Here is a 57671-nt window from a genome sequence, read left to right on the forward strand (position 1 = left end):
CCCGCGACGTATCTGATACCCGACAACCACAGCATTGCCGATACCCCAACCACCGCAACGGCAGGTGGAACGTATCCAGATCGCAAATGAATACCCCATCGCGGACACAACGACATCGCACGGCAGGCATAGCCTGCCCTACGGTGCAACGTATCCAGATCGCAAATGAATACCCCATCGCGGGCGCAACGACATCGCACGGCAGGCCGAGCCTGCCCTACGGTGCAACGTATCCAGACCGCAAATGAATACCCCATCGCGGGCGCAACGACATCGCCACGGCAGGCCGAGCCTGCCCTACGGGTGTAACTCTGCTTCTGTAAATACATCTGCGAATAAAGCTGAACTTAAGTAACGTTCTGCAGAGCTTGCCAGCATTACGACTATGTTCTTGCCTTTATGCTCTTCTTTCTCAGCTAATCGTTTAGCCGCTACTACCGTAGCTCCAGAGGAAATGCCGGCCAGTATGCCTTCTTCATGCATCAGGCGGTGCGCCATGTCTATCGCTTCCTGACTACTGACGCGCTCGACTGCGTTGACTAAAGACAGATCCAGGTTGTCGGGTATAAAACCTGCACCTATGCCTTGTATTTTATGAGGAGAATGAGTCAGTTCCTGGTTTTCCAGCGTCTGCCCGATAATAGGGGATTCGGCGGGTTCGACTGCTACGCAACGAACCTTTTTGCCTTGTTCTTTAAAGTAGCGGCCCACTCCGCTGATAGTACCGCCAGTACCTACACCTGTGACAAAAATATCTATTTTACCATCCAGTGCCTGATCAATTTCGGGCCCGGTGGTGGTGAGATGAATCGCCGGGTTCGCAGGATTAGAGAACTGACGCAGATATAAATAGCCCTCAGGATCGCTATCTGCAAGTTCTTCCGCTTTCTGCACCGCGCCCTTCATGCCTTTATCTGCGGGGGTAAGGATCAGCGTGGCGCCTAAGGCTTTTAACAGTTTGCGGCGCTCGAGACTCATAGACTGAGGCATGGTAAGAGTCAGGGGAATGCCTCTTGCTGCAGCAACGAAAGCTAATGCAATTCCGGTATTGCCAGAAGTAGCCTCGAGCAAGGTTCTACCAGGTGTGATAGCGCCTTGCTTTTCAGCTTCCCATACCATATTGGCGCCCAGCCGGCATTTCACGCTATTGGAAGGGTTACGGCTTTCTATTTTGGCAAAGACGTTACCACTGACTACACGATTAAGTTTTACTAAAGGGGTTCCACCAATGCTGGTGGAGTTGTCATTGAACACTTTGGACATAAAAAGATCCTCACAATAAAGAATAGTATGGCATTATGATCTTTGGCCATCTAGATGGCTAATTCTATTTAGAGATATATAAGACCTAACTGTTATTTCACTTATGGACGTTTAGACGTCTAAATATGCATAGTTATAATCAATCTTAATGACGCTATGCAAATTTCAGACTTAATTAAGCAATCAAACCCATTGAACCAGACTCAGCAGCAGCAAATGAACGCACTGCTTGGTTCTCTTGATACTGTGCAACGTGCATGGGTTCATGGATATATCGCGGCCACGCTCAGCGTGACGTCGGAGTTAAATGCGGTTCCAGCCGCAGCTTCTGAGGAACCTCAGGTGACTGTACTCTATGGTTCACAAACCGGGAACTCGCGTCATCTGGCTGAGCAACTAGCTGAACGCTGTAATAGCCTGGCAGTGCAGACTCGTGTGCTGGATATGGCGGATTATAAAAATCGTGACTTGAAAAAAGAAAGTCATTTGATCCTGGTTACATCAACCTATGGAGAAGGTGAGCCTCCTGAGAATGCGATTTCACTTTACAATTTTCTGTATAGCAAGAAAGCGCCGTCATTGAAGTCTCTCAATTTTGCCGTATTGGGCCTGGGGGATAGCAGCTATGAATTCTTTTGTAAGACAGCCTTAGATTTTCATGCGCAGTTAGAGCAGCTTGGTGCACAGTCCCTTTTGCCCTGCGTTGAGCTTGATGTTGATTATGAGACCGCTGCAGAGGAGTGGGAGGAGCGTGTCAGTCAATTACTGCAAGAGCGTTGTGTAGACGTGGTAAAGGGCAATCATCCCCCTGCAGTTGTAACACCGACACCTCTCACAACATATAACAAAAAGAATCCATATAGTGCCGAGCTGTATACGCACCAACGCATAACAGGTCGGCGATCCTCGAAAGATATCCGCCATGTTGAATTGGCCTTAGGTGATTCCGGTTTAACTTATCAACCTGGAGATTCTCTCGGGGTGTACTTCAAAAATGATCAGGAGCTGGTTGAAGAACTGCTCGAACTGACGGCTGTGAAGCCTGATGCTGAAGTAACCCTGGATGGCAAGACGCTTAGTATTGTCGACGCTATTAAGGAACATAAAGAAATCACTCAGGCCTACCCTGGTTTTGTAGAGTTCTATGCCAGGCAGGGCGGCATTGAGCAACTGAATTCGCTGCTGGAGGATAAGAAGCAACTACACAGCTATCTTCAAAGTCGTCAAATTATTGACATAGTGCGAGAGCATCCCTTTCCTTTACCCGCCCAGGCTTTAGTTGATGGGCTACGCAAACTGCAGCCACGTCTTTATTCAATAGCCTCCTCACAAAAAGAAGTTGAAGACGAAGTGCATCTTACGGTTGCTGTTGTGCGTTATGAGGCCTTTGGTGTCAGTCATACCGGCGGAGCCTCAGGTTTTCTTGCCGACAGAATAACCGCGGGTGATCAGGTTCGCATTTATGTTGAAGAGAATAAGAACTTCCGTTTGCCAGAAGAAGATGACAGCGACGTCATTATGATAGGACCAGGTACTGGCATTGCACCTTTTCGTGCGTTTTTGCAGGAGCGGGAACAACGCAAAGCGAAGGGGAAGAACTGGCTGTTCTTTGGCAATCCTCATTTTACCGAAGATTTTCTGTATCAGGTTGAATGGCAGGGATATCTGAAAAACGGTTTATTGACCCGTATTGATCTGGCTTTTAGTCGTGACCAGGAAGATAAGTTATACGTGCAGCACCGTTTGCGTGAACAGGGGAAAGAGGTTTATGCATGGCTGCAGCGCGGAGCTTATCTCTATATCTGTGGTGACGGACAGCGTATGGCTAAAGATGTGGAAGCTGAGTTAATCAGCATTGTGCAGCAGTATGGCAATAAAACTGATACTGAGGCGAGTGACTACCTGCAACAACTTAAACAGCAAAAACGTTATCAGAAGGATGTGTATTAATGAGCAAATTTCCAGTCAAATCTGAACTTGTGGTGCCCGGTTCGCTTTCTGATAACGAACGCTTAAAGGCAGAAAGCAAATTATTGCGTGGGACCATCACCACTGACTTGTCGAATCCTGTTACGGGCGGTTTTAATACCGACAATTTCACCTTGATTCGTTTTCATGGCATGTACCAGCAGGACGATCGGGATATCCGCTCGGAGCGTCAGGAGCAAAAACTTGAGCCACTGCACAATGTCATGCTTCGTGCACGTATGCCTGGGGGCATTATCACCCCTCAGCAGTGGCTTGCCATAGATGACTTTGCTGCCCGCAGCACTTTGTATGGCAGCATTCGGTTAACCACCCGGCAGACTTTCCAGTTTCATGGTGTCTTAAAACCTCATATTAAACCTATGCATCAGTTATTAAACAGCGTGGGCATTGATTCCATTGCGACAGCGGGAGACGTAAATAGAAACGTGCTGTGTACGTCCAATCCTGTGGAGTCTGAGTTGCATGCAGAAGCTTACGGCTGGGCGGCAAAAATAAGCGAACATTTATTGCCCCGCACTAAAGCCTACGCGGAGATCTGGCTGAACAAAGAAAAAGTAGAATCGACAGAAAGTGAACCTGTATTAGGGGAAAATTATTTGCCCCGTAAATTTAAAACCACAGTGGTGATACCGCCACACAATGATGTGGATGTGCATGCTAATGACCTGAATTTTGTAGCCATTGCTGAGAAAGGCCGCTTGATTGGTTTTAATGTGCTAGTCGGTGGTGGGTTAGCAATGACATTCGGTGACAACGCCACTTACCCCAGAAGAGCTGATGAGCTTGGTTTCATTCCGTTGGAGCAGACGCTTACTGTTGCCGAACATGTTGTATCTGTGCAGCGTGACTACGGTAATCGGGTGAACCGCAAAAACGCTAAGACTAAATATACTATCGACCGTCTGGGCCTGGACACTTTCCGTTCTCTGGTAGAAGAAAGAACCGGGTTTTCATTTGAACCCGTGCACCCTTATCAGTTTACCTCACGAGGGGACCGTTTTGGCTGGGTCAAAGGCATTGATAATAAACAGCACCTGACCTTATTTATTGAAAGCGGACGCATTCTGGATAAACCCGGAAGACCGATAAAAACAGGTCTGGCCAAGATCGCTCACATACATAAGGGCGATTTTCGAATGACGGCAAATCAGAACCTGATTATAGCTGGCGTCGAGCCCACCGAGGTTGAGCTCATTGAACAGCTTGCGCGGGAATATGGCTTGCTGGATAAAAAAATTAGTCCCCAGCGTTTGAATTCCATGGCCTGCGTATCCTTTCCTACCTGTCCTCTTGCGATGGCCGAAGCTGAGCGTTATTTGCCTGAGTTGGTAGGTAAAGTAGAAGCGCTACTGGTGAAACATGGCGTGGATGAAGAGCATATTGTGCTGCGTGTCACTGGCTGCCCTAATGGTTGCGGCCGGGCGATGCTGGCTGAGGTGGGCCTTATCGGCAAAGCACCTGGCAAATACAATCTGTATTTGGGGGGTAACCGGGTAGGCACCCGGATCCCGAAACTCTTTAGTGAAAATATTCCTGAACAAAAAATCCTGCAGATCCTGGATCAGTTAATAGCCAGCTGGGCGCAGGATCGAGTCGGGCCGGAGTGTTTTGGTGACTTTGTTATTCGCACCGGTGTGGTCAAAGAAGTGAAGGTCTCGCACCTTGATTTTCATAGCTAAGGAGTTGTTATGCGGACGATGAAACGGATTCTGCAACAGGACGAAAGTACCCAGCAAGCCTGGTTAACGGAAGCCAATCAGGCGATGCAGGAAGTCACGGCTGAAGAGCGTGTCCAACAGGCGCTTAGCCACTTTCCGGTCAATGCAGTGGTCAGTTCCAGTTTTGGGGCTCAGGCGGCCGTTATGTTGCACTTGCTGAGCCGACAGCGGGAAGATATTCCGGTTATTTTGCTGGATACCGGTTATCTATTTGCCGAAACCTATCGTTTTGCTGATGAGCTGCAACAACGGTTGCAGCTAAACCTTAAAGTTTATCGTGCCCCGCTTTCTGCCGCCTGGCAGGAAGCCCGCTGGGGGCAGCTGTGGACTGAAAAAGAAGGTTTACAGCGCTATAACCAGCTTAATAAGGTTGAACCTATGCAACGGGCTTTAAAAGAACTCAATGCAGGAACCTGGTTCAGCGGTCTGCGCCGGCAGCAAAGCAGGACCCGCCAGCAAATCCCGTTTGCAGAGCGACATACGAATGTTATCAAAGTACATCCGATCGCGGATTGGTCCGATCGGGATATCTATAACTACTTAGAACGTCACCAGCTGCCTTATCACCCGCTATGGCATAAGGGTTATGTCTCTATTGGCGATACTCATTCAACCCAGCGCCTGGATCCTGGCATGAACCCTGAGGACACCCGCTTTAATGGCATGGGCCGTGAGTGCGGTCTGCATACATAAGCATAGCGATCTCATTGCTCATGCATTTTGGTTATATCTAAGTGTATAAGAGTATTTATGTTTAGACGTCTAGATGGCTATATTAAGGGGGTGATTTTACAATGAGATTGCCTGATGGATTACTTACCAATATTTGCACAGCTGCATGATAAACCCGTTTTAGTTGTCGGTGGTGGCGATGTGGCACTGCGAAAGATAAAGCTATTGCTAGCCGCCGGGGCGCGCGTCACTGTGCTGGCCAGAACTATCATTCCTTCTATTCGAGCGCTGCCCGACGATCAGGTTATTTGCCTGCAAGCTGAATTTGGTGAACACCCAGTGGCTGGCTACAAGCTCATTGTCGCGGCTACAGATATCCCTGCAGTTAATCGACGGGTGCATGCTGAGGGCCAGCTCCACAATATCTGGGTAAATGCGGTAGATGACCCTGACAACGGTGATTTTATTATGCCAGCCATTGTGGATCGCAGCCCTCTGGTGATGGCCATTTCTTCCGGAGGCAAGGCTCCGGTGCTGGCTCGCATGTGGCGTGAAAAGCTGGAACAGCTGGCTTCTCAGTCAACTCAGGATATGGCCAAGCTTGCAGCCCATAACCGCAGTCTGGTGAAAAGTTCGTTATCTAATCTGCAACAGCGACGTGACTTCTGGGAGCGTTTTTTTGCAGGGCCGGCGCTGTCGTTACTGCAATCAGGCAAGCATGAGCAGGCGCAACAATTACTGAGCCATGAGCTAGCGGGTTTTTCGGTTAATCAGGGAGAGGTCTATTTAGTGGGAGCGGGACCGGGAGACCCTGAACTGCTAACCATAAAAGCCATGCAATATATGCAAAAAGCAGACGTCATTGTGCATGACGGTCTGGTTTCTGAAGCCGTGCTGGAGCTTTCCCGCCGTGATGCTGAGCGCATCAGCGTGGCCAAAAAAGCAGGGCTACACAGCATGCAGCAAAACGATATTAATCAGTTGTTGGTGCAACTTGCGAATGAAGGTAAGCGTGTGTGCCGGCTGAAGGGCGGCGACCCTTTCATATATGGGCGTGGGGGTGAAGAGTGTCAGGCGCTTAAAAAGGCCGGTGTGCGTTATTTTGTAGTGCCGGGAATTACCGCCGCGGCGGGTTGCGCGGCTTATGCCGGCATTCCTCTGACGCATCGCGATTATGCACAGACGCTGCATCTGGTGACAGGGCACTGTCAGCCCAACGGCGAACGTCCGGACTGGCTAGCGCTCGCCCGTTCCAGGCAAACCCTGGTGGTTTACATGGGGTTGATCACTAGCGAACAACTCAGCCAGCAATTAATCAGGCACGGGCGCAGTGAGACAACGCCTGTAGCTGTAATTGAAAATGGCACTTTAGCTACACAGCGCTGCATCACGGGCAACTTACAGCATTTACCTGACTTGATTCGAAGTCATGACATAAAAAGCCCGGCTTTAATTGTCATTGGCGAAGTTGTAGCCCTGGCATCTGAATTGAGCTGGTTTCAGCAGCATGAGCAGCATGACACACCGCAAACAACAAGCCATGTGGCTTAGGAGGAAATGTATGGCGTTATCACATTTACAACAACTGGAAGCAGAAAGCATTCATATCTTCCGGGAAGTCGCTGCTGAATTTAAGAAGCCTGTCATGCTGTATTCGATCGGCAAAGATTCATCGGTGCTTTTGCACCTTGCCTTAAAAGCCTTTGCTCCTGGCCGTTTGCCTTTCCCGTTGCTGCACGTAGACACCGGCTGGAAGTTTCGTGAAATGATTCATTTTCGGGATCAGGTCAGCGAGCGTTATGGTCTGGATTTGCTTGTGCACCAGAACCAGAAAGGCATTGATGCGGGCATTAATCCTTTTATTCATGGTAGTGAAAAACATACCACCATTATGAAAACCGAAGGCCTTAAACAGGCACTGGACCAGTACGGTTTTGACGCTGCTTTTGGAGGCGCACGTCGTGATGAAGAAAAGTCACGTGCGAAAGAGCGGGTTTTTTCTTTTCGGAATCGTCATCACCACTGGGATCCTAAGCAGCAGCGCCCGGAATTGTGGAATCTGTACAACAGCGAGATTAATGACGGCGAAAGCATTCGGGTTTTCCCCCTGTCGAACTGGACCGAGCTGGATATCTGGCAATACATTCAGCAGGAGCAGATAGATATAGTGCCGCTTTATTTTGCTCAACCCCGCCCCGTAGTCAGACAAGGCAACAGCTTGTTGATGGTAGACGATGAGCGTTTTCCGCTGACAGACGATGACAAGGTTGAACATCTGTCTGTTCGTTTTCGCACTTTGGGTTGTTACCCATTAACAGGGGCTGTGCTGTCGCAGGCAACCACCCTGGATGAAATTATCGAAGAAATGTTAAGGGCGAGAACCTCAGAGCGACAGGGTCGGGCAATCGATCAGGATCAGTCAGGTATGGAATTGAAAAAACGGGAGGGTTATTTCTGATGGCAGTCACAACAACGTCTTTAAATAAACAACTGGATAACCTGGGCATTCAGGATTATCTGAAAGCGCATCAACAACGATCCTTATTAAGAGTACTGACCTGTGGCAGCGTAGATGATGGCAAAAGCACGCTCATTGGGCGCCTTTTGCATGACAGTCAGCAACTCTATGATGATCAACTGGATGCTTTAAATCAGGATACTAAAGGGCGCACCAGTGACGGCGACCTTGAACTTGCCATGCTGGTGGATGGCCTGCTGGCAGAGCGTGAGCAGGGTATAACTATTGATGTTGCGTATCGCTACTTTTCTACGCAACAACGCAAGTTCATTCTGGCTGACACCCCAGGCCATGAGCAGTATACCCGCAATATGGTCACCGGTGCTTCGAACTCTGAAGTGGCTATTGTTCTGGTTGATGGCCGTCACGGTGTCATGGCACAAACTCGCCGGCATAGTTTTATTTGTGCGTTGCTGGGCATTAAAAGCTTTATTTTTGCCGTCAATAAAATGGATTTAGTGGCTTATGATGAGCAGAGATTCGAGCAGATAAATCATGATATTCATGAACTGGCCCGGACTTTAGAGTTATCCGATATTAATGTGGTACCGCTGAGTGCTTTGAAAGGTGAAAATATTCTGCATAACTCAGAGCAGATGCCCTGGTACAGCCGGGAAGCCTTGCTGCCCTTATTGGAAAACATAGAGGTCGCCGCTAAAGAAGACTGCAATACCCGTTTTGTAGTGCAGTATGTTAACCGCCCCCATCAGGATTTTCGGGGCTATGCCGGGACTTTAAGTAGTGGGCAACTGAGCCGCGGCCAATCCGTGACTCTCTATCCGTCCCTTCAACAAAGCCGGATTCAGGATTTATACAATGCTCAGGGGCATTGTCAGCAGGTCTTTGCCAGAGAAGCCATCACTCTGACTCTGGAGGACAATATTGACGTCAGTCGGGGTGATTGGATAGTGCCTGGCGGTGATGAAGTAACGGTCAGCAATCAACTGCACGCCACTGTGGTCTGGTTTGATGAAAACCCACTGATAACAGAACACTGGTATAAGTTAAAACTCGGCAGCCAGAAAGTATCCGCGCGCATCAGCCGTATTGTGCATACCCTGGACATTAATGACTTCTCCAGACACCCCAGTGATCAGGTTAGCATTAACGATGTGGCCCAACTTCATATCGAGCTCAGTCAGCCGGTGCCTGTTGATCTGGCCTCTGAGTCGGCGGCGACCGGTAGCTTTATTCTGATTGACCCTATAACCAACGCGACTGTCGCGGCCGGATTAGTGAATCAGATAAGCAGGGAACGGGCGGAACAGCCTTCAACTGAGCTGTCTTTTGTTATCGAACTGCAGCAATTAATACGCAAGCATTTTCCGCAATGGAAACTGGAAGATGTTGCCGATGTTATCCGGAAAACCTGATGCAACTTGCCGGTGTGTTGTTGCTGTTAGCCGGGTTGGTCGCTGGGCTTATTTTCAGCCAGCGGTCGCCTGCTATCTTTTTTGCAGGCGCATTGTTAACCGGTTATGTACTGGGCTGGATACCGCTCGATAAAGCCTTGCACAATTTCACCAATAGTTCGCTGGTTACCCTGGTGCTGTTAATTCTGTGCGCGATTGCGATTGAAAAATCGCGCCTGACCTCGTGGTTGAGCCGGCAGTTTTCCAGTGCTTCGTTAACAGTAGTGATTACGCGGCTGACACTTACCAGTGCTGTACTGTCTGCGTTCATTAATAATACTGCGGTAGTGTCTACTTTAATGAGCTCACTGCGTCAGCACCCTCATTTTGCGGCGTCTAAATTGCTGCTACCGCTTTCCTACAGTGCCATTATGGGTGGCATGCTTACCCTGATTGGTACTTCTACGAACTTAATCGTAAACAGTTTTATTGAAGAAGCGGGCCTGCCGGGATTTTCCTTTTTTGACTTTACCCTACTGGGACTAACCGCTTTCGCAATTGGCTTTTTTGTACTTCTGCTGGGTGCTCGCTGGTTGCCGGACAACAGCAGTCGTCAACCGAAAGAGTCGTCTTATTATGTCACCGCGCAGGTACCTGAAGGCAGTCCACTTATCGGACATAGCGTCGAGAATAATGGACTCAGGCACTTAAAATCACTGTACCTTGCTGATATTCAACGCGCGCAGAAAAACCTTTGTCCTGTTAGTCCGGATATTCAGTTGAGAGCTGGCGACTGTCTGCATTTTGTGGGTAATTTAACGGCAATACCTCAATTGCAGGAAATTCCCGGATTGGAGTTCACGCCTCAACAGCAGCAACATGAATTTGAATTGATGGAAGCCGTTATCAGCAATAGCTCTTCTACGCCGCTTTCGTTGTCACGCAGTGTGGCTGTGGTCATTGCATTCCTGGGCGTGCTACTGCTTTCTTTGCTGAATATAGTGCCCCTGGTTAAAGGGCTGACGGTATTGCTGGTTTTATATCTACTGACCAGAACCATTAAGCTGAGCGATATTCGCGAGCGCTTTCCTCTGGAGCTTTTCATTATTGTGGGTTCTGCAATAGGTCTGGCCCAGTTAATGATGGACTCGGGAGTTGCAGGCCTGATGGCTTCCGGGTTGTCTGCTGTGGTAGGGGAAAACAGCCCGTGGCTGGCCCTTGCTGCAGTTTTCCTCGCTACCTGGTTATTTACCGAAGTGATTACCAACAATGCTGCCGCGGCTCTTATTTTCCCGGTGGCTTATTCACTGGCTTTGCAGTTAGGGGTCGACCCCACGCCCTTTTTTATGGCGGTTGCCTTTGGTGCTTCCGCCAGTTTTATCTCTCCGTTCGGTTACCAGACCAACTTAATGGTGTATAGCGCAGGTAACTATAAATTCAGAGACTACCTGCGCCTTGGTGGCCCCTTGTGCCTGGTATACAGCAGCACTGTGTTGCTCTTGTTGCCCAGGTTTTTCCCTTTTTAATAGTGGATAAGAACATGACAGCATTGGTATTCTGGCAACAACATAAAATCACCCAAAAACAGCGCAACCTGTTGAATGGCCACGGTTCCGGGGTCGTATGGTTTACCGGATTAAGTGGTTCAGGTAAATCAACGCTGGCCGGGGCTCTGGAAGAGGCGCTGTATCAGCGCCAGGTGCGTACCTATCTGTTGGACGGCGATAATCTAAGACATGGGTTATGTGTTGATCTGGGCTTCAGTGAGAAGGACCGTACAGAAAGCTTAAGAAGAGCAGGTGAAGTTGCCTCCCTGATGAGCGAGAGTGGTCTGCTGGTACTGGCTGCTTTTGTGTCTCCACTACGGTCTCAGCGGGAGCAATTGAAGGAACAGATCGGCAAGGAGAATTTCCTCGAGATTCATGTAGCTACCTCGCTGGAGGAGTGTGAGCGGCGTGATGTGAAAGGTTTGTATGCAAGGGCACGGTCTGGAGAACTGACTGGTATGACAGGTATCTCAGCGCCCTATGAAAGCCCAGTGCAAGCTGATTTACGTCTGCATACGGAGTCTGATTCGATGGAAAAATCAGTAGCTGCACTGCTGCAGCTACTGGAAGAGAAAGGCTGGTTACCTGTCTGGTAACCAGCTGTGGTGTGCGTTCAATTTGCTTTAGCCGTTGGCGGTTTGCAGAGCGGGTTGTTGGGGGGCGTGCTCAATTTCAGGGGGACGTAGTCCTAGTGTGTGACAAATGGCGTAAGTTTGTTCAGCACGGTTGAGTGTATAAAAGTGGAACTCACCGACACCTTCCCGGCTGAGTACCCGGACCTGGTCAATAGCCACGGATGCTCCCACCAGAGAGCGGGTAGTGGGGTCATCTTCCAAGCCATTAAAGCGCCGTTGCAGCCAATAAGGAACCCTGACATTGGTCAGTTTAGCGAACCTTTGTAGGGTTCCGAAGTTACCTATAGGCAGGATCCCAGGCACGATCTCTGCTTCAATGCCTACGCTGACACAGCGATCGCGAAAGCGCAGATAGCTCTCTACATCAAAGAAAAACTGAGTGATGGCGCGGCTGGCACCGGCATCTACTTTACGTTTAAGCTCCATCAGGTCGGCCTGTGGACTGCGCGCTTCAGGGTGAACATTGGGGTAGGCTGCTACGGATATATCGAAGTCGTGCTCCTGTTTTAATAGATGTATCAGGTCAAGGGCACTTTGGCCCGTATTCAAGCGACCTGGTTGCGCATCTCCCCGCAGAGCAACAATATGACGAATACCATTTTTCCAGTAATCGCGTGCGATATCCCTGAGCTCCTCAGCTGGCGTATCGATGCAGGTTAAATGTGGGGTTGCGATCAACCCCGTTCGATCATGAATTTGCTTAATCATATTATGCGTGCGTTGGCGAGACTCCTCTCCGTGACCATAGGTCACGGAGACAAATCTTGGCTTTAACGGGGCCAGCCTGTTCAACGCTTTCCACAGGGTTTGTTCCGCTTCGGGAGTGCCCGGTGGAAAGAACTCGAACGATACCTGAGTGTCGTTATTCAGTTCACTGATACTTTGGTTAAGCAACTCTAAGTGCTGTGCATGTGACAGTGACATATAACCTCCTCATCAGGCTGCCTTGGCCTTATTGCGTAAATTACGCGCGGCGGTAACCATGTTGCGTAATGCCGGGCGCACTTCGTCCCAGCTTCGGGTTTTCAGACCGCAGTCCGGATTTACCCATAAGCGTTCTGCTGGCAGATAGGCCTGAGTGCGGCTTATTAACGCCTGAATTTCTTCAACATCAGGAACCCGTGGACTGTGAATATCGTAAACACCTGGCCCAATTTCATTCGGGTAGTGGTATTCACGGAACACATCCAGCAGCTCGCTGGCGCTGCGCGAGGTCTCTATGGTGATGACGTCCGCATCCAGATCCGCAATAGCATCAATAATGGCGTTAAATTCCGAGTAACACATATGGGTATGGATTTGAGTGTTATCCTGAGCACCCGCAGAAGCTAACCGGAAAGCTTGTACAGCCCAGTCGAAATAGGCTTTTTGCTCACTAATTTTTAAAGGCAGCAGTTCACGAAAAGCAGGTTCATCAATTTGGATGATTTTAATACCGGCTTTTTCCAGGTCAGCAACTTCATCGCGTAGCGCCAGGGCAATTTGCTGAGCAATGGTCGCAGTGCTGATATCGTCACGAGGGAAGGACCAGCCTAAAATAGTGACCGGGCCTGTTAACATGCCTTTGACGGGTTTATCGGTCAGTTCCTGGGCAAAGCGGATCCATTCCACGGTAAGGGGCTTGCTGCGATAGACGTCACCAAAGATAACCGGAGGTTTAACGCAACGTGAACCATAACTTTGTACCCAACCAAAGCGGGTGAAAGCAAAACCTTCCAGCAACTCGCCAAAGTATTCGACCATGTCATTACGTTCCGCTTCACCATGCACTAATACGTCGAGCCCGAGCTCTTCCTGCTCATGAATAACCTGGGCGATTTCTTTACTGATAGCATCCCGGTAGTCTTGTTCTGATAAACGACCACCCCGCCATTCACGGCGTAAATGACGAATGGAGCCTGTTTGAGGGAAAGAGCCTATAGTCGTGGTTGGATATAAAGGTAGCTCTAAATGCTTGCGCTGCTGCGCGGCGCGAACACTGTAACCGCTGCTGCGGCTGCTATCGGCGTCACTGATAGCGGTAATGCGCTGACTGACACCCGGGTTGTGAATGCGGCCTGAAGTCTGCCGTGAAGCAACTGCTTTGTCCGACTCCTGGAGTTCCTGCTCTATGCTTTCAATACCCAGGTTGATGGCCTGTGCGATGAGCTTAACTTCATTTACTTTCTGTACCGCAAATGCCAGCCATGACTTGAGCTCTGTATCCAGGCTGTCTTCCAGCTCGAGATCAATAGGGCTGTGCAGCAAAGAACAACTGGTAGCTACCCATAAGAAATCACCGCGACGCTCAGCAATAGGAAGCAGAGTATCAACTGCTTTGCGCAAGTCGGTACGCCAGATATTACGGCCATTGACGATGCCAACGGACAGTACTTTATGCTCGGGCCAGACATTATTGATAGCCTCTAACCCTTCGCTTCCTGCTACCGCATCAACATGCAGCCCGGCTACGGGTAACTCCGCAACCAAATCCTGATTGGCTCCCAAAGTACCGAAGTAGGTGGTGAGCAATATTTTTATTTTTTGCAGTGACCCCAGAGACTGATAGGCCTGGTTGATAGCGCACTGCCAGTCGGCATCCAGTTCTGTGACTAAAATAGGTTCATCGATTTGCACCCAGACAATGCCTTCTGCTGCCAGCGCATTCAGCCATAACAAATAGCTTTTAAGTAATGCGGGCAGATGTTTTAACGTCTGTTCATCGCCGTCCCGTTGTTTCGACAAGGCTAAAAATGAAACCGGGCCTAACAGTACAGGTTTGACGGGTTTGCCTGTGGCTTTAGCGTCGCGAATCTGCTGCAGCTGGTCGTCAATGTTCAGGTTGAAGCTCTGCCCTTCGCTTAACTCGGGAACCAGATAATGATAGTTGGTGTTAAACCATTTAGTCATCTCCAGTGCAGGAACATCAGTTCCTCCCGGAGCACGCCCACGGGCCTGTCTGAAGTAGGTAGTAATGGCCGGTTCGTCCTGTTGGAAACGCTCAGGTGTAATGCCTAAGCGCACCGCTGTATCCAGAACATGATCGTAGAAACTGAAGTCACCTGCAGAAATCAAATTTAATTCTGACTGAGCCTGCCAGTTGAACTTGCGCACTTCACTGGCAACGCTTTGTAACTCGCTTTCATTGGACTCTCCGGCCCAGTATTTCTCAAGTGCGAATTTGAGTTCGCGTTTACGGCCTATGCGTGGGAAGCCTAAAGTATGTGTAATTGCCATGATAAAACCCCTGAAAGTAGTAAATTAAAAAAAGCGACTAGACCGCGATGGCTGCTTTGCGCTGCAAAGCAGGCCATGCATGGCGAAAGTCATTGATAAGATCGGCAGCGTTTTCAATGCCGACGGAAATACGTAATAAAGTGTCTTTGATGCCTGCGTTGCGACGGGCTTCTGCTGACATCGATGCATGCGTCATGGTGGCTGGAACCGCGATCAGGCTCTCTACACCGCCAAGTGACTCAGCTAATGAAAATAACTGCAGATGACTGACAAATTCCTTAATAGCCTCAACGCTGGCATCGAGTTCGATACTGAACATGGCGCCAAAACTATGCTGTTGGCGTTTTGCCAGGGCATGATCCGGGTGTGATTCAAGACCCGGGTAGTGAATGTTCACTACCTCGCTTTGTTGTTGCAGCCAGTGCACCAGGCTATGGGCATTCTGCTCATGCAGAGTGAAACGTGCGGCCAGAGTGCGAATTCCCCGTAGCGTCAAAAAAGCATCAAAAGGAGCACCTGTGATACCAATCACGTTGGCCCACCATTTGAGTTGTTCTCCCAATTCAGCGTCTTTGGCGACTACCGCACCACCCACTACGTCGGAGTGCCCGTTGAGATACTTGGTGGTTGAATGCAGAACCAGATCAGCGCCCAGTTTGAGAGGCTGCTGACCCAGTGGCGATAAAAAAGTATTGTCGACCAGTGTGAGGGCACCCACAGCCCTGGCCTTACTGCAAACGTGCGCGATATCCACCAGGCGGAGTAGTGGGTTAGAAGGTGTTTCAATCCAAATCAGACGAGGCTTGAGCGCTAAAGCTTTTGCCAATTGCTCAGGGTCTGCCTGGTTAATGACCAGGAGTTCAAATGACTGACGTTTAGCCAGCGCATCAAATAAACGCCAGGAACCACCGTAGCAATCATGAGGAACCACTAGTAAGTCACCGGGCTTTAATAACTGCAGTATTAAAGTAACTGCGCCCATGCCACTGGCAGTAATGACTCCCAGTTCACCGCCTTCAAGATCAGCGATGGCAGCACTGAGCAGATCCCGGGTGGGGTTACCAGAGCGTGTGTAGTCATACTCGGCTGGAGTATCGATATCGTGAAAACGATAATTTGAAGACAGGTACAGTGGCGGTACCACTGCATTATATTGGCTATCGCTATCAATACCGGCGCGAACTGCTTTAGTTGTCTGATGTTGAGTCATGCTCTTCTCCCGTTCTAATGTGCTTAAACACATGATGAGGAAAAAATACACTTTAGATCTCTAGCCGTCAAGACGTTTAGACGTCTAAATGGGTTTTTATTTATATATCGGCTATCAACAGTGAGTGTTAAAATAGCCAAAACATCAGGATAAACGCCGGATGTAGCAGGTTTATCTGAATTAAGGAAAGTTATGGCCTTGCAGGCAACCCCCTATAAAGTAAGTTTGGATATTTCCGATGTGGATCGGGGTGTGTATGAATCGGTGAAAGTGACAGTAGCGCGGCATCCGTCAGAGACTGAGTTGCGGCTGACATCCAGAATTATCGCACTGGGGCTGTTTTATCATGAGCACCTGGCATTTGGGCGCGGGCTCTCGGAGGTCAACGAAGCGGCTTTATGGCAGCTTAGCCTGGACGGGCAAATTGAACACTGGGTGGATGTAGGACAGCCAGATGCTGAACGTATTATAAAAAGCAGCCGCAAAGCGCCGCTGGTGTCAGTGCTGGCGTATGGAAATGTCCGTATATGGAAAGAAAAAGTGGCGTCTAAAGTGACTCACTTAAGTAATCTGACTATTCTGGCGTTACCTGAAGAAGCCCATGCTCAGCTCGCTTCTATGCTTAGCCGAAACCTGCATTGGGGGTTAATGTTGACGGATGGCGTACTGTACGTGAGTGACGCGGATGAACAGATTGAATTACCGCTGGAAGTAATACTGCAGCCATAAAAAAACCACTGGGATTGAGTCCCAGTGGTTTCTTACATACCCCAGTGTTTACTGGCGAATGCCTTCAATAGACAGGTAAATTTCGATATCTTCTGCATCCGGGCCCAGATTATAAGTAATGTCATAATCGGCTAATGTGAAGCTTAAGGTGCCTTCAAAGCCACGACGCATTTCGCCCCATGGATCTTCACCGGCACCCACCTGAGTAATCGGGAAGTCGATGCTGTGAGTTACGCCATTCAGGGTGAAGTCACCAGTCAATAAACCACCGCCATTTCCATCAGGTTCAAAACCTGTGCTTTGGAAAGTGGCTTGTGGATTCTCATCTACATTAAGAAAGTCGTCGCTACGCAGGTGACGGTCACGTTCAGCGTGATTACTGTCTACGCTGCGGGTGTCTATGGTGACGTTTACCGAAGCATTTTCTGGGTTAGCTTCGTCATAATAAAAGGAACCTTCAAAGGTGTTAAAGCGACCCAGCAGGTAGCTGTAACCAAGGTGGCTGATTTTAAACTGTACAAAAGCATGAGCACCTTCGGTATCAATTACATACTCGTTAGCAAAGGCTGCTGGTGCTGTCATGGTTGCTGCCAGTGCAGCTGCAAGAATTGTCTTTTTCATGATTTTTTCTCCGGATTAATAGTAAACATACGAGTTAAAGTTGGGTGTTTATCAATAAACTGGTGCTTTAATGCCATCAGGGCGTGACCAGCAGCCAGTATCATCAGGGCACAGGCGGCGTACCAGTGTACTTCGCCTGCGATATCCTCTTGATAGGGAATGCCCGTTATAAGTGCGGGTACACTGAACCAATCAAATACGGATATCGAACGGCCATCTGCAGTCGAGATCAGATAACCGCTAATCATTACGGTGAACAGCAAAAGGTAAAGTAGAAGGTGGCCAAGTTTTGCTCCTGCCTTTTCCAGTTGACTACCCAGGGCTTTAGGTTTTGGATTAATCAGCATCCAAAAAACTCTGAACAGAGTCAGCATTAACAAACTGATACCAAAAGATTTATGCCACCATGGGCCCAGGCGATACCAGGTATCGTAATAAGTTAACGTCAACATCCACCAGCCAAGTGCGAACAGGGCAATAACGGTAATCGCTGTAAGCCAATGTATAGCAGCAGACATCAGTCCGTAGCGCTGCCGGGTATTGCGTATCATAAGTTAAGATCCTGATTTGTTGCTTGTATTAATAATATATCAATAAATAAAAACTAAAATTGCTATTTAGCGGATTAAACGACCTAAAAAATAGAACGTTTAGTCTGTCAGGCCCTTGCAGCAATCGTGCGTAGCTTCAGGTAAAATGCCATTATATTATTTCCCATTTATATGCGGTTTCGAATGACAGCATTGCATAATAAACACAGTTTTGCTTTAAAGGCTGAGGCCAGCGACTATCTGGCCATAAAAAAGCTAAGTGACCTGGAGAAGATTGTCTGGACAAAGGATAGCTGGATTCTGGGTGCCGGAAGCAATACGGTCTTCACGCAGAATTATGCGGGACAGTTGATTCATAACTGTTTGTCTGGAGGGGAAATTAGCGAAACAGATGATAGTTATGAGCTTTGCATTGCCAGTGGTGAAAACTGGCATGAATGGGTAACCAGGACAGTTCGACAGGGAATCCCAGGTTTAGAGAATCTGGCGTTGATTCCGGGAAGTGTGGGAGCGGCACCAGTACAGAACATAGGCGCATATGGTGTAGAAATTTCACGCTTTGTTACTCAGGTAGATGTCTATGATTTGGCTGAGCACAGAAGTTTTCATCTTGCCGCTGCGGATTGTCAGTTCGCCTATCGGGACAGTATCTTTAAAAAAGTTGAGCATGCCAGTTGGTTTATTACAGCGGTTCACCTGAGTTTGCCTAAAGATTGGGCTCCGGTTCTCGAGTACCCTGATTTACAGGGCTTGCCTGTTCGTAGTGACGCCAGCCAGGTGATGCAGAAGGTGATCGAAGTACGTCAAAACAAACTACCTGATCCCCGGCAGATACCTAACGCGGGCAGTTTTTTTAAAAATCCAGTAGTAGATGAGAGTCATTTAGAGCAGCTGTTAAAGGAGTATCCGGATATACCGTACTTCCGTATTAACGAGTCTCAGATTAAACTGGCAGCCGGGTGGCTTATTGATCAGGCTGGACTGAAAACCTGCTCGTTTGGTGGCGCCGGTGTGCACCAGAAACAGGCTTTGGTTCTGGTAAACAGGGGCGAGGCGACTGGAGATGATGTATTGCAGTTGGCACAGCGAGTGCGTCAGGAAGTAAATAAAAAATTTGCAGTTCATTTGAGTCCTGAGGTGCGCCTACTTGGGGAGAAGGGGCTACTCAGCTTATGAAATCAAGTACGCAGCATATTGAAAATACTCTGATTGAAACCCTGGCCGATGGCGAGTTCCACTCAGGCCAGCAATTGGCAGAACGATTGCAAATCAGCCGTAGCGCAATTCATAAACGCATAGCCAGTCTGGATAAGTTGAATCTGGATATTTTTCGGGTACAGGGGCGAGGTTATAAACTGGCGGAGCCACTGGAATTACTGAATAGCGAGAAATTACAAGATGCTCTTCGGGATAGTTCTCTACCAGCACCTTTGTCTCTGCGCCGTATTACCGGTTCTACAAATGACGACTTAAGAGGGTTACTGCAGGAAGCCCAGCAAAACAGGAGAACACTTGCACCTGGCACCGCGGTGATTGCTGAAATGCAGACCGCGGGGCGTGGGCGCCGGGGAAAGGCCTGGCTTTCTCCTTTCGGAGCCAATTTATATATGTCCATGTACTGGCCTTTATCGCAGGGTTTAAACGGAGCACTGGGGCTAAGCGTGGCTATTGGTGTTTGTCTTGCGCAGATGCTGCAGCGACAGGGCATCGCAGGCGTAAGCGTGAAGTGGCCTAATGATGTTTATGTCCAGGGCTCAAAAATTGCTGGCATTCTGATTGAGCTGGAGGGACAGCCTGCCGGTGAAGGACATGCGTTAATAGGTATCGGGCTTAATATTAAAATGCCGGATCGTCATAAAAGCGAAATTGAGCAGGCTTTTACTGATGTGCAAAGTCATATTGAGGGTCCTGTACGTCGCCATGTCTGGGCTGCTCATTTGATTAATGGTTGTCGTGAGGCACTGCTGAATTATGATGCCAACGGACTACAGAACCTGATTAAGGATTGGCGCGAGCTGGATCATTTTTATATGCAGCCGGTGCGCTTGTTATTGGGACAGCATGAGCAGCAGGGAGTCGCGGAAGGTATTGATGAGAATGGCGCATTACTGGTGCGCCAGGAAGGCAAACTAAAAAGTTATTTTGGCGGGGAAATAAGTTTGAGAGCTGCGTTATGATTTTGCTGGAGATTGGCAATACGCGCTGGAAATTAGCTGCATTGTTGGAACAGGAGCTGAATTTCATTGAGCATGGTGAAGGGCTGGATAATTTATTACGTCGGCTGACTGATTATCAGGGGCAACAGCTGCTTTTTGCTTCTGTCGCGAGTGATGAATTGAACCAGCAGTTACAGCAGGGGTTAACTCAGTTAGGGATGGTGTTTGTACAGACACAGACAGAGGCGGCAGCCAGCGGCGTGATAAATGCTTATGCTGATTATCAGCGACTCGGTGTGGATCGTTGGCTTACTTTGCTGGCAGCGCGGCAACGAAAACATGCACTAACGGCCATTGTAGATGTTGGGACGGCAGTTACTTTCGATTTATTAAACAGTGATGGCCATCATCTGGGGGGGTGGATAGCGCCTGGTTTGAATACAATGCAGGACTCCCTGGTGGCACGTAGCCAGCGTATAACGGCTCGGATTGATGCGCCTGCAGAGGTGCTAGGGCGCTCTACTGAAGATGGCCTCTATCTCGGCTGTCAGGCAGCTGTTCAGGGTTTTGTTAAGCAGGCACAGGTAAAAACCAATGAAGTTAGTGACTTGCCTGTTGACTGGCTATTTACTGGAGGCGGCATGCATTACCTGAATACCAACGGATTTATTAATTATGAAATACGACCTCATTTGGTGCTGGAAGGCCTGGCGGTGGTTGCTGCTGATTTAGGTTGAAGTTTTTAGCGCCGCCGCCGATAACTTAAGCAAGACAGAGGATTACAGCCGGGCCTGAATTGAGAGTGTATTTATGAATAAAACCCAGTTACTTGTATGTGCTTTATTACTGCTGCCTTTTGCCGTGGTTCAGGCTGGTCAGAATACATTGCCGTCGCGTATTGTGCAGGCCGTTCAGCTGTACTCCGATCAGGAATTGGTAGCCTTAATTCGTGAAAACACACACTTGCAGCGCGTACGTGACGTGGATGACTGTCAGCTTTACCAGGACATTCAAGCCCAGGCGGAGGTTGAACAGCGGCCCGCTTATCAGTTTTTATACGGTGATATGCTGGCCTACGAGGTGTGCTACGACCGTGATGTCGAGCTCGGTGTTACCTACATGAAACGTGCTGCAGAACAAGGGCTGGCGGAAGCGATGGAGCAACTGGGACGCTACTACCATACCGGCCAGCTGGTACAGAAGGATTTACAACGAGCAATTCTTTATTTACGTGAAGCATCAGCTTTAGGGAATTTACCGGCGCAAAAGCGCTTTGCCGACATTTTGTTAAGTGGTTATGGCAGCCCATTAGACTATGAAGCTGCATACCATTACCTGCACAATTCAGTAACCGCGGATCGTAGTCAACATAGTGCTATCCAACGGCGTCTGGAAAAACTTGCTGAACGTTTACCGCCGCGTATAGTTGAACGTGCCCGCAGTCCATTGGATTCCTGATACTGATTTGGTTGCTATACGTGCTCAGGACAGACGTGACTTAAAATCCTGATAATTAAAGCGGCGGACCAGTTCAAATTCGCCGTTTTCGCGTAATATCCCGATCGATGGATGTTCCACACCATTAAAAAAGCTGGTTTTAACCATGGTGTAGTGCATCATGTCCTCGAAAATAAGGCGCTGACCAATTTGCAGTGGCTGTTCAAAGCTCCACTCACCAATAACATCACCAGCCAGACAGGAATTGCCTCCTAACCGGTACCGGTGAGCGAACTCTCCGGGTTCGCCAGCCCCACTGATACCCGGCCGATAAGGCATCTCCAGAACATCGGGCATGTGTGCGGTTGCGGAAATATCCAGAATGGCGATTTGGCCAGCATTTTCGACAATGTCTACGACTTCACAAACAAGCGGTCCTGTCTGCCAGGCAACCGCAGAGCCGGGCTCTAAAATCACCTGAACATCATACTTTTCGCGTAACCTTTGCAGTTGACTGATCAGATGATCAAGATCATAGCCCTTGCGGGTCATCAGGTGACCACCGCCAAGATTAATCCATTTCAAAGCATGCAGATACTGCCCAAACTTTGCTTCTACTGCAGCCAGTGTGCGCTCTAAAGCATAAGAATCACACTCACAGAGGTTGTGAATGTGAAAGCCTTCAATTTCGCTTAAATCGACACTTTCCAGCTGTGAACTCAGAATTCCTAAACGTGACCCGGGAGCTGAGGGATCATAGAGCTCGGTATCTGCTTCCGGTTGTTCCGGATTGATACGCAGACCAACAGAGACACCGGCCATTTTTGCCTGTTCACGATAGCGCTGCCATTGACTCAGGCTATTGAATGATATGTGGTTGCAGTGGCTGAGTAATTGCTTAATGTCATTGGCTTTGTAGGCTGGTGAGTAAGCATGTACTTCACTACCAAAGGTATCCGCGGCAAGTTCAGCTTCCCATACTGAGCTGGCCGTACAGCCTTTAAGATACTGGCGTACCAGAGGGAAGGCACTCCACATGGAAAACCCTTTGAGCGCCAGAATAATATCAGCGCCGCTTTTTTGCTGAACTTGTTGCATCAGCTCCAGATTGGCTTTCAGCTTGGCTTCATCAAGCACGTAGCACGGTGAAGGAATCGCAGGGTCCAGATAAGGGTTAACCATGTATGTGCTGCTCCTACTTACTAAAAGGGCTTTTTTCCACTTCAACAACCTGCCACGGCAGGCCATATTTATTCAGCTTCTGCATGAAAATATCCGGGTCAAACTGCTCCATGTTGTAAACCCCGGGTTTCATCCATTCGCCCTGTAGCATTAAAGAAGCACCAATCATGGCGGGTACGCCTGTGGTGTAAGACACCGCCTGAGCGCCGACTTCTTCATTGCACTTGGCATGGTCACAGTTATTGTAAATGAAGATGGTTTTTTCTTTGCCGTCTTTAATGCCTGTTACATAAGTGCCAATACAGGTCATTCCTTCATAGCCTTCAGCCAGTGATCCTGGATTAGGCAATACTGCTTTAAGGAACTCCAGCGGTATAATTTGCTGACCTTGAAAATCAATTGGATGAATAGAAGTCATGCCAATACCTTCAAGCACTTTCAGGTGGTTCAGATAGGCATCGCCGAAAGTCATCCAGAAACGCGCGCGTTTCAGGGTTGGGAAGTGCTTAACCAGCGACTCGAGCTCTTCATGAAAAAGCAGGTAAGAAGGGCGAACACCAACACCGGGGTAATCCAGATCTTCGCGTACACTGATAGGATCGGTTTCATGCCATTCGCCGTTTTCCCAGTATTTACCTCGTTGGGTGATTTCGCGGATGTTGATTTCCGGATTAAAGTTAGTAGCAAAGGCTTTGCCATGATCGCCACCATTGCAGTCAACAATGTCCAGATACTGGACTTCGTCGAAATAGTGTTTGGCCGCGTAAGCGGTAAAAACGTTGGTTACACCCGGGTCAAAACCTGAGCCCAGCAACGCCATTAAACCCGCTTGCTTAAATTTCTCGTGATAAGCCCATTGCCAGGAGTATTCAAATTTGGCTTCATCTTTGGGCTCGTAGTTAGCCGTATCCAGGTAATGTACACCAGTTTCCAGACAGGCATCCATGATAGGCAGATCCTGGTATGGGAGGGCGACATTAATAACCAGCGCGGGTTTAACTTTATTAATAAGCTCAACCAATTGCGGTACATTGTCGGCGTCTACGGCATAAACGCCGACGACACGGTCTTTGCCCGCTTCCTGTTGCAGTTTTTCGCATTTAGATACCGTGCGTGAAGCGAGATGAATCTCGCTGAAATATTCCGGTAACATGGCGCATTTTTTTACTACTACGCCGCTTACGCCGCCGGCGCCGATAATAAGTATTCGGGACATATACTAACCCTTATTCGTTATAATGTGACTGCGTGTCGCGAAATCAAAAAGTGGGCGCGATTTTGCCTGCGCCCACTGCAATTTGCAATGCCTGTTGCGACCTGTCTGCTGCCGTTAAATTAGTTTAATCGGTTTCGTTTTGCAAAGGTTTCAGGTTTAGGTGTTCGCGCAAAAAAGCCCATTGGTCAGCAATCCGCTCAATACGCATCCAGGTTGGCGTACCAGCGCCATGACCTGCACGGGTTTCTACTCTTAGCAGTACTGGATTCTCGCATCCTTGTGCGTGTTGCAATGCGGCAGCGAATTTATAACTATGCCAGGGGGCCACTCTGTCGTCCTGATGGCCAGTACTGATTAAGGTCGCAGGATAACAGGTACCTGGCTCCAGGTTATGTAATGGAGAATATGCTTGCAAGGCACGAAATTCTTCCTCATTGCGACTGCTACCAAAGTCGCTGCTCCAGGATCGGGCGTTAGCGTCAGTCGTGTGGTAGCGCAGCATATCGAATAAGCCGACTGCCGGAAGCGCCGCGGCAAAGAGATCCGGGCGCTGAGTCATTGCTGCGGCGACCAGCAGACCGCCATTACTGACTCCCTGAATAGCCAGATGTTCAGAGCTGGTATATTGCTGGTCAATTAAATAACTGGCAGCGGCAATAAAATCATCAAATGCATTTTGTTTGTTGAGCCGAATTCCGCCTTGATGCCATTCGTCACCATATTCACCGCCACCACGGACATTCGGGATAGCCAGAATCCCTCCCTGTTCCAGCCAGGCCAGCTGAGACACGCTGAAATCAGGTGTCAGGGAGATATTAAAGCCCCCGTAACCGTATAGTAGGGTGGGATTAGAGCCATCCAAATCGATGTCATCACGATGCACTATGAACATAGGTATGCGGGTGCCATCGGCACTCTTAAAAAAGACCTGGCGAGTTTCATAGCCAGTCAGACTAGCCGGAATTTCGGTGCGGTAATGCTCATTCAGTTCGTGATTGGCAATATCATAATGGTAGACGATCCCCGGTTCAGTAAAACTCACGAAACTAAAGAAAGTCTCCAGATGATTTTTATCGCCGGTGAAGCCTGAAATGCTGCCGATGCCCGGTAACCTTAGTTCTTGTTCATAGCGACCGTAGGCATTATAGATACGCACCTGAGATTGTGCGTCCTGCAGGTAATGGGCAAAAAATTTGCCACCGACATAGTTTACTTCCAACAGGGTTTCTTCCCGTGGGGCAATAATTTCCTGCCAGTCACTCGGGTGCGGGCGATTGATGTCGACGGCAATTACCCGTCCGGTGGGAGCGTCGTTAGTTGTATGGAAAAAGAGCAGATTAGCATCTGTATCTATAAGTTGATAACGGGCATCCCAGTCACTGATCAGGTGTCGCCAGCGCGCATCAGTATCGGTTAAGTCAAGATAATGAATAGCATTGGTGGAAAATCCATCGGTAACTGTTGCTATCAGAAAACGGCCATCTGAGGAAACTGTGGGATAAGGGTTCCAGGTACCATACTGACTGACATCATAAACCCGGCGGTCATTGCTTTGCGAGGTGCCGAGGCGATGGAAGTAAATAGCAACCGGCTGACTGTCGTCGGGTTCACCTGCTGCTGTTTCCGGATAACGACTGTAATAAAAGCCATTTTCACTGGGGAGCCAGCTGACGTTGGTAAACTTGGTACCACGAATAATATCGTCCAGATCCTGGCCAGTATTCACGTCGCGCACACGAAATTCGGTCCAGTCCGAACCTGCATCGGAAACAGCGTAAGCCACATAACGAGCATTCGGGCTAACCTGGATGCGGGCTAAAGAAACTGTGCCGTCCTGGCCCCATTCATTAGGGTTTAATAACGGGCGTGCAACACCATCAGGTTGTTGGCTAACATAAAGCACAGGCTGGTTTTGCAAGCCGTCGTTACGGAAGTGAAAGTATCGGTCTCCTTTACGAAAAGGAGTCTCAATACGTTCATAGTTCCACAATTGGGTCAGACGGTTTTTTATTTGATCACGCTCATTCAGGTTTTGCAGGTAAGGCAGACTAAGTTCATTTTGCTCTCTGACCCATCCGCGTACAGCATCGCTTTGTAGCTGTTCCAGCCAGCGATAAGGGTCTGCTACCTCGGTACCGTGGTAATTATCACTAAACTGAATACGCTCGCTATCCGGATATGAAAGCTGGGTAGAAGGTTCAGGCTCTTCAGTAGTTTTTTCAACACTGCTGCAGGCTGCTAAGAACAAAGCCGCTACTAGAAAGCTGACTATTGGATTTTTCATTGTTAATTCCTGATGTAACACCCCTGATATCAAGGGGCTACTATAACTGGGGCGGTAAAGTGACACAAATTTGTCGTAATTCCTTAACGCAATCTTTACGCCCGTGAAGCCCATGTTGTTTCGCCACTTGAGATAACGGCAATGGGCGGTAAAGCGCATCCTTTAATAATTCTGGCGCTTCGGAGGTTAAATTTATATAAGCACTCAAGGCCGGCTGCACCAGGTCGAATGGAAGATGAGCTTTCGCGAAGGCTGATAGCATTTGCTGCAATCGTAGTTGAGCATCCACTTTGTCGAGAACGTAACGCTGGGTTAATGGCAATAGTGTTCGCACCAGCTCTGCCGACAGGGGAGTGCGTAACAGGTGCCAGTTAAGTTCAGCCAGGAAATAACACTGCCAGCGCTCAACCTTAGTAATCCAAAGCGGATTCAGAGGCAGTAGTAGAAGTCCCGAATAGCGACCACTTGCCATGTCGGGTTTACTGCCGATGCGGACCGGCAGAAATCCTGCGTTTTTCCAGAAATGCAGCAGTTTTGGAGAGAGTCCGAAACTGCTGCCAAGCGCGGCATAACTCTGTTCTCTTGCATAGGTGACGCACTGGTTTAGTAATTTGCTGCCGAACCCTTGCTGCTGCTGTGTGGGTTCTACCGCAATACGGACGACACGAAGTAACGGCGAAGCTGCCGCGTCTTTATCGCGCAGGTGATAACAAAGGCTCTGGCCCAACAGGTTGCCAGGAGGACGCCGTCGACCGGAGTACACGGCGTCGGCCAGCGAACCAGTCAAGTGGCCTTCATGACTCAACCAGGCGACACCAAGCAGATTATCGGCTTGCCACTGCAGAAGAAGAGATTGGTTCGGGTCATCGAGCAATAGTTTGAGATCGTTTGGACTGCTTTGATAGTGAGCATTCAGTAACAACTTAAAGCATTGTTTAAGTTGTTCCTCATTGAGTTCGCTGGCATGAGCCTGCTGGTAGCTTACCGGGCCATTAAACGGGGTCGGTGATATGTCGTTGTGAGAAGGTAGTAATAAGGCTCGTTGCAACCATGTTTCGAGTGGGCAGCCTGCCGCCCAGCGTTGTGGCTGTTGCAATTCAAAGCTCAGAAACTGACTAAAGGTTTGTTTTAGATGCTGCATAAACTGTAGGGCGAAGCCCCGGCCACAGCCTTCGTAACCTTCAGTAGTAGTTGCCATCTTAACCTGGGGGAAACGCTCAATAATGGCATCCAGCATATGTCGTGGCAGGCTGGCTGCTTCGTCCAGAATCAGGGTGTCCTTTGGCTGCACCTGGTCGCTTTGCAGCAAAGCGTCGGGGGCAATGAAGGACGGGGTCGCGCCTTCATTGCGAGCATGCAGCATAAGAGTTTCAACCTGGCGCCGGGCTGGCGCACAAACCCAGACTTTAGCTTTGCTGCGCGCCGCCAGAAAACCAAGTAGGGTTGATTTTCCACGACCACGAGCAGCGATAATTAAAGCCGGTTGAGGTATGGTTAAGTGTGTCGAAAGCTGGCGCAGGACCTGCGCTTGTTCAGCCGTTAATTGCACAGCGGCATGCATTGGTGGCAAGGCAAAATTTTCTGGGAACTCCCCAGGTTCTGGATCTTTCAGGTAATTACAAAGCTGCTTTGGCCGCTTGTTTATCAAGCGGTGTAAAAAAGGACAGGGGCTGGCAGGAAGTAAGAGCACCAGGGCGCCGCCGCCGATGATACTTCCGCTTAAGGCAGCGATGGCGTCTGCATGCACCTGATGTCGGCAATCAATGACCAGTACCAGATTTGTGCTACCCAGGTACTGACGGTACTGATTAAGATCCAAAGCAGAAGATTGCTCACCGAAATGCAGGCAAAAAGATGGCCAGTTGCATGCTTGCTGCAGACCTTCAACAAGCAGCAGGCCTCGTTGCTGGGTTTTCGCTGCCTGCTTTAGAAGTGAGCCCAGCGCAGGCAGAATCTGATTATTCATAACCCGCGCTTACACCTTTAAAAGAGTGCGGCGTCGAAGAAAATGCCAAGCACTGTGTTGATAAAGACAATAGCCAGCACCACCGGTATGAAGGTGGTGATTGAGAAGCTGATATAACGTCGCAGCAGGCTGGTCGCATAACGCTGATTACCCTCAGCCAAAGCTTCGTGGAAATTGTTGCGCTTCCAGCCCCAGACGACAAAAAGACAAATCAGAAGGCCGTTTAATGGCAATACGGTGTCGTAGAACACATCGTAAATCAGGTCAAAGAAAGAACGAGGTCCACCACCATAGGTAACCAGTTCCGTCAGGAAAGCGACCATGCCAAATGAAACCATAGCAATCAGGGTCAGTGAGCCCATTGTCATCGCCAGCACCGCTAAGGCGCGCTTACGGGAAACATTGTATTTGCGCACTATGGTGGCAGTTGGAACCTCAATGATAGAAACCAGAGAAGTGATAGCGGCAAAAAATACCAGTAGGAAGAAAAGAGCGGCTACGATACTGGCGCCCAGATAGCCCAGGGTCTCCTGCATGGCTAAAAATATTTGCGGCAGGAAGGTGAAAATCATGGCGACTGAAGAGTCGCTCAGTTCCTGAGGATTGGTATTAGGGTCGAAGACAAAAATTGCCGGCAGGATCATAAGACCGGCCACAAAAGCGACAATGGAGTCGGTAATAGCAACCAGTTTAGCTGAACCCACCAGGTCATCACGTTGGCGGAAATAAGAGCCGTAAGTGATCAGGATACCCATGCCTAATGACAATGAGAAGAATGCCTGCGAGAGGGCGCCACTGATGACGGAACCATTTATTTTGCTAAAATCAGGAACCAGGTAAAACTCTACTCCAGCAAAGGCATTGTCGAGAGTAAGCACAAAGATAACCAGTACCACCAGCATGACAAATAAGCTGGGCATGAGCAGTCGTGCTGCTTTCTCAATGCCGCCGCGAACGCCGCCAACCAGAATAAAATGAACGATAGCGGCGACTACTATTAAGTACAGAAAAACGGAGTAATCATTTATAAAGGTGCCGAAATACTCGGGATCTGCCAGGGCATCGAGGTTGCCGGATACTGTTTGCAGAAAATAGCCCAGGATCCACACGGTGATAACCATGTAGAAAACACCGATCATGAAAGGAGTCAGCACGGCGAGCCAGCCTGCAAAGCGCCAGGGACTTTTCGAACCGGCTATAGCTCCGTATGCGCCATGGGGATCAAGTTGGGTTTTGCGACCCAAACCCATTTCCGCGAGCATAATAGGCAGGCAAATAAAGGCAACGAAAATGGCATAGATGATTAAAAAGGCGCCACCTCCGTTTTTAGTTGCTGCGACCGGGAAACCGACCATATTGCCGATACCTACGGCGGAACCCGCTGCAGCCAAAATAAAACCGAGTTTAGAGCTAAAGTGTTCGCGTTCAGCGCTCATGACAGTCCTTCTTCTGTAATCGTTGTTTGTTGTTATAGCTATAACGAGAATAGCCAACGGTTATAACAGGTTTTACGCGCCTTCAGCAAACCTAATCAGGTCAGGCCATCGGTTTTTAGCGATAAAAAGTAGTTGGAAGATTAGAGTTCAGTCATTTCCTTGCTACACTGACACCCTGATTATATATCGACATATTTAAAGGTATTTAGCTCCATGGCAGTAAAAAGACCGTTTCTATGGCTTGTTATTAGTATAATGAGCATTGTGCTCGTGGTGCTGGCTATTAATGTGGCTTTGTTTAATGCGCTACCTAAACCTATACGCTTAGTGCATGGTCTGGAGCTTAGTTATAATGTCCAGGACCCGATATTTGAACGCAGTATGGGAGCTCTATTACAAAACCCAGTGCAACCGGGCAATAGCGTTGAAATTATTCGTAATGGAGAAAATATTTATCCGGCAATGATTGCGGCTATTGAACAGGCAGAGCACTCAGTGTCGTTTGAAACTTATGAGTTTTGGGGGGAAGAATCCGCCGGAGAAATTTCTCAGGCATTAGCGGATGCAGCAAGACGTGGAGTCCAGGTGCACGCATTGATTGATTTTATGGGGTCCACGCAAGCCAGTAGCGCAAAGTTTGAGACGCTGGAACAAGCTGGTGTTCATGTTATCAGGTACCGCAGCCCTTCCTGGTATCAGTTGTCCAGAATTAATCACCGGACGCACAGAAAACTGCTTATTACTGATGGTAGTACCGGCTTTACCGGTGGGGCTAATGTAGCAGATAACTGGCTGCCAGGCCCTGATCGAACTCCCTACCGTGATAACCATTTCCGCATTGAGGGGCCTGTGGTCGCTAATATGCAGGCTGCTTTTGCTGAAATATGGATGAACGCCAGTGGCATATTGCTGGAAGGCCCTGAGTATTTCCCTGAACTTAAGGCCACTGGAGATACCGCACTGCAAATGGTTAAAAGTTCGCCTCGGGAAGGCCGCCACCGTGTGCGATACATGTTGTTGTACGCCTTAGCTGCAGCCGAAGAGAGCTTTACCGCATCGACTGCTTATTTCTATCCTGATGCTGCTTTTTTAGAAGCCATGAGACTGGCTGCTGAACGTGGAGTGCGAATACGTATATTACTGCCAGGCGATACTATTGATCAGGGATATTTGCGTCATGCTTCGGTTAACCGCTGGCGACCCATGTTAGAAGCTGGCGTAGAACTTCACGAATATCAAACGTCCATGTACCACTCAAAACTGGTTTCAGTTGATGATCAATGGGCGACTTTTGGCTCAGCAAATCTGGATAATCGCTCTTTTCGGATTAATGATGAGGGCAATATTGCTGTTTATTCGCCTGACTTTTCCCGTCAGATCCGCGAGTTGATAGAAGAAGATATAGAATACGCAGAACGTTACACGCTGGAAGACTGGCAAAACCGTCCCTGGCATAAGCGCATTATCGGCTGGGTCAGCTCAGTGCTTGGTGCTCATTTTTGAACTACTGTCACAGGTCGCTGCAGCCATTCGCGCAGAACAATGCCAATAAGCGGGCAGGCAGCCATCACCGCGACCATGGCATAAGGAGTGCCGTCGCCTAACAGCCCAACCAGGGCCCCCGATAGAGCTCCCAGCGTAAAGCCGCTGGCGCTGATGAGGGCGGTAGCTGTAGCGGCACTGTGAGGGAAGTAATCAGTAGCACCGGACATACCATTAGCGACGATAAAACCCTGCATGCCGATAAATAACATGATTTGTGCTACCAAAAAGCCTAATGGCAGTTGCAGTAGCAGAGTCGTAATAATCATGCTGATGCCGAGAATCAGTTGAATACTCTGGCCGACCCGTAAAATCTGCGTGGTTGAAAAACGGTGCAGCAGTCGAATGTTTATCTGGTTACTAAGCGACAAAGCCAAAATGTTAGCACCGAATAAAAAAGGATAGATAAACTCACTAACGCCGTAATAACCCATGTAAACACCTGGCGAACCGGTAATAAAAGCGAACATGCCGGCGTTACTCATCGCTACTGAGAATAAGAATGCGAGTGCCTGACGGTTTTTCAATACGGCTAAGTAACGCCGCAGAGGGCTTATCACGGACACATGCTCAGCCAGCCGGGTTTCGGGCAGAGCCAGGCGTAGTACTACCAGTAAAATAGCGGCATACAGAAAAAGAAAAAAGAAAATGCTGCGCCAGTCGGCGAAGAGCAATAAAAAGCTGCCAATAAAGGGAGCCGCCAGAGGCGCTATCATTAAAATAGTAACTATTTTTGATAAAACCTGCGCACTTTCACGCCCTGAGTAGCGGTCCCTTACCATGGCCATGGTATTCACTACACCCATACCACCACCAAAAGCCTGCAATAAGCGGCCTACCCAGAGAAGCTCAATGTGGGAGCCTAAAGCCGTTATCAAGCTACCTGCCATAAACAGGCTTAGGCCAATTAAAATGGTCAGGCGTCGACCGTAACGGTCTGAAGTGGGGCCTCCAATTAGCTGACCTGCGGCGAAACCAATTAAAAACAGACTTAAAGTTAATTCAATATTATGCAGTGAAGTATTCAAATCTTCTGCCATTAATGGAATAGCAGGCAGATAGGCATCGATGGCAAGAGGACCTAAAGCAACAAGGGCTGCCAGCATCCAGGCAAAACCACGAATATGTCGTAGTGATGAGCTCATGACGGTACTTCTTCTCTGACGAGGTGCAAGAATATGACAATCATTATACATAAAAGGGCTGCTTATTTGCAGAACAGTATCTTGGAAAGACACTCAGCGTGGACAGCATTTTTGTATTCTGGCATTATCCGCGCTCTTCTGAATCTGTTTAGTGAGATGACATGAGCACTTTACCTAATTGCCCGGCCTGCAATTCTGAGTTTACTTATCAGGATGGAAACCTCTATATGTGCCCGGAATGTGCGCATGAATGGTCAGCCATTGCGGGAGCAGATGACGAAGCCGACGAGAGTCTGATAAAGGCGGATGCTAATGGTAACCCATTACAGGATGGCGATACCGTTACTGTGATCAAAGATCTTAAAATCAAAGGCAGTTCGTCGGTGGTTAAAGTGGGCACTAAGGTGAAAAATATCCGTTTGGTTGACGGGGACCATGACATTGACTGCAAAATTGATGGTATCGGTCCGATGAAACTAAAATCAGAATTCGTTAAGAAAGTCTGATGTTTACCAGCGCTGCATTTCATATAAACGCGAGTTGCAGCGCTGAAAAGGGACCGCAAGCTGACGGGCCTGATAAAGTTGCTCTGGCGGGACCTGAGCGCTGACTAACAGCAGGCAGTTGCGATCGTAACACTCGTCGACTAAGGCGATAAAACGGCGTGCTTCGTTATCCAGCTTACTGACGTAAAGCTGCTGTTGTTCGCGCTGATAACTCTCTTCTACACCATGCACCAGTTCCTTATCGGGTATATAACTGAACTCAGGCACCTGATGCACCGCTATCGCCCGAAAGCGACTGGCAAGCTCCATGTAGTCGCGTTGGCTGCGGGGACCTGAGCAGAGTTCCATGAAATTAAAAGCTATGATGTTTTCATTTTGCCAAAGGCAATTTATAGTGCGATTCATGACCTGAACCTGATGTACTGGCTCGGTTTGACCAAAGCGCTGCTCTGTCAGCTCTCGCAGCTGTGCTTTTGAACCGTTAAGCAGATAGTGAGGCATTGTCTTATTTTGTGTTAAGCGATAGTCCTTACCTCCGTCTAAATGAAGGACTTCACAATGTTTCATCAGCAGGTCAATGGTGGGTAGAAAACGCTGACGTTGCAGACCATTGTAATAAAGCTTTTCCGGTGGCGTATTCGAGGTTGTAATCAAAATCATCTCGAGGTCAAAAAGATGGCGCCATAAGGTACCGAGCAGCATGGCGTCGCCAATATCTTCAACCATAAACTCGTCCAGACATAGAACACGGTACTCTGCTGCCCAGTCAGCGGCTATCGATTGCAAAGGATCGGCCTGTCCTGAATAACTCTGCAGGCTGCGGTGAATCTGAGCCATAAAGTGATGAAAATGAACACGCTTTTTCTGCGGAGTTTGTAGTTGTGAGAAAAAATGGTTCATCAGCATGCTTTTTCCACGCCCCACTGGTCCCCAGATATAAAGTCCTTGCTCAACGCTTTGGTTCGCATCAATACGACAGGCCAGATGCGTTAAACGCTGGGCCAGACGCTGCTGCTCTTTATCAAGCTGAAAGGGGCGCTGGTGCATACAAAAAGCTGCCTTCTGTTAATTAAACGGGATAGCGTTTTTGCATTCTAACAAATCTGCTAAGCTTATGAGTAATTGGTAAATTTTTTAATGTGCAGCAGGAGTTGGGATGTTTAATAAAAACGCTTTAATCGCGTTATCGGGTATTTTTTTACTAGCGGGTTGCGCCGGACATACCCTGGATGAGGATGCTGCGCGTGATGCGCAACTAGCTGAGTGTCAGTTAATACAGGATGATCAGGAGCGCCTTGATTGTATTGAGCGGATAACTTTAGGGGACACGGCAACTGAGCCAGCGCCACAAAGCGATCCGACTCAGCAATATTAGTACGGTATTAACGATTAGCGATAATTAATTGCACTTGCTGACTTTGTTCCTGATAAATCTGGATCCATTCATTTTTCAGCGATTTGCTGTGTTTCCCGCTATGGATACTGCGCTCAGTAAGATGAGCTGCTTTTACCAGCATTCCTGTGTTTCCCGCATACTTGAGAGCGGCTTTGGCTATGGTAGTGCTTACATTGACAGAGCTAACAAAGGCTTTTTTATCTACATTCAACAGAATATCGGAAGCTGATAATAAAGCTGCAAAAAAGGCCTGCTCCGGCTTTACATTCCGCGATGTGTATTTCTTTGCTAACTCGGCACAGGTAAACGCCCGCGTCAGGGCTATATGCACATTTGCCGGGGAATTACATTGCAATGACGAGATCAAAGTTACCCATTTTTTTACCAGCTCCAGCCCCAAACGAATAACGACGTCCTTGATTGAAGTTACTTCTTTGGCTGTTCTGTACATAGGACTGTTGGCTATTTTCAAGAGACTTATCGACAATGCAGGTTCATTGGAGATAGCATCAGCTACCTCTTCAATATGAGCTTCCTGGGCAAATATTTTCTGTAAAAGGGAAGCGAGCTGCAGGCCTGAAGTGGTGATTTTCTGACCCGAAATTATAGTGGGGCGAGCCAGGAAATAGCCCTGAAACAAGTCGAAATCCTGCTCCATATAGAGTTCGAGCTGGTTCTGATTTTCTACCCGTTCAGCCAACCAGGTTAGATCATAACTGGCTAGTTTATCCTTATGTTGTATGGCTTCAGCAAGAGATAATTTGGAAATATCGACTTTTACAATAGACGCCAGTTTGAGCAGAGGGTCCCATTCAGGTTTGAATTCGAAATCATCCAGGGCAAAACGGAACCCTTGGTCATGCCAGTTCTCGATTGCTCTTATGGTTGCGTTATCTGGCTGAATCCGCTCAGTGAGCTCAACCACAACATGGTCTGGTTTTACGGGCAGAAAAGCCCCTGAATGGAGAAAACTTGCGGTTACGTTGAGGTAAACAGGTCTATCGGTTTGCTCAAACTGTTCACTGATGCCTGTACAAAGATTAAATAACACTTCGCTAGTGGCAATATCTTCGCCAACATCGAATGCAGTAAGGCCATCATCGTGACGATAAAGTAATTCCGATCCTGCGATTTCAAGTTGGCGATTATAGATAGGTTGTGAAGCGAACAGAATGTTCATTAAGCATTAGACTGTACCTAATTAGAAGTACGCTCATAGTAAAGCATTTATTTTTAACTTTATAGTGTTAAAAATAGGCCAAAGTATTAGCAAACATAGCCTTTTGCCATGAGAGTTAAGGCTAGTGTGGCCTAAAGAGATCTTATTTTAGCTCTCAATGGAAGGTAATAAATGATCAATCTGAAGTAAGCTTACTTCAGGTAAAATACCCACTGACTCAAGTAGTACCCACAATCCCAGAATTAAAAATAAGATAGAGGCAGACCAGCGTAATGCTGTTACCGGAATATGCCTGGCAAACTTATAACCAAACCAGAGGGCAGGGGTAGTGATCATCAGAATACCCAATGTAGCCCCTAGTACTACGGGCCAAAAAGCCTGGTAACCACCAGCCAGTGTAATAACTACGAGTTGGGTTTTATCGCCCATCTCCAACAGGAAGAAGGCTAACATGGCGGCGAAGAAAATATGCCGTTTAGACAGGTTTTCTTTAACTTCTTCATCTTCAGGAATAAGCACCCAGAATGCCATGATAAGAAAGGCAATGCCTATAATCCAGGCCTGCCAGTCAGCTGATAAAAACTGGAATAACCAGATACCAAAAAAGGCGGATAGAGCCTGGTTAAGAAAAAGCCCAAGAGCCATGCCTGCGAATATCGGCCAGGGACGGCGGTAACGTAATCCCATTAATAAGGCTAAAAATAAGGAACGATCGCCGATTTCAGCGATACCGACAGTTAGTATTGAAACGAAAAAAGCTTCCATGGTACGGGTCCGGCCGGGCAGTCTGAATCGAGATTGTGGTGTCAAATTCGACCGCCCGGCAAAGAGCCACTGAAATACAGATTTTCAGTGTGAATTCAACACCACAGGTCTCGTCAAGCTAATGCCGTGCATACCATGGCTCGTTTTCAGCCAATTATGTTGATATGCACCTTCACACTGGCGTGCGAAGCGACTACTCCCCTGAGGTTGGCCTAATTTAGCCATAGCAATATCGCGTTGTCAATCAGGTTTTGCTAGCCTTAAGGCATTACTTTACTCCGGAATCAGGCCAGATGCAGTTAATCGATATATTTGTCGCCATGTTACTTATGGGCCTGCTTATCTTGCTGGCTCAGGGATTGCATCTTAAGCTGCCTTTTTTAAGCCGCTATTTTATTCCCACATCCGTGGTTGCTGGCTTGCTCGGTTTGTTGTTAGGGCCGCAGGTTGTTGGCGAAGACTTAAGTTTATGGCCGGATGCGACCACCATAGTCTGGTCAGGGCTCCCCGAACTCTTGATTAGTGTGGTTTTCGCCTGTTTATTTCTCGGTAAAAAGCTAGCCTCGCCGCGCCAGATATGGCGCATGGCAGGGCCCATGGTTGCTCATGGACAAACGCTTGCCTGGGGACAGTATGTTATAGGCCTGTCGCTAGCATTGTTGATTCTAACTCCTTTATTTGGAGTGAGTCCTTTGGCAGGAGCGGTCATTGAAATAGGTTTTGAAGGTGGCCATGGTACTTCTGCAGGACTGGCTGATACTTTCGCTGAGCTGGGGTTTGAATCAGGAGCCGATTTAGCTCTTGGATTGGCGACAGTCGGCATAGTAGCCGGCGTTTTATTAGGTACCTTGCTGGTTAATTGGGGACGCTATAAAGGCTTAATTAAAGACCACGAAGTCACCCTTGATAAGAAGAAAAAGCAATCACAGGATTCAGTTCCTGCCTCGTTACTGGAGTCTATGACGTTGCACCTGGCTTTTATAGCACTGGCTATTAGCCTGGGTTGGCTGCTGTTGCAGGGGCTTATTCTGATTGAGTCTTTTACCTGGAACCAGCAGGGCGACGGCCTTGAACTGATGGGCCATATGCCTTTGTTTCCGCTAGCTATGTTGGGCGGAGTACTGATCCAGATGTTGTTAACACGTCTGGGTCGAGGGGATCTACTGGATAGCAAGTTAATCAGTCGTATTTCAGGCACCGCGCTGGATGTGTTAATTGTGGCTGCTATCGCCACTTTGTCATTGGCTACAGTAGCTGAGTATATAGGGCCCTTTCTGATTCTTGCGGTGGCTGGCGTTAGCTGGTGCCTGTTTGGGTTTTTATTGCTGGCGCCCCGTATCTTCCCTCGTGACTGGCTGCCCATGGGGTTAGCTGACTTCGGTCAGAGCATAGGTACGACGGTAGTAGGTCTACTCCTGGTACGGATGGCCGATCCGTTGAATAAAACCGGTACGCTGGAAAGCTTTGGTTATAAACAGTTGTTATTTGAACCTTTTGTCGGAGGGGGAGTGGCAACTGCGATGTCACTGCCCATGATTTATTATTTTGGCGCCTTACCTGTGTTGCTTGTCTGTGCGGCAATTATGTTGTTCTGGCTGTGCGTAGGTTTGTTTGTTTTCGGGCCTGAGAAAGAAACCCAGGAATAGTTGTTTATCAGAGGCCCTGGTAAATTTCTACTACACCATTAATTACAAACTGAACGGCAATAACGCAAAGAATAATACCGAAAACACGGGTGACAATTTCTTTGCCGACTTCCCCCAGATACTTAACCAGAAAATGCGAATACACCATGGCGTAGTAACAGGCACCAGTAGTAAAGAAAATAGACAGAAATACAACCAGCAGGTGCCAGGCAGTGGGCGCTTCACTGGTTAATATCATGACAGTAGCTATAGACCCCGGGCCGCTAATAAAAGGAATTGCCAGTGGGATAACGGAAATGTCATTTGCAATTTTGCCATCAGCGCGCGGCGGTTTATCAGCAGATTCCTCTTCCCCTTCATCTTGTCCTTTACGGATCATGCCCATGGCGATGCCAAATAAAATAAGGCCCCCGGCTATACGAAAGGCTTCAATAGTAATACCAAAGAGAGTAAATATAATACCGCCGAGCAAGGCAAAGGTAACAAAAATTGAAGTTGCTATCAGGGTTGAGCGACGTGCCGTTTCAATTTTAGTTTGCTGTGAGGCTCGCGGGAGCAAAGATACAAAAATAAAAGCGGTAGTTAGCGGATTTACGATCACAAAAAGCGCCATGATGGTAATCAAGAAGTATTCGACGAACCCTGAAACATCCATTTTCTTTAATGGCCTCACTGACGTTTTATTTAGTAGTAGAGTAGCTGTTTCTGGTCGAATAACCAGTAGCTGGTTGGATATTGAAAAACAGGCAAAAAAAAGCCGGTTGGGGGAACCGGCCAAGAAGGAGTATGTTGCGACAATAATTCAATAAAGCATGCTGTACATTTTTCTACGCGACGCGGCGGCCAGTGGATCACCATCCGGTAAATTATTGATAATATCGACTGTGGTTTTGCGTGCCTCGCCAAAGTTCATATCTGTTTTTAGTACCTGAAAGAGTAAATTCAGGGCTTCTTCATGACGTTTAGCCTGGTGATACTGAATGGCCAGCTTTACTTTAAGGTCAAGATCATCGGTGTTTTTCTGTAACTGCTCTTCAAGCGCTCTTATTTCCGGGCTGTCAGCGGCTTCTTCTGCCAGCTTAATCTTGGCAATTATCTGCTGATAGTAGCTGTCCTGATCGGCAATGGTCAGATCCTGTAGCAATGCTTTCGCCTGCTCGGTATGTCCGATGCTGGCAGCCGCATCAGCAAGCAAAAGCCGAGCCTGAGCGGCTTCAGGATTAAGATCATAAGCCTGTTTGGCTTGAGTATAGGCCGTTTCAAAATCCTCAGAAGCCAGCGCGTTACGAGCTGCCTCCAGCGCATCATCTTCCGGGCTGGGCAGATATTTGCTGAGCATTTCGCGAATAGCGGATTCAGGTTGCGCACCAGCCAGGCCATCCACAGGCTGCCCGTCTTTGAATACAACAATAGTAGGCAGGTTGCGCACCCCAAACTGGCTGGCAATGGCCTGTTGCTGTTCGCAGTCAATCTTGGCCAGAACCAGATCATTCGGGTAGTCGCCTGCTATTTTTTCAAGTATGGGAGTTAACTGTTTACAAGGCTCGCACCAGTCCGCCCAAAAGTCGATAAGGATAACTTTTTCTTTGGAGCCTTCAATTAATATCTGCTGGGCATTCTGTTCGTTGATATCAACAATATTCTGAGCTTGCACGGCAACACCTTGATTCAGTGATTGGGTTATATACTGAATAGGTGGGGCCGTAAGTTCTGAGTTCAAGTCCGCTTACATCAGCTTTTTAAGCCATTTTAGTTTTTGACTGGAAAATGGGGGGTAACGCAGAGCGACATCGAGGTGAAAACTGCGTGTCATAACTGGCTTCTCATGACTAAAGGTGCGCAGGCCGAACTCACCGTGATAACGTCCCATGCCGCTGTTGCCGACACCACCGAAAGGCAGTTTGTCGTTCAGCATAAACATCATGGTGTCATTAATACACAGGTTACCTGTACTTATCTGATGCTCTACATCAGCTTGTTCGGCCTTGTCATTAGAAAAGGCGTAACAAGCCAGAGGTTTTTCGCGTTGGCGCACGAAATCAATGCCTTGTTGGAATGAGTCAACACGGATAATAGGCAATAAGGGACCAAAAATTTCTTCCTGCATGATGGCAGAGTCACTGGCAGGGTTATCGACTAACAGCGGTTTTATATAGAGTTCGCTGCGGTCAAAGTCGCTGTCATTAATGAGCGTTTGTCCGTCCATTAGTGTTAATAAACGGCGGAAATGCTGCTCATTAATGATACGGCCGTAATCCTTACTACGTTGTGGGTCGTCTGTATAAAAGTCTTTGATGCTTTGTAATAGTGCATCAACTAATGGCTGGTAAGCTTCTTTTTCCACCAATACGTAGTCAGGGGCAATACAGGTTTGTCCTGCATTCATCCATTTGCCCCAGGCAATGCGCCGGGCGGTAACTTTAATATCACTTTTCTTGCTAACCAGAACCGGGCTTTTTCCGCCGAGCTCCAGAGTCACCGGAGTCAGGTGCTCAGCTGCCGCCCGCATGACTATTTTCCCGACTCGATTGCCGCCGGTATAAAAAATATGGTCAAAAGGCAGCTGTAAAAGTTCGGTCGCCAGACTGGCATCGCCATTAAGTACCGCAACAGCTTCGGGATCCAGGTATTGAGTCAATATCTCGTGCATAATGCGGGCGCTGTTAGCGCTCACTTCTGAAGGTTTTAAAATGGCCGTGTTGCCCGCAGCTATAGCGGCGATTAGCGGACTCAGGCTGAGTTGCATTGGATAGTTCCAGGCTCCCATAATAAGTACGGTGCCTAAAGGCTCCAGCAACAGTTTACTACGTCCTGGTTTGGCAACCGCAGGGGTGCTTACTTTTCGCGGTTTCAGCCAGCGCTTAAGATTTTTGCGGGTATGGCGGACATCTTTCAGCAAAAAGCCGACTTCTGTGTTCCAGGCCTCAGCTTTGCTTTTACCAAGGTCTTTTTTTAATGCCTCAATGATCAGGCTTTCATTTTCAGTCAAAAAGGCTTCAATCGCTTTAAGCTGTTCAATTCGCCAGGATAGAGGACGAGTAATGCCACGCGCAAAACTTGCGCGCAGTTCTTCAAATACCTTCATAAAGCGCCTTGTACCAGGGTTTTAATTTCCAGGTATTCATCAATACCATAATGAGAGCCTTCTCTGCCAATACCCGATTGCTTAAAGCCGCCAAAAGGATGCAGGGCATGTGAGATGGCACCGCTATTTATGCCCACTAAACCAGCCTCTAAAGCTTCGGAAACACGGTGGATGCGATCTGTTGCTGATGCGCAAAAATAGGCAGCGAGGCCAAATTCGGTGTCGTTGGCTAAGTCGATACCTTCATCCTCTGTGTCAAAAGTCTGAACCGCCACCACAGGTGCGAAAATTTCTGTCTTACTTATGCTCATTGCCGGGGTAACAGAGGTCAGTAACTGAGGTTGATAAAAAAGTGCTCCTAGTTGTTTATCTACACCGCCTTCAAGTTCAAATCGAGCGCCGTTGCTGATCGCGTCATCGACCAGGTCACTCGCTTTATCAACAGCATCCTGATTGATTAAAGGGCCGAGATCACTGTCTTTATTCTGGCCTTTGCCAACGACCAATTTCTGCATTGCATTTTTCAGCTTGTGCACAAAAGCTTTTTCTACACTCTGTTGCACCAGCACCCGGTTAGCACTAATACAGGTTTGCCCTGCATTACGGAATTTACAGGCAATAAGTTGTTCCACTGCGATATCCAGGTCAGCATCGTCGAATACGATAAAAGGGGCATTACCACCCAGCTCCAGCGACACTTTTATAATCTGGTCGCTGCATAGTTTCATTAGTTTGCTACCAACAGCAGTTGAGCCCGTGAAAGAAAGTTTGCGTACTGCTTTGTGCGCGCAGACAGTTTCACTGAACATGGACGAATCCTGAGTCGGTACAATGTTAATGACACCGGCGGGAATTCCCGCTTTTTCCGCGAGGACGGCGAGAGCTAACGCAGACAGTGGTGTTAGCGAAGGGGGTTTAATGACCACAGTGCAGCCAGCTGCAAGAGCCGGGGCCACTTTGCGGGTTATCATGGCGGTGGGGAAGTTCCAGGGCGTGATAATTGCAACCACACCAACAGGCTGTTTGATGACCCGGCTTTGCTGGTTATCTTTGATGTTGGGCAGTATATCGCCGCGAATGCGTTTGGCTTCTTCCGCAAACCATTCGATAAAACTGGCACCGTAGGCAATTTCGCCAGCGGCTTCCTGCTCTGGTTTACCTTGTTCCAGGGTCATAATTTCGGCCAGTTCCTGCTGGTGCTGCATAACTAAATCAAACCAGGCTCTTAATTTTTCAGCACGTTGCTCGCAGGTTTGTTTGCGCCAGCTTTTAAAAGCATGCTCAGCCGCTTCTATAGCTGACTCCACCTGAGTTTTATCAGCGCTAGCGACTTCGACAATAGTATTGCCATCGGCCGGGTTTGTTACAGCAAAATGCTGTTGAGCATCCTGCCATTTGCCATTAATATAAAGACCCTGATTGATTAACTCATCGCGCTTGAATTTATTACTCATAAGGTTTACTCCTGAGAAGCTGTAATGCGAATAAGCTGACCATTTTCCTCGTCAGTCAATAAGTACAAAGCCCCTTCGGGGCCAGTGTAGACATAGCGTATGCGTTTATTTAATTCGCTAAAAAGCGTTTCCTGCTCAACTACCCGTGTTCCGGACAGACGCAACCGCTGCACGTTTTTTGCGGCCAGCGCCGACACAAAAAGATCGCCATCCCAGTCTGGAAACTGGTCACCCCGGTAGAGTGTCATACCTGATGGCGCGATTGATGGAGTCCATTCCAGTATAGGATCTGTCATGCCCGGCAGTTCAGTAAAAGGGGTAATGCGGGCATTATTGTAATCGACACCGCCAGTTAACAGAGGCCATCCATAATTGGCTCCGGGGGTTATTAAATTGAGCTCATCGCCGCCTCGTGGACCGTGCTCGTTAGTATACATGCGCTCTTTAAGTTGATCATAAACAATTCCCTGAACATTACGATGGCCATAGGAATAAGTTTCTGGAGCTGCGCGGGATAGCCCTATTAGAGGGTTGTCGTTAGGAACACTGCCATCTAAGTGCAGGCGCACAATACTACCTATATGGTTTTCTGGCTGCTGCGCCTGCTCACGGTAGTCAAAACCGTCTCCTAGCGTAAGTAACAGGGTGTCATCGGGTAAGAATTCAATGCGGCCCCCGTAATGAGAGCTACCCGCGCGGTCGTAGGTAGCACGGAATATTTCTTCACTATCCTGCAGGCGATTATCGGCAAAACGGGCCCGTGACAAACAGGTCGTGTTGGCACGAGCTGTGCCGCAGGCATAACTGAGAAAAATATGCTGGGTCTGGGTAAAATCCGGGCTGAGTCTGATTTCAAATAAACCCGCCTGGCCATCGACCCACATGTCAGGTAATCCCTTAATGGGCTCCTGTTGCAAGTTGCCATCAACATCAATGAGACGCAGTCGGCCTTCTCGCTCTGTGAGTAAAATGTCGCCATCAGGCAAGAAATCCATAGACCATGGAAATTGCAAGCCTTCAGCAACCACTTCAGTCTGATAATAGGCACTAACCGCCGGAGATAACGCCGAAGACAGTGCCGAAAATAATAATAAGCTGAAAGCAACAGCCAGTGCGCTTAGTTTCTTCATGGGGTAACTCCGTTTGAATCCGGATCAGGCTTACTGGTGATAAGCGCGTAAACGGCGGCTCCAATAGCTGCTGCCAGAAGCATGACAGCGGTACCTCCGAGAGTGCGGGTGGCGGCAATGAAGGTGGGCATAGGCGCTAGCATATTAATTAAATGAAAGGTGACCCATAAACCGACAATTGCAGCCAGTACCAGGAGCCAGAAACGATAGTTTGGAAATCTACGAGCAATAAGTTCAGCGATAGCAAAGGCGATGAACAAAGCGCAACTAACAATAAGAAGGTAAAGTGGTGCAAAATTGATCAGGTCATGCAAAGTGTTATCCACACGCATGCTAAACCCTACTGGCGGAGCAATATCGCGCAGTGCAATGAGGTTCAATTGAGTCTGAAAAATTGAGCCCAGCACTGTGGTGACAGCGATAGCTGCCAGAAAAGCCAGGATCACTTTTAATCCGTTATGCATAATAAGTCCTAGTTGCTTTAAGGGGGGCTAACCTAACTCATTAAACTAGCTGAATTTTCCTAACCTCGCCAATCCTTTACGGGGTTCAGTGACCTTTATCAGGGCTTGCTTGCCTGGTCTGAACCCATTAAAGTGAGTGTATTACAGGTACGACCAGAACAGGAATTATCATGAGTCATCCATATCCGCATATCTTCGAGCCTCTTGATTTAGGCTTTACCCGTTTAAAAAACCGAGTTCTGATGGGCTCTATGCACACTGGGCTGGAAGAAGCCAAGGGTGGGTTTGAGAAAATGGCTGCTTTTTATGCTGCTCGTGCCCGGGGTGGCGTAGGTCTGATTGTGACCGGTGGTATTAGCCCAAACTTTCGTGGCCGTCTGACGCCTCATGGTAGCGAGTTAAGTCGCTTTTGGCACGTTAAAAAGCATCGGATTGTAACGGATGCGGTGCACCGGGAGGAGGGCAAGATTTGCCTGCAAATCCTGCATGCAGGGCGTTATGCTTTTCACCCTTTTAGTTTGGCACCCAGTGCTATTAAGGCACCTATTACCCCGTTTAAACCCAGACAAATGAGTGAGCGGCAGATTCAGAATACCATCCAACATTATGCGCGGGCGGCGCGACTGGCGAAAGAAGCCGGTTATGATGGCGTCGAAATTATGGGTTCTGAAGGCTATCTGATTAATCAGTTCCTTTGTGAACGCACTAATAAGCGTACTGACAAATGGGGTGGCAGCTTTGAAAAACGGATGCAATTGCCTCTCGAAATCATTAAAGCGGTACGTGAAGCTGCCGGTGAGGAATTCATTCTTATCTATCGTTTGTCGATGCTGGACCTGGTTGAAGATGGCCACAAACTGGAAGAAGTCATTCAGTTAGGCAAAGCGGCAGAGCAGGCGGGCGCGACCATTATCAATACAGGTATTGGCTGGCACGAAGCAAGAGTACCTACCATAGTGACGTCAGTACCCCGAGGGGCGTTTAGCTGGATAACGGCGCGGCTGAAACAGGAGTTACAGGTGCCAGTGGTTGCCTGTAACCGCATTAACACCCCTGAAATAGCGGAGAAAATTCTTGCTGACGGCGAAGCTGATATGATTTCTATGGCTCGTCCGCTGCTGGCTGATCCTGATTTTGTCAATAAAGCTGAGCAGGGTGCGCCGGAACGTATTAATACCTGTATTGCCTGTAATCAGGCCTGTCTGGATCATGTGTTTAAGAACCAAAGAGCCACTTGCCTGGTGAATCCGCTGGCCTGTTACGAGACAGAACTGGTTATGCGTAAGGTCGACAGCGCAAAGCGCATTGCCGTGGTTGGCGCTGGCCCAGCAGGTATGGCTTTTGCCTGCTATGCAGCGGAACGGGGACATGAAGTGCATTTATTTGATCAGTCAGAGGTTATTGGCGGTCAGTTTAATTACGCCAAACAAATTCCCGGCAAAGAAGAATTTTACGAAACCATTCGTTATTTTGAACATCGCCTGCGTGAAACCGGTGTTGCTTTGCATTTAGGACAGTCGCAAAGTGCCGCAGGTTTGCAGAAAGGGCGTTTTGACGAGGTCGTATTGGCGACTGGCGTGAAGCCGCGGGATCTTGATATCCCGGGCGTTGATCTGCCGCATGTCATGAGTTATCTGGATGTATTGCGTGACCATAAAGAAGTGGGTCAGCGAGTGGCGGTGATCGGCGCCGGGGGCATAGGTTTTGACGTTTCTGAGTACATCACCACCACGGAATCGCCTTCGTTAGATCCTGATGAGTGGCATAAAATCTGGGGCATTGATAAGCAATATAATAACCGCGGAGCTTTACTGGAACAGCGCCTGGCTGAACCTAACCCACGTCAGGTTTACCTGATGCAACGCAAGGAAAGCAAAGTCGGTAAAGGTTTGGGTAAGACCTCGGGCTGGGTGCACCGCACAACATTGCGCAATAAAGGCGTGAAAATGCTGAATGCCGTTACTTATCACCGGATTGTGCCTGAGGGTATTGAAATTGAGCGGGACGGTGAGAAACAGTTACTAGCTGTAGACAATGTTATTGTTTGTGCCGGACAACTGCCACTGCGCCCTTTACAGAGCGAATTACAGTCAATGGGTATCAGCACCCACGTAATTGGTGGTGCTGACGTAGCTGCGGAACTCGATGCTAAGCGGGCTATTCGTCAGGGCGCTGAGCTGGCTGCTATAATTTAGCCAGGACTTTTGATCTGATCAGTCGTTACTGCGTATGCGTTAGTAAGGTACTTGAAAGCTAAAATAGATGAGGAAGCAGATGGCAGATAAACAGAAGCATGCACCTGAAGTATTGAAAGATGCACAAAGTCGGTTAGAAGACATTTACGAGCGGCTGGATGTTTCTGATGATGCACGTCATCGCCTGGCGTTTCCGCATCGCCTGGCTCAGTTTTCGATACCTGTGCGCATGGACAATGGCTCTCTGCGTGTGTTTCAGGGCTGGCGAGTACAATATGATGTCACGCGCGGCCCGGCCAAGGGAGGCATCCGCTTTCATCCTGGCGTAAATGCTGATGAAGTGACCGCACTGAGTTTCTGGATGGCAATTAAGTGTGCTGCGGTAGATTTACCTTATGGCGGCGGTAAAGGCGGTGTGCAGTGCAACCCTAAAGAATTATCGCGTATGGAGCTGGAGCGCTTGTCCCGTGGCTATATGCGCGAAGTGTATGACATCGTGGGTCCGGACATTGATATTCCGGCACCGGATGTGAATACCAATAGCACCGTTATGGGCTGGATGGCCGATGAATACTCGCTAATAGCACGTTGTCAGTGTCCGGGCGTTATCACGGGTAAACCTGTTGGCCTGGGAGGTTCTCAGGGACGGGTTGAGGCGACTGGTGAGGGCGCACTGCAAGTGCTTAATATCTGGGCACAGCGCAATGATAAAACCCCAAAAAATATGACAGTGGCGGTGCAGGGCTTTGGTAATGCTGGTTATCACTTTGCCCGAGCGGCTGCACGTGAGGGTTATAAGGTCGTTGCGGTATCTGACTCTAAGGGGGCCGTGTATGCAAAGGAAGGCCTTGATGTGGAGGCGGTTTATCAGCATAAGAATGAAACCCGTGAATTGAAAGGCATCATTTATTGTGAAGATTCAGTCGGCGATGAAGAAGTGGGTAAACGCATTGATAACGCGGACCTTCTCGCTTTGGATGTTGATGTGCTGGCGCTGGCTGCACTGGAGAATGCCATTACTGACGAGAATGCCAGGGCGGTTAAAGCTCAGGTCATACTGGAAATCGCCAACGGACCTGTGACCGCTGCTGCTGATGACATACTTGAAGAGCAACAAATTACAATACTGCCTGATGTGCTGGCGAATACCGGGGGTGTTATTGTCAGTTATTTTGAGTGGATTCAAAATCGCACGGGGGACTACTGGAAAGCTGAGAAAGTCGGTCAGCGTATGCAGGAGCGCATAAGTGAGCAGGCTGATCTTATTTTTGCGCTGGCAGAAGAACAAAAGGTAAGTCCGCGCACGGCGACTTACATGCAGGGCATTAAACGCATTACTGAAGCTATGGACCATCGCGGATCACAACGCTTCTTTACGGGTGACTAGCCACTGTTAAACTTTGTTAAAGGCGTCGGTAGGTAACTGTCCGGCGCTTGTTATTTTGTACGATCCGGTTAGCATAACCTTTTTCTGATTTTGAAAGGATGCACGGATGACTCCTCGTTCACTTTTATATATACCTGTTTTATGCATAGTCGCTGCCTGCTCTGCTGAGCAACCACAAGTATTGCACTTCCAGCCAGATAACGAAGAAGAGCGTCGCTACCAATTTGTTTCTACCAGCCATATATCGAGTCGCGATGCTCATGATGGGGAACATAGTGAACGTATTCAACACACTGAATTTAAAACCTACCGGGTAAGCCAACGCGATGCGGATTCCGTTCAGCTCAACGTGCAACCGGACTATCTGCATGCGCAAGCTGACTCAGGCGTTGCCTTTGGCAGTGTGCTGGGAGCTACCACCGAAGCAGACAGGGTTCAGCTGGGCACTTTGGCGCAAGGTCGGGACATTGAGATTAGCTTTGCAGAGGGTCGTTTGTTGCACGCTTCGCCGGAGGCTTATACCCGAGCACGGCTGCTTTTAACGGGGACTTTGAATCAGATTCAGGAAGTATTGGCGCAGCCTGGGCTGGTTAGCGGCATGGCGCTGGAAGCGGGTGCTTCCCGCACTATCAAAGAGAACCGGCCTGAAGGTGTTCCTGGTTTCAGTTTAACTTTGGGAGAAGTGCGTCAGCATGATGCCAGTTTTACTATTGAAGGCGATACTGACTCTGGGCAAGTTTATGGTCGCATGTGGATAGATCGTGAAACCGGCTGGCTGAATCGTGCCGGTGTGGTGCTAATTAGCAGCTTTCGTGACGACGGTTACCAAGGTGAAATACGCACTATTGCCTCGATAACCCAGGCGGAATGGCCTTATGCGGAACTTATGGAACATAGTTTAACCGATGTTCCTATCGACTTTTCACCTCAGGCTGAGGATCTTGACCATCTTGTGACTGCGACTGAAGAGAGCATATTTGCTGAGTCGCAGGGCACTTTGCAACTTAATGGCGATCGTTTTACGCTGACGTATTCGCATCCTCTGGAGGAGGCGGACGAAGCGGGACAGTTTAGCTTTACTCAGATGCAGGCTTTTGATGAACAGGGCGAGCTGCTGGATCTGGAGTTACAGGCACTGCGTCCGTATAGCTATCATGATGGTGACCAGGTGCTTACCATCGGAGAGGTTTTTCCGCTTGGCTGGGAAAACATTCAGGCTAATCTGGACCAGGTGCATAGCATTGAAGCTGAAGTTCAGTGGTTCCCTCAGGAACTGCAATTGATACCTATCGACGTGCCTCAGCAGGGTAGCAGCGAGCTTGAGCATGGCAATGCGCGGGCACGACTGCAGGCGACAGAGAATCCCCGTGAATTTGATCTTTATCTGTATCCTACTCAGCATAAGCTGTTTGGTTATCAGGTGTATGGCGCTGAGAGCGGGGTAATGCATGCGCTGGGTTTTGAAGGTGGCCCGGACTGGCTGAATGAGCGGGAACGGGAGGTGCTCAATGTACTTGAGCATGGCGAGTTCCCGACTCATCTTAGCCTGCAGTTTCGCAATGAGGTGCCGCAGCAGCTGCGGCTAGTGGCCTTTAGCATTGAGCAGGAAGCAAAGGCCCAGCAGAAGGTGCGTTTTGCCGTCGATTAACCGGTGTTTTCAAGAGCGGCTTCAATTTCCTTAAGGCTATCGGGATCATCGATAGTGGACGGCACCTGATAGTCTTCCCCATCAACGATACTGCGCACTATTTTGCGCAGTATTTTTCCGGAGCGGGTTTTAGGCAGGCGTTTGACCGGCACGGCAATTTTGAAGCAGGCCAGTGCGCCTATGTGTTCGCGCACTAAGGCAACCAGCTCTTGCTGCAATTGTTCTGCACTCATATCAATACCATTTTTCATAATCACCAGACCCACGGGCTGCTGACCTTTGAGTGAGTCCTGTTTAGCGACAACGCAGCATTCAGCAACCGCTGGGTGACTGGCAACCACTTCTTCCATTTCCCCGGTAGACAGGCGATGTCCGGCGACATTGATGACATCATCGGTGCGCCCCATGATAAATATATAACCGTCCTCATCTTTATAACCGCCATCACCACTGGCATAAAAACCAGGGAACTGACGCAGGTAACCGCTTTGATAACGCGCCGGATTATTCCAGATAGTGGTCAGGCATCCCGGAGGCAAAGGCAGTTTTATCGCAATATTTCCCTGCTCACCGTTTTTCACTGGGCCGCCGCTGTCGTCCAGAACCTGAATATCATACCCAGGTACTGGCACCGTGGCTGAGCCAGGTTTAACCGGAAGGCGTTCGATGCCGGTCAGATTGGCTGCAATTGGCCAGCCGCTTTCAGTCTGCCACCAATGGTCAATGACCGGACGTTTCAGTTTATCGCTGGCCCATTGATAGGTGGGAGGGTCCAGACGTTCGCCGGCCATGAACAGCGTTTCCAGTACTGATAAGTCGTATTGCTCCAGCAGGGCTGCTTCCGGATCTTCTTTACGTATAGCCCGAAAAGCCGTTGGAGCTGCAAAGATAGCTTTGACTTTGTAATCCTGGCAGACCCGCCAGAAAGCCCCGGCGTCCGGAGTGAAAACAGGTTTACCTTCATAAAGCACAGTGCTGCAACCCGCTAGCAAGGGTCCGTAGACTATATAAGAATGGCCGACTACCCAGCCAACATCGGAGGCGGTGAAAATGACATCGCCAGCGTGGCAGTTATAAATAGCCGACATGCTGTAATGCAGGGCGACGGCATAACCACCAGTATCGCGCACCACGCCCTTGGGTTTTCCGGTGGTACCGGATGTGTAGAGAATATAGAGCGGATCAGCGCTGTTAACAGGCACAGGGTCGGCGTCAGTGGCATGCTGCATGGCGCTGTCCCAGTCCAGATCGCGACCAGGTTGCAATTGTGCTTCAACCTGCAGTTCAGGCGCTACCTGGCGCTGGTATATAATGCTGCACTCAGGCTTGTGACTGGCTTTTTGCAGTGCTTTATCAAGCAAGGGTTTATAAGGAATTAAACGTGTAACTTCAATGCCATGGGACGCGGAGATGATCACTTTAGGCTTGGCATCGTCAATGCGAATGGCCAGTTCGTGGGCGGCGAAACCACCAAATACAATGGAATGTATAGCCCCCAGACGGGCAACAGCGAGCATAGCTATCGCCGCCTGGGGGATCATCGGCATGTAGATAACGACGGTGTCGCCTTTTTGCACGCCCTGTTTTTTTAATACCCCCGCAAAGCGGGCGACCTGGTCTTTAAGTTCAGCATAGCTGTAGGCCTGTTTCACTCCGGTAACAGGAGAGTCATAAAAAATAGCGGTCTGCTCGCCACGGCCTTGTTCGACATGAAAATCCAGAGCCAGGTAACTGATATTGAGCTGACCGTCAGCAAACCAGTCAGGCGCAGTTTCATCGCTGCTTACTATCTGTTGCGGAAACTTATACCAGGCCAACTGGGAAGCCTGTTCCTGCCAGAATTGTTGAGGGTGGTGCAATGCCTGCTGGTAGTGGTCGTGGTAGTTCATACCAGGCTCCTGTTATCTGTTTATACAATCAATAACTGTAGCGAACCTGGTAAGTGAATAAACTTAGACTTAAGGCTAACAGCCTATGTTTTCAGTTGATCCAGATCAGCTTTGTGGTGGTTGAGTCTGCACAAAGGCGTCTTGCTGTTGTGCCAGGCTAAGCCAGTCCTGCAGTGCTGGGTAGGCGTTGAAATCAAGACGCTTGCGATACTCCGCCCACTCAATAAAACAAGCAAGACGAATACCCGCGTCATCCCAACTGAGTCCTTTTGCAGCCCGTTCCTGTAATGCTGCCAGGCAGCTTTCAATACGGTTAGCCTGGCGTTCTAAATAGGGATTGTTGGCGATATCAATGCCGCTGTTTTCTAATAAAAACAGATTGATAGTACTGTCCAGAGCTGCGTTGACCAGGCAGAAAAGATCAAAAGACTCAGCGGTGGCACAGAATTCTTCGCCTGCCTGCTGGCGCAGGTATTTGATGATGCTTGCTGAGTCGTGTAAGTGAGTGCTTCCATCATGCAGGTAAGGGACCTTCTGAGTCGGTGATCCTGCAGCACTTTGCGTATAGTCAGTTTGCATGAACTCAAACGGTGTCTGAGTTTCAAGCAGCACGATACGGCAATGTCTGACAAAGGGAGAGGTATAACTTCCGAAAAGCTGCATCATGTCTCCTGGTATGGGCTAATTGAATGAATCCTAATCATGCCACTGAACAGTGCCTTGCGAAAGCATATTTGCCTGTTTAAAAAGTAGCCACCTATACTGCGAGGTAAATAACAGAAAGGAGCGAGAGCAAACATGGCGTTGCACCCAAGACACCACCCTATTATCTATGTACGTGGCTTTGCAATGACGGAAGGCGCCCGGGAAAGCACAGTGGATACTCCGTATATGGGGTTCAATCAGGGCTCGACTCGGGTTCGTCAGCAATATGACCGGTCTTTTGAACATTATATTTTTGAATCACCGCTCATTCGGCTGATGAAAGAGTATGGCTATCAGGATGTGTATGCTGAAGGCATGAATCTGGCTGAGCCTTTGGATGAAGACGCGCCTTTTCAGCGTTTACCACAAAAAAGCCTGATCATTCATCGCTATTATGAAAGCGAAGAAGAGGCTGTCAGTCAGAAACCATCCATAGTGGAAGCGGCGCAGCGCCTGTCTAAACTGATTAATCGGGTGCGGTTGCAGGTTTGTGGTGACGATACTCAGGCCCAACAGGACTTTAAGCTGTACCTGGTAGCCCATTCTATGGGCGGTCTTATTTGCCGTTGTTTGTTGCAAAATGATGAAGCCGATCCTTATGAGTCAGCGAAATCAGTAGATAAGGTCTTTACCTACGGTACTCCACATAATGGCATTGAACTTATGGGAATGAACGTACCTCGTTTTTTGGGTATTGGCGATGCGAATAACTTCAATCGCGACCGCATCGCAAACTATCTGAAAATCAAACCTGTGGAGGGTCGGGTCGATCACTTAAACGGACGTTTTCCTCCTGAGCGTTTTTGTTGCCTGGTGGGTACCAATCCGCGAGATTATAACCTGACCCGGGTGCTGGCCGGTAAAGCCAGCGATGGCCTGGTGACCATAGATAATGCAGCGATCCGTGACGCACCTCGCGTATATGCTTATTTAAGTCATAGCGGGCCTCAGGGCATGGTTAATTCACGGGAGGGGTATGACAACCTGGTGCGTTTCCTGTTTGGCGACTACAAAATGCTGATCTGGATGCGCCCGCAGCAATTGCCGTTACCACCTGAGTTTAGAAAAAGGCATGAAGCAGGACGCAAAGTGCGGGGCTCTTATTTATTTCAGTGTTGCATAAAACCGCGTGGCGACGACCCTGTGCCTTTAAGTGAACGTTCAATTGACCACTCCTCAGCGGTATTTCGTAGCTTTGATGAGTTACTAAAGCCGCAGAAAGTAGGCTTAAGCAAGCCTCATTCCCCCATTCTGGCCAGCGTATTCCTTGATTCTAAGCGTATTGAAGTAGGTAAAACTATGCTGCTGTCTGCGGATATTGTAGTGCGCAGTACTGATTTTCGTATTGATGGGCGTCGTATCAGCCGACGTCAGTTACCGGATGAAAACCTGTTTCGCGAAACCCTGAGCATTAAAGTCACGCTGAATAAGCAGGGCTGGGTTATCCGTTCGATCACAGCAGATGACAACTGGGGCAGTGGTCGTGGGCAGCCGTTGTTAAAAGATGAGCAGGGGGAATATATTCAGCTAAGTAACCGAAAAGGTTTTCAGGCGCGCTTGTATGTCGACATGCAACGCTGGCAATAAAGCTACTCTGCCGTTGAACCCTTATCAATTGTTAACTTTTTTCAATATCCGCGCAGGGTGCTTGCGTTTAACGATAAAATCCGTATAGTTGCGCTTCCTCAAGGAAATGCCTGCTGTGAATTGCCGGTTACCCTTGAAATAGTCATGGGGTGACTACGCCTATCCAGTTGGCTTGCCGCAGAATCTGTTTTGCGCGATTCAAGCTCCAACCTTAAGTGCCGGGCGATGCCCTTATAATCGTGAGACTGTAGCGGAGTTGTCATTTGCTACAGCGTAAAATAGTGTGAAAAATTATATGTCTGAATTTACTACTTTCTCTGCTCTTGAGTTACCTGAGCCGATCCTGCGTGCCATTCTTGAAATGGGTTTCGAAACACCTACTCCTATCCAGCAACGTGCGATTCCGCCATTGTTGGCCGGTAAAAATGTACTAGGTGAAGCACAGACGGGTACCGGTAAAACCGCTGCCTTTGGTCTGCCTGCGCTGGTTAATATCGACGTTACGGTAAAAGGCGCGCAACTTCTGGTTGTAGCACCTACCCGTGAACTTGCCATTCAGGTGGCTGAGTCTATCGAGCAGATGGGCAAATTTATGCGTGGCCTTACAGTGGCTACCGTTTACGGTGGTTCTGCTTATGGACCGCAGATTAAAACGTTAAAAGACGGCGCTCAAATCGTGGTCGGTACTCCGGGCCGCCTGATGGATTTGATCCGCAAGAAGCATCTTAATCTGAGCAAGCTTAAAATGAGCGTGCTGGATGAAGCTGATGAAATGCTGAACATGGGTTTTGTGGAAGATATTGAGTGGATCATGGAGCAGATCCCAGCGACTGCACAGCGCACTTTGTTCTCGGCAACTATGCCTCCGCAAATTCGCAAAATAGCGCAAAAATTCCTGTCTGATTCTGTCCAGGTACAGATTGAGAAGACTCAGGAACATAAAGCGAATATTACCCAGAAAGCCTGGAAAGTGACGGTGATTAATAAAAACACCGCGCTGGAGCGCATTCTGGAAACCACAGATTACAATCTGGCACTGATTTTTGTGCGTACTCGTCAGGATACTATTACCCTGGCAGAGCACCTGCAAAACAAAGGCTTTAAAGCCGCAGGCCTGAACGGCGACATGAACCAGGCACAACGGGAAACTACGGTTGCTCAGTTGAAAGCCGGTACTGTGCGGGTTCTGGTAGCTACTGACGTTGTAGCTCGTGGTCTGGATGTGTCAGGTATCAGTCACGTCATTAACTACGATCTGCCGAATGACGCAGAGTCTTATGTGCATCGTATTGGCCGTACCGGCCGTGCGGGTCGCTCTGGTGAGGCAATTTTGTTTGCCCGTCCACGTGAAATGCATTTGCTGCGTCGTTATGAGCGCGAAACCAAAGGCACCATCGAAATGATGGAAGTACCTACGGCTCGTGAAATGACTGCGCATCGTTTAGAAGCCTGTCAGAATCGTCTGGCGGAACTGGTTGAGAAGCAGGATCTGAGCACTATGCGTGAACTGGTTGAGCAAATGGCCGGTGAAGCTAAAGTGGATATGGTTGATATGGCGGCGGCCCTGTTGTTTGAACAACAGCAGACACGTCCGTTGTTTGTCCGTGATGATCCTAAACCACGTCGCGAAGCTCGTGAGCCTCGTGGCCGTGATGAGCGCGGTGCGCCTAAATCGCGTAACCCACGTTTTGACAAGGGTGATCGTGGCGACCGTAAAGGACGTCCGGCGGTTGCAGCTCGTGGACCTAAGTCACGTGACATGAACATTGAGTTTGAAACTTACCGTCTGAGCGTGGGTAAAGACCACGGTGCGCGTCCTGGTGATATCGTCGGCGCTATTGCCAACGAAGGCAACATGGATAGCCGCATGATTGGTAATATCAAACTGCATGGCGAACACAGCTTTGTTGAGCTGCCTAAAGGTTTACCTGCAGGCATCGTAGAGAAGTTGCAACGTGCACGCATACGTCAGCAGCCTTCAGGTATGACTAAAGTCTGAAGCTTGTTGCAAGCAATATAAATAAAAAACCGCCTTTTGAAGGCGGTTTTTTTTATGTCTTAATGGCGGGTTTCTATCATAGCGTCAATGTCGAAGCCCCAGCTGCTGGCCTTAGCCAGGGTCTGGTCTATCAACCAACGCGGGGCATTAGGGCTACGCGCCAGTAGCCAGAAGTAATCATGATCGTTGCTGATAACAATGGCGTATTCATAGTCTTCGCCCAGTTCAACTACATTGTAGCCACCGCTGAAAGGCCACTGAAACTGCACGGTAAAACTACCCGGCATATCTTCTACCGGACTGGCTTTACCCACGGCAGTGCTCCACTGACCTTTCTCCCGGTTGTAGCCGCGATTGGTGACTTCAAAAGTGCCGTCTTCATTTAAGCGGTATTCGGCGGTGACCTGATGCAAACCTTCCTGAAAAGAATTCGGCAGGCGCAGGATTTCATACCAGGTGCCCATATACGCCTCTGCATCCAGATTAGTTACCGTATCGGTAACCGGAGTGGGCTGAGGTGCACAGCCTGCAATAAGTAAAGAGGTGGCAAGAGCCAGACAGGTTTTAAATAAACGCATAGGTGGGTTCTCTGTAATTGTTGTTGGTTGAGGATCCGGTACAAAGGCAAAATTTTCAAGTCTGTTTTATCTGTCTTTCAACTCTTAAGACCTGAGCTTATCTGCCGATAAGACTATAGGTGATATATATTTTAAGGGACAGAGCATGAAAAACAGTCTGCTTGTAGTTGTGGGATTAATAATAGCAGTATCAGGGCTTTATGCTGGCAAAGTAACCGCTGAAAGCTCCTACTGGGGAACTCCAAAAGCAAAAGAAAACTTTGCCTGGGGTTCGCATCGTATGGTGCTGGACGATTATGCTCAGACCATGGCGCTGCAATTGGTAGAACAGTTGCAGGACTTTTCTTTTCAAGGCCAGGTGGCCGTCGCTACGCTGGTTCCCCTGCATGGCAATATAGAACAGAAAAACTGGTATGGCGAGCAATACGCGCAGGCGATGAATCAGCACCTGGCGCGTTTTTCGGTACCGGTGACTGAAAATAAACTGGCCAATTATCTGAAATTCACAGAGCAGGGCGAAACCGCTTTAACCCGTGACTTTCATAAAATAAGTCAGCGTGCTGGTGTGCAGTATGTGATTGTCAGTCAATGGATAGCCCGTGATCACGGCATGCAGATTACCAGTCGTTTAGTACGCAGTGAAGATAAACGTGTATTAGCCAGTGCAAGTCAGCTGCTACCTGCGGTAGTATTAGAGCGTTCTTACCCTACAACAGCAGCACCTTGAGAAAATATGCGATTAGATAAGTTTGTATGTGCGGCAACAGGTTTAAGCCGTAAAGAGGCACGCCGGGTTATTCGTGCCGGAGATGTAGAAGTTGATGGCCGCGTGGTAAAAAAAGCGGCAGATACCGTTAGCGACGAGCAGGTTATTAGTTGGTTAAGTAAGCCTTTAGAATTGATAGGCCTGCGTTATCTGATGTTCAATAAACCAGCAGACTGCGTCTGCGCCACTTTTGATGACTTGCATACCACGGTATTTAGTTTTATCGATGAGCCTAAGCAGCAGGATTTGCATACGGTCGGACGACTGGACGCGGATACTACAGGTTTATTGCTTATTACCGATGATGGCAAATGGTCTCATCGTATTACAGCACCGAAGAGTGAATGCGCCAAGACGTATCGTGCGCAACTGGCTGAAGCGGTGACTGACGAAGCGGCCGCGCGTCTTCGTCGTGGCATCCTGTTACGCAATGAGGATGTGGCAACTAAACCAGCAGATCTTGAAATCATTACGCCCACCGATGTGCGGCTAACCATTTATGAAGGCCGTTATCATCAGGTTAAGCGCATGTTTGCAGCTACTGGCAATAAAGTGCTGGCTTTGCATCGCGAGCAGGTGGGGGGACTTAGCCTGGATCCGCAACTGGAAGCTGGCGAATATCGGGCTTTGACCAAAGCCGAAGTGGCATTGTTTTAACCTGCTGTAACAGCAGGGCATCTCATTGGGCTTGTTGTTTGTTATCTGAACGCGTTTAATAACACGCGAATATAATAAACAACACGAGAAGCTAACCATGAAAAAAATTCTATTAAGCGTGGCGGCTGTGTTTCTAGCGCAGTCGTTTATGCTATCGGCTACAGCTAACGACGACCACCGGCGCACACTTCAGGCTGAGTCTGTCAACGTGACAGAACATCGGGCGCGCATTAATGGTGAACGGGTTAG

At 48.7% G+C, this 57671-nt stretch carries 49 protein-coding genes and 1 riboswitch (1 of these 50 running past the window's edge); of the genes, 25 read left to right on the top strand and 24 right to left on the bottom strand.

Features of this window, described 5'->3' with window-relative positions:
• Positions 1–297: 297 nt before the first annotated feature.
• A complete protein-coding gene (cysK, locus tag CWE09_RS13240) occupies positions 298–1263 on the bottom strand; it encodes a cysteine synthase A (protein ID WP_126804545.1) in 966 nt (321 codons plus the stop codon).
• A 156-nt stretch (positions 1264–1419) separates the two neighbouring features.
• Here cysK and CWE09_RS13245 point away from each other — a divergent pair, with 156 nt between their 5' ends.
• The 8 genes from CWE09_RS13245 (at position 1420) to cysC (ending at position 11655) form a co-directional block, all read left to right on the top strand.
• On the top strand, positions 1420–3213 hold the full coding sequence (locus CWE09_RS13245) for an assimilatory sulfite reductase (NADPH) flavoprotein subunit (protein WP_126804546.1): 1794 nt from the start codon (positions 1420–1422) through the stop codon (positions 3211–3213).
• Positions 3213–4931, top strand: coding sequence for an assimilatory sulfite reductase (NADPH) hemoprotein subunit (gene cysI / locus CWE09_RS13250; RefSeq protein WP_126804547.1), 1719 nt, complete (start codon positions 3213–3215; stop codon positions 4929–4931). Before CWE09_RS13245 ends, cysI begins: the two co-directional genes overlap by 1 nt.
• 9 nt (positions 4932–4940) lie before the next feature.
• Positions 4941–5663 carry a phosphoadenylyl-sulfate reductase gene (locus CWE09_RS13255; protein WP_126804548.1) on the top strand — a complete coding sequence of 241 codons (723 nt, stop codon included), beginning with the start codon at positions 4941–4943 and terminating at the stop codon, positions 5661–5663.
• A gap of 114 nt (positions 5664–5777) precedes the next feature.
• On the top strand, positions 5778–7193 hold the full coding sequence (gene cysG / locus CWE09_RS13260) for a siroheme synthase CysG (RefSeq protein WP_126804549.1): 1416 nt from the start codon (positions 5778–5780) through the stop codon (positions 7191–7193).
• A gap of 10 nt (positions 7194–7203) precedes the next feature.
• Positions 7204–8100 (top strand): sulfate adenylyltransferase subunit CysD, encoded by an 897-nt coding sequence (gene cysD, locus CWE09_RS13265; protein ID WP_126804550.1) that lies wholly within the window; start codon positions 7204–7206, stop codon positions 8098–8100.
• The gene (gene cysN / locus CWE09_RS13270; RefSeq protein WP_126804551.1) at positions 8100–9533 is read left to right on the top strand and encodes a sulfate adenylyltransferase subunit CysN; all 1434 of its coding nucleotides are present in this window, start codon (positions 8100–8102) and stop codon (positions 9531–9533) included. Before cysD ends, cysN begins: the two co-directional genes overlap by 1 nt.
• Positions 9533–11038 (top strand): SLC13 family permease, encoded by a 1506-nt coding sequence (locus CWE09_RS13275; RefSeq protein WP_126804552.1) that lies wholly within the window; start codon positions 9533–9535, stop codon positions 11036–11038. The genes cysN and CWE09_RS13275 overlap by 1 nt, the downstream gene beginning before the upstream one ends.
• Before the next feature lie 14 nt (positions 11039–11052).
• A complete protein-coding gene (gene cysC / locus CWE09_RS13280) occupies positions 11053–11655 on the top strand; it encodes an adenylyl-sulfate kinase (RefSeq protein ID WP_126804553.1) in 603 nt (200 codons plus the stop codon).
• 27 nt (positions 11656–11682) lie between these two features.
• Here cysC and metF read toward each other — a convergent pair whose 3' ends face one another.
• From metF to metB, 3 genes are read right to left on the bottom strand one after another with little or no spacing between them, the layout of a single operon-like run.
• On the bottom strand, positions 11683–12618 hold the full coding sequence (metF, locus tag CWE09_RS13285) for a methylenetetrahydrofolate reductase (RefSeq protein WP_126804554.1): 936 nt from the start codon (positions 12616–12618) through the stop codon (positions 11683–11685).
• A 12-nt stretch (positions 12619–12630) separates the two neighbouring features.
• Positions 12631–14910 (bottom strand): 5-methyltetrahydropteroyltriglutamate--homocysteine S-methyltransferase, encoded by a 2280-nt coding sequence (metE, locus tag CWE09_RS13290; RefSeq protein ID WP_126804555.1) that lies wholly within the window; start codon positions 14908–14910, stop codon positions 12631–12633.
• 37 nt (positions 14911–14947) lie between these two features.
• Positions 14948–16120: a cystathionine gamma-synthase gene (gene metB, locus CWE09_RS13295; RefSeq protein WP_126804556.1), complete on the bottom strand. Its 1173-nt coding sequence runs from the start codon at positions 16118–16120 to the stop codon at positions 14948–14950.
• Between the two features lie 192 nt (positions 16121–16312).
• On the opposite strand from metB, the gene CWE09_RS13300 reads away from it, so the two are divergent.
• Positions 16313–16849: a YaeQ family protein gene (locus tag CWE09_RS13300; protein ID WP_126804557.1), complete on the top strand. Its 537-nt coding sequence runs from the start codon at positions 16313–16315 to the stop codon at positions 16847–16849.
• Positions 16850–16897: 48 nt separating this feature from the next.
• On the opposite strand, the gene CWE09_RS13305 is transcribed toward CWE09_RS13300, so the two are convergent.
• Entirely contained in the window at positions 16898–17470 is a 573-nt protein-coding gene (locus CWE09_RS13305) for a YceI family protein (RefSeq protein WP_126804558.1), read from the bottom strand.
• Positions 17467–18021, bottom strand: a complete 555-nt coding sequence (locus CWE09_RS13310; protein ID WP_126804559.1) for a cytochrome b — start codon at positions 18019–18021, stop codon at positions 17467–17469. The genes CWE09_RS13305 and CWE09_RS13310 overlap by 4 nt, the downstream gene beginning before the upstream one ends.
• A gap of 183 nt (positions 18022–18204) precedes the next feature.
• Here CWE09_RS13310 and murB point away from each other — a divergent pair, with 183 nt between their 5' ends.
• The 4 genes from murB (at position 18205) to CWE09_RS13330 (ending at position 21635) form a co-directional block, all read left to right on the top strand.
• Positions 18205–19197, top strand: coding sequence for a UDP-N-acetylmuramate dehydrogenase (gene murB / locus CWE09_RS13315; RefSeq protein ID WP_157982863.1), 993 nt, complete (start codon positions 18205–18207; stop codon positions 19195–19197).
• Entirely contained in the window at positions 19194–20198 is a 1005-nt protein-coding gene (birA, locus tag CWE09_RS13320; protein ID WP_126804561.1) for a bifunctional biotin--[acetyl-CoA-carboxylase] ligase/biotin operon repressor BirA, read from the top strand. The genes murB and birA overlap by 4 nt, the downstream gene beginning before the upstream one ends.
• Positions 20195–20914: a type III pantothenate kinase gene (locus CWE09_RS13325; protein ID WP_126804562.1), complete on the top strand. Its 720-nt coding sequence runs from the start codon at positions 20195–20197 to the stop codon at positions 20912–20914. Before birA ends, CWE09_RS13325 begins: the two co-directional genes overlap by 4 nt.
• A gap of 73 nt (positions 20915–20987) precedes the next feature.
• Complete coding sequence (locus CWE09_RS13330) at positions 20988–21635, top strand: tetratricopeptide repeat protein (protein ID WP_126804563.1); 648 nt, start codon at positions 20988–20990, stop codon at positions 21633–21635.
• A gap of 24 nt (positions 21636–21659) precedes the next feature.
• Here the strand turns inward: CWE09_RS13330 and nspC are convergent, their stop codons facing one another.
• From nspC to CWE09_RS13355, 5 genes are all read right to left on the bottom strand, one after another.
• On the bottom strand, positions 21660–22796 hold the full coding sequence (gene nspC / locus CWE09_RS13335) for a carboxynorspermidine decarboxylase (protein WP_126804564.1): 1137 nt from the start codon (positions 22794–22796) through the stop codon (positions 21660–21662).
• Positions 22797–22809: 13 nt separating this feature from the next.
• Entirely contained in the window at positions 22810–24012 is a 1203-nt protein-coding gene (locus CWE09_RS13340) for a saccharopine dehydrogenase family protein (RefSeq protein ID WP_126804565.1), read from the bottom strand.
• Positions 24013–24136: 124 nt separating this feature from the next.
• The gene (locus tag CWE09_RS13345; RefSeq protein WP_126804566.1) at positions 24137–26296 is read right to left on the bottom strand and encodes a prolyl oligopeptidase family serine peptidase; all 2160 of its coding nucleotides are present in this window, start codon (positions 26294–26296) and stop codon (positions 24137–24139) included.
• Positions 26297–26336: 40 nt separating this feature from the next.
• The gene (locus tag CWE09_RS13350; RefSeq protein ID WP_126804567.1) at positions 26337–28262 is read right to left on the bottom strand and encodes a GNAT family N-acetyltransferase; all 1926 of its coding nucleotides are present in this window, start codon (positions 28260–28262) and stop codon (positions 26337–26339) included.
• A gap of 17 nt (positions 28263–28279) precedes the next feature.
• Complete coding sequence (locus CWE09_RS13355; protein ID WP_126804568.1) at positions 28280–29698, bottom strand: sodium-dependent transporter; 1419 nt, start codon at positions 29696–29698, stop codon at positions 28280–28282.
• Positions 29699–29911: 213 nt separating this feature from the next.
• On the opposite strand from CWE09_RS13355, the gene CWE09_RS13360 reads away from it, so the two are divergent.
• On the top strand, positions 29912–31201 hold the full coding sequence (locus CWE09_RS13360) for a phospholipase D-like domain-containing protein (protein WP_126804569.1): 1290 nt from the start codon (positions 29912–29914) through the stop codon (positions 31199–31201).
• On the opposite strand, the gene CWE09_RS13365 is transcribed toward CWE09_RS13360, so the two are convergent.
• Positions 31192–32385: a multidrug effflux MFS transporter gene (locus CWE09_RS13365; protein ID WP_241974383.1), complete on the bottom strand. Its 1194-nt coding sequence runs from the start codon at positions 32383–32385 to the stop codon at positions 31192–31194. The two genes, CWE09_RS13360 and CWE09_RS13365, sit on opposite strands and share 10 nt — an antisense overlap.
• Before the next feature lie 161 nt (positions 32386–32546).
• Between CWE09_RS13365 and CWE09_RS13370 the strand changes: the two genes are divergently transcribed.
• Positions 32547–32891 carry a zinc ribbon domain-containing protein YjdM gene (locus CWE09_RS13370; protein ID WP_126804571.1) on the top strand — a complete coding sequence of 115 codons (345 nt, stop codon included), beginning with the start codon at positions 32547–32549 and terminating at the stop codon, positions 32889–32891.
• 3 nt (positions 32892–32894) lie between these two features.
• Here the strand turns inward: CWE09_RS13370 and zapE are convergent, their stop codons facing one another.
• A complete protein-coding gene (zapE, locus tag CWE09_RS13375) occupies positions 32895–33938 on the bottom strand; it encodes a cell division protein ZapE (RefSeq protein WP_126804572.1) in 1044 nt (347 codons plus the stop codon).
• Between the two features lie 109 nt (positions 33939–34047).
• Between zapE and CWE09_RS13380 the strand changes: the two genes are divergently transcribed.
• The gene (locus CWE09_RS13380) at positions 34048–34266 is read left to right on the top strand and encodes a hypothetical protein (RefSeq protein WP_126804573.1); all 219 of its coding nucleotides are present in this window, start codon (positions 34048–34050) and stop codon (positions 34264–34266) included.
• Positions 34267–34273: 7 nt separating this feature from the next.
• Here the strand turns inward: CWE09_RS13380 and CWE09_RS13385 are convergent, their stop codons facing one another.
• Positions 34274–35467 carry an EAL and HDOD domain-containing protein gene (locus tag CWE09_RS13385; RefSeq protein ID WP_126804574.1) on the bottom strand — a complete coding sequence of 398 codons (1194 nt, stop codon included), beginning with the start codon at positions 35465–35467 and terminating at the stop codon, positions 34274–34276.
• Between the two features lie 147 nt (positions 35468–35614).
• Positions 35615–36232, bottom strand: coding sequence for a TMEM165/GDT1 family protein (locus CWE09_RS13390; protein WP_126804575.1), 618 nt, complete (start codon positions 36230–36232; stop codon positions 35615–35617).
• Between the two features lie 97 nt (positions 36233–36329).
• Positions 36330–36439: riboswitch (yybP-ykoY riboswitch) on the bottom strand.
• An 86-nt stretch (positions 36440–36525) separates the two neighbouring features.
• Here CWE09_RS13390 and CWE09_RS13395 point away from each other — a divergent pair.
• Positions 36526–37878: a sodium/glutamate symporter gene (locus tag CWE09_RS13395; RefSeq protein WP_126804576.1), complete on the top strand. Its 1353-nt coding sequence runs from the start codon at positions 36526–36528 to the stop codon at positions 37876–37878.
• A 7-nt stretch (positions 37879–37885) separates the two neighbouring features.
• Here CWE09_RS13395 and CWE09_RS13400 read toward each other — a convergent pair whose 3' ends face one another.
• The 6 genes from CWE09_RS13400 to CWE09_RS13425 all read right to left on the bottom strand — a co-directional run bounded on the left by CWE09_RS13400 (position 37886) and on the right by CWE09_RS13425 (position 44011).
• Positions 37886–38533, bottom strand: a complete 648-nt coding sequence (locus tag CWE09_RS13400) for a MarC family protein (RefSeq protein ID WP_126804577.1) — start codon at positions 38531–38533, stop codon at positions 37886–37888.
• 147 nt (positions 38534–38680) lie between these two features.
• A complete protein-coding gene (gene trxA, locus CWE09_RS13405; protein WP_126804578.1) occupies positions 38681–39532 on the bottom strand; it encodes a thioredoxin in 852 nt (283 codons plus the stop codon).
• A 72-nt stretch (positions 39533–39604) separates the two neighbouring features.
• Positions 39605–40963, bottom strand: a complete 1359-nt coding sequence (locus tag CWE09_RS13410) for an aldehyde dehydrogenase family protein (protein WP_126804579.1) — start codon at positions 40961–40963, stop codon at positions 39605–39607.
• A complete protein-coding gene (locus CWE09_RS13415) occupies positions 40960–42417 on the bottom strand; it encodes an NAD-dependent succinate-semialdehyde dehydrogenase (RefSeq protein WP_126804580.1) in 1458 nt (485 codons plus the stop codon). Before CWE09_RS13415 ends, CWE09_RS13410 begins: the two co-directional genes overlap by 4 nt.
• Before the next feature lie 5 nt (positions 42418–42422).
• Positions 42423–43547 (bottom strand): PQQ-dependent sugar dehydrogenase, encoded by a 1125-nt coding sequence (locus CWE09_RS13420; RefSeq protein WP_126804581.1) that lies wholly within the window; start codon positions 43545–43547, stop codon positions 42423–42425.
• A complete protein-coding gene (locus CWE09_RS13425; RefSeq protein WP_126804582.1) occupies positions 43544–44011 on the bottom strand; it encodes a hypothetical protein in 468 nt (155 codons plus the stop codon). Before CWE09_RS13425 ends, CWE09_RS13420 begins: the two co-directional genes overlap by 4 nt.
• 170 nt (positions 44012–44181) lie before the next feature.
• Here CWE09_RS13425 and CWE09_RS13430 point away from each other — a divergent pair, with 170 nt between their 5' ends.
• The 3 genes from CWE09_RS13430 (at position 44182) to CWE09_RS13440 (ending at position 49241) form a co-directional block, all read left to right on the top strand.
• Complete coding sequence (locus CWE09_RS13430; protein ID WP_126804583.1) at positions 44182–46206, top strand: NADPH-dependent 2,4-dienoyl-CoA reductase; 2025 nt, start codon at positions 44182–44184, stop codon at positions 46204–46206.
• A gap of 79 nt (positions 46207–46285) precedes the next feature.
• Positions 46286–47593, top strand: a complete 1308-nt coding sequence (locus tag CWE09_RS13435; RefSeq protein WP_126804584.1) for a Glu/Leu/Phe/Val family dehydrogenase — start codon at positions 46286–46288, stop codon at positions 47591–47593.
• A gap of 106 nt (positions 47594–47699) precedes the next feature.
• Entirely contained in the window at positions 47700–49241 is a 1542-nt protein-coding gene (locus CWE09_RS13440; protein WP_126804585.1) for a hypothetical protein, read from the top strand.
• Here the strand turns inward: CWE09_RS13440 and CWE09_RS13445 are convergent.
• A complete protein-coding gene (locus tag CWE09_RS13445) occupies positions 49238–51130 on the bottom strand; it encodes a propionyl-CoA synthetase (RefSeq protein ID WP_126804586.1) in 1893 nt (630 codons plus the stop codon). The two genes, CWE09_RS13440 and CWE09_RS13445, sit on opposite strands and share 4 nt — an antisense overlap.
• A 105-nt stretch (positions 51131–51235) precedes the next feature.
• Positions 51236–51796, bottom strand: a complete 561-nt coding sequence (locus CWE09_RS13450) for a glutathione S-transferase family protein (RefSeq protein WP_198679803.1) — start codon at positions 51794–51796, stop codon at positions 51236–51238.
• Positions 51797–51928: 132 nt separating this feature from the next.
• Between CWE09_RS13450 and CWE09_RS13455 the strand changes: the two genes are divergently transcribed.
• Entirely contained in the window at positions 51929–53422 is a 1494-nt protein-coding gene (locus CWE09_RS13455) for an esterase/lipase family protein (RefSeq protein WP_126804587.1), read from the top strand.
• A gap of 295 nt (positions 53423–53717) precedes the next feature.
• Positions 53718–55421, top strand: coding sequence for a DEAD/DEAH box helicase (locus CWE09_RS13460; protein WP_126804588.1), 1704 nt, complete (start codon positions 53718–53720; stop codon positions 55419–55421).
• A gap of 59 nt (positions 55422–55480) precedes the next feature.
• Here the strand turns inward: CWE09_RS13460 and CWE09_RS13465 are convergent, their stop codons facing one another.
• A complete protein-coding gene (locus CWE09_RS13465; RefSeq protein WP_126804589.1) occupies positions 55481–55999 on the bottom strand; it encodes a lipocalin family protein in 519 nt (172 codons plus the stop codon).
• Positions 56000–56144: 145 nt separating this feature from the next.
• Here CWE09_RS13465 and CWE09_RS13470 point away from each other — a divergent pair, with 145 nt between their 5' ends.
• The 3 genes from CWE09_RS13470 to CWE09_RS13480 all read left to right on the top strand — a co-directional run.
• On the top strand, positions 56145–56726 hold the full coding sequence (locus tag CWE09_RS13470; RefSeq protein WP_126804590.1) for a FlgO family outer membrane protein: 582 nt from the start codon (positions 56145–56147) through the stop codon (positions 56724–56726).
• Between the two features lie 6 nt (positions 56727–56732).
• Positions 56733–57422: a 16S rRNA pseudouridine(516) synthase RsuA gene (rsuA, locus tag CWE09_RS13475; protein WP_126804591.1), complete on the top strand. Its 690-nt coding sequence runs from the start codon at positions 56733–56735 to the stop codon at positions 57420–57422.
• Positions 57423–57570: 148 nt separating this feature from the next.
• On the top strand, positions 57571–57671 hold the 5' end (the start) of the coding sequence (locus tag CWE09_RS13480) for a S10 family peptidase (protein WP_420808002.1). 1369 nt of this gene lie beyond the right edge of the window; the window shows 101 of its 1470 coding nt (coding positions 1–101); its start codon is at positions 57571–57573; its stop codon lies beyond the right edge, outside the window.

The sequence above is a fragment of the Aliidiomarina minuta genome (assembly GCF_003987145.1).
Classification (GTDB): domain Bacteria; phylum Pseudomonadota; class Gammaproteobacteria; order Enterobacterales; family Alteromonadaceae; genus Aliidiomarina; species Aliidiomarina minuta.

What these genes read in the sequence shown, in the direction of transcription:
- CWE09_RS13355 (WP_126804568.1), bottom strand. Translation starts at nt 29,698, where the DNA reads ATGAGCGCTGAACGCGAACACTTTAGCTCTAAACTCGGTTTTATTTTG.
- CWE09_RS13415 (WP_126804580.1), bottom strand. Translation starts at nt 42,417, where the DNA reads ATGAGTAATAAATTCAAGCGCGATGAGTTAATCAATCAGGGTCTTTAT.
- cysC (WP_126804553.1), top strand. Translation starts at nt 11,053, where the DNA reads ATGACAGCATTGGTATTCTGGCAACAACATAAAATCACCCAAAAACAG.
- CWE09_RS13455 (WP_126804587.1), top strand. Translation starts at nt 51,929, where the DNA reads ATGGCGTTGCACCCAAGACACCACCCTATTATCTATGTACGTGGCTTT.
- CWE09_RS13255 (WP_126804548.1), top strand. Translation starts at nt 4,941, where the DNA reads ATGCGGACGATGAAACGGATTCTGCAACAGGACGAAAGTACCCAGCAA.
- CWE09_RS13465 (WP_126804589.1), bottom strand. Translation starts at nt 55,999, where the DNA reads ATGCGTTTATTTAAAACCTGTCTGGCTCTTGCCACCTCTTTACTTATT.
- cysD (WP_126804550.1), top strand. Translation starts at nt 7,204, where the DNA reads ATGGCGTTATCACATTTACAACAACTGGAAGCAGAAAGCATTCATATC.
- CWE09_RS13390 (WP_126804575.1), bottom strand. Translation starts at nt 36,232, where the DNA reads ATGGAAGCTTTTTTCGTTTCAATACTAACTGTCGGTATCGCTGAAATC.
- CWE09_RS13370 (WP_126804571.1), top strand. Translation starts at nt 32,547, where the DNA reads ATGAGCACTTTACCTAATTGCCCGGCCTGCAATTCTGAGTTTACTTAT.
- CWE09_RS13380 (WP_126804573.1), top strand. Translation starts at nt 34,048, where the DNA reads ATGTTTAATAAAAACGCTTTAATCGCGTTATCGGGTATTTTTTTACTA.
- CWE09_RS13385 (WP_126804574.1), bottom strand. Translation starts at nt 35,467, where the DNA reads ATGAACATTCTGTTCGCTTCACAACCTATCTATAATCGCCAACTTGAA.
- CWE09_RS13430 (WP_126804583.1), top strand. Translation starts at nt 44,182, where the DNA reads ATGAGTCATCCATATCCGCATATCTTCGAGCCTCTTGATTTAGGCTTT.
- CWE09_RS13345 (WP_126804566.1), bottom strand. Translation starts at nt 26,296, where the DNA reads ATGAAAAATCCAATAGTCAGCTTTCTAGTAGCGGCTTTGTTCTTAGCA.
- CWE09_RS13425 (WP_126804582.1), bottom strand. Translation starts at nt 44,011, where the DNA reads ATGCATAACGGATTAAAAGTGATCCTGGCTTTTCTGGCAGCTATCGCT.
- CWE09_RS13305 (WP_126804558.1), bottom strand. Translation starts at nt 17,470, where the DNA reads ATGAAAAAGACAATTCTTGCAGCTGCACTGGCAGCAACCATGACAGCA.
- zapE (WP_126804572.1), bottom strand. Translation starts at nt 33,938, where the DNA reads ATGCACCAGCGCCCCTTTCAGCTTGATAAAGAGCAGCAGCGTCTGGCC.
- CWE09_RS13350 (WP_126804567.1), bottom strand. Translation starts at nt 28,262, where the DNA reads ATGAATAATCAGATTCTGCCTGCGCTGGGCTCACTTCTAAAGCAGGCA.
- CWE09_RS13460 (WP_126804588.1), top strand. Translation starts at nt 53,718, where the DNA reads ATGTCTGAATTTACTACTTTCTCTGCTCTTGAGTTACCTGAGCCGATC.
- CWE09_RS13400 (WP_126804577.1), bottom strand. Translation starts at nt 38,533, where the DNA reads ATGGATGTTTCAGGGTTCGTCGAATACTTCTTGATTACCATCATGGCG.
- CWE09_RS13440 (WP_126804585.1), top strand. Translation starts at nt 47,700, where the DNA reads ATGACTCCTCGTTCACTTTTATATATACCTGTTTTATGCATAGTCGCT.
- CWE09_RS13300 (WP_126804557.1), top strand. Translation starts at nt 16,313, where the DNA reads ATGGCCTTGCAGGCAACCCCCTATAAAGTAAGTTTGGATATTTCCGAT.
- CWE09_RS13435 (WP_126804584.1), top strand. Translation starts at nt 46,286, where the DNA reads ATGGCAGATAAACAGAAGCATGCACCTGAAGTATTGAAAGATGCACAA.
- cysG (WP_126804549.1), top strand. Translation starts at nt 5,778, where the DNA reads ATGGATTACTTACCAATATTTGCACAGCTGCATGATAAACCCGTTTTA.
- CWE09_RS13450 (WP_198679803.1), bottom strand. Translation starts at nt 51,796, where the DNA reads ATGATGCAGCTTTTCGGAAGTTATACCTCTCCCTTTGTCAGACATTGC.
- CWE09_RS13245 (WP_126804546.1), top strand. Translation starts at nt 1,420, where the DNA reads ATGCAAATTTCAGACTTAATTAAGCAATCAAACCCATTGAACCAGACT.
- murB (WP_157982863.1), top strand. Translation starts at nt 18,205, where the DNA reads ATGACAGCATTGCATAATAAACACAGTTTTGCTTTAAAGGCTGAGGCC.
- nspC (WP_126804564.1), bottom strand. Translation starts at nt 22,796, where the DNA reads ATGGTTAACCCTTATCTGGACCCTGCGATTCCTTCACCGTGCTACGTG.
- CWE09_RS13395 (WP_126804576.1), top strand. Translation starts at nt 36,526, where the DNA reads ATGCAGTTAATCGATATATTTGTCGCCATGTTACTTATGGGCCTGCTT.
- cysI (WP_126804547.1), top strand. Translation starts at nt 3,213, where the DNA reads ATGAGCAAATTTCCAGTCAAATCTGAACTTGTGGTGCCCGGTTCGCTT.
- CWE09_RS13310 (WP_126804559.1), bottom strand. Translation starts at nt 18,021, where the DNA reads ATGATACGCAATACCCGGCAGCGCTACGGACTGATGTCTGCTGCTATA.
- CWE09_RS13360 (WP_126804569.1), top strand. Translation starts at nt 29,912, where the DNA reads ATGGCAGTAAAAAGACCGTTTCTATGGCTTGTTATTAGTATAATGAGC.
- birA (WP_126804561.1), top strand. Translation starts at nt 19,194, where the DNA reads ATGAAATCAAGTACGCAGCATATTGAAAATACTCTGATTGAAACCCTG.
- metB (WP_126804556.1), bottom strand. Translation starts at nt 16,120, where the DNA reads ATGACTCAACATCAGACAACTAAAGCAGTTCGCGCCGGTATTGATAGC.
- CWE09_RS13410 (WP_126804579.1), bottom strand. Translation starts at nt 40,963, where the DNA reads ATGAAGGTATTTGAAGAACTGCGCGCAAGTTTTGCGCGTGGCATTACT.
- CWE09_RS13445 (WP_126804586.1), bottom strand. Translation starts at nt 51,130, where the DNA reads ATGAACTACCACGACCACTACCAGCAGGCATTGCACCACCCTCAACAA.
- CWE09_RS13420 (WP_126804581.1), bottom strand. Translation starts at nt 43,547, where the DNA reads ATGAAGAAACTAAGCGCACTGGCTGTTGCTTTCAGCTTATTATTATTT.
- CWE09_RS13365 (WP_241974383.1), bottom strand. Translation starts at nt 32,385, where the DNA reads ATGAGCTCATCACTACGACATATTCGTGGTTTTGCCTGGATGCTGGCA.
- CWE09_RS13340 (WP_126804565.1), bottom strand. Translation starts at nt 24,012, where the DNA reads ATGTCCCGAATACTTATTATCGGCGCCGGCGGCGTAAGCGGCGTAGTA.
- CWE09_RS13275 (WP_126804552.1), top strand. Translation starts at nt 9,533, where the DNA reads ATGCAACTTGCCGGTGTGTTGTTGCTGTTAGCCGGGTTGGTCGCTGGG.
- CWE09_RS13330 (WP_126804563.1), top strand. Translation starts at nt 20,988, where the DNA reads ATGAATAAAACCCAGTTACTTGTATGTGCTTTATTACTGCTGCCTTTT.
- CWE09_RS13470 (WP_126804590.1), top strand. Translation starts at nt 56,145, where the DNA reads ATGAAAAACAGTCTGCTTGTAGTTGTGGGATTAATAATAGCAGTATCA.
- cysN (WP_126804551.1), top strand. Translation starts at nt 8,100, where the DNA reads ATGGCAGTCACAACAACGTCTTTAAATAAACAACTGGATAACCTGGGC.
- cysK (WP_126804545.1), bottom strand. Translation starts at nt 1,263, where the DNA reads ATGTCCAAAGTGTTCAATGACAACTCCACCAGCATTGGTGGAACCCCT.
- CWE09_RS13325 (WP_126804562.1), top strand. Translation starts at nt 20,195, where the DNA reads ATGATTTTGCTGGAGATTGGCAATACGCGCTGGAAATTAGCTGCATTG.
- metF (WP_126804554.1), bottom strand. Translation starts at nt 12,618, where the DNA reads ATGTCACTGTCACATGCACAGCACTTAGAGTTGCTTAACCAAAGTATC.
- rsuA (WP_126804591.1), top strand. Translation starts at nt 56,733, where the DNA reads ATGCGATTAGATAAGTTTGTATGTGCGGCAACAGGTTTAAGCCGTAAA.
- metE (WP_126804555.1), bottom strand. Translation starts at nt 14,910, where the DNA reads ATGGCAATTACACATACTTTAGGCTTCCCACGCATAGGCCGTAAACGC.